Source organism: Cardiobacterium hominis, assembly GCF_900637305.1.
Classification (GTDB): Bacteria; Pseudomonadota; Gammaproteobacteria; order Cardiobacteriales; family Cardiobacteriaceae; genus Cardiobacterium; species Cardiobacterium hominis.
In genome coordinates, this window is record NZ_LR134365.1 from 57,672 (window position 1) to 113,852 (window position 56,181).

General features: G+C 61.0%; 51 protein-coding genes, 3 tRNA genes and 1 pseudogene (2 of these 55 running past the window's edge). 28 read left to right on the forward strand and 27 right to left on the reverse strand.

Going from position 1 to position 56,181, the window contains the following annotated elements:
• The 3 genes in view from EL199_RS00205 to EL199_RS00215 are tightly spaced (at most 13 nt apart) and all read left to right on the forward strand, a layout consistent with a single transcriptional unit that may run on beyond the window.
• On the forward strand, positions 1 to 1,495 hold the 3' portion of the coding sequence (locus EL199_RS00205) for a YifB family Mg chelatase-like AAA ATPase (protein ID WP_004142852.1). It extends 2 nt beyond the left edge of the window; 1,495 of the gene's 1,497 nt are visible here — the last part of the coding sequence; only part of the start codon is in view: it crosses the left edge, with 1 base visible at position 1; it ends in the stop codon at positions 1,493 to 1,495.
• Positions 1,492 to 2,571 carry a DNA replication/repair protein RecF gene (gene recF / locus EL199_RS00210; RefSeq protein WP_004142850.1) on the forward strand — a complete coding sequence of 360 codons (1,080 nt, stop codon included), beginning with the start codon at positions 1,492 to 1,494 and terminating at the stop codon, positions 2,569 to 2,571. Before EL199_RS00205 ends, recF begins: the two co-directional genes overlap by 4 nt.
• A 13-nt stretch (positions 2,572 to 2,584) precedes the next feature.
• Positions 2,585 to 3,427 (forward strand): 23S rRNA (adenine(2030)-N(6))-methyltransferase RlmJ, encoded by an 843-nt coding sequence (locus EL199_RS00215; protein ID WP_004142847.1) that lies wholly within the window; start codon positions 2,585 to 2,587, stop codon positions 3,425 to 3,427.
• A 336-nt stretch (positions 3,428 to 3,763) separates the two neighbouring features.
• On the opposite strand, the gene EL199_RS00220 is transcribed toward EL199_RS00215, so the two are convergent.
• Positions 3,764 to 4,246 (reverse strand): peroxiredoxin family protein, encoded by a 483-nt coding sequence (locus EL199_RS00220; protein WP_040356028.1) that lies wholly within the window; start codon positions 4,244 to 4,246, stop codon positions 3,764 to 3,766.
• 148 nt (positions 4,247 to 4,394) lie between these two features.
• On the opposite strand from EL199_RS00220, the gene EL199_RS00225 reads away from it, so the two are divergent.
• Both EL199_RS00225 and msrAB read left to right on the forward strand, forming a co-directional pair.
• Positions 4,395 to 4,835, forward strand: a complete 441-nt coding sequence (locus EL199_RS00225; RefSeq protein ID WP_004142841.1) for a four-helix bundle copper-binding protein — start codon at positions 4,395 to 4,397, stop codon at positions 4,833 to 4,835.
• 131 nt (positions 4,836 to 4,966) lie between these two features.
• Entirely contained in the window at positions 4,967 to 6,595 is a 1,629-nt protein-coding gene (gene msrAB / locus EL199_RS00230) for a bifunctional peptide-methionine (S)-S-oxide reductase MsrA/peptide-methionine (R)-S-oxide reductase MsrB (RefSeq protein ID WP_004142838.1), read from the forward strand.
• Positions 6,596 to 6,772: 177 nt separating this feature from the next.
• Here the strand turns inward: msrAB and lnt are convergent, their stop codons facing one another.
• A complete protein-coding gene (gene lnt / locus EL199_RS00235) occupies positions 6,773 to 8,263 on the reverse strand; it encodes an apolipoprotein N-acyltransferase (protein WP_126315934.1) in 1,491 nt (496 codons plus the stop codon).
• 117 nt (positions 8,264 to 8,380) lie between these two features.
• On the opposite strand from lnt, the gene EL199_RS00240 reads away from it, so the two are divergent.
• The 5 genes from EL199_RS00240 (at position 8,381) to dhaM (ending at position 11,769) form a co-directional block, all read left to right on the forward strand.
• On the forward strand, positions 8,381 to 8,797 hold the full coding sequence (locus tag EL199_RS00240; RefSeq protein WP_004142832.1) for a DUF4878 domain-containing protein: 417 nt from the start codon (positions 8,381 to 8,383) through the stop codon (positions 8,795 to 8,797).
• 55 nt (positions 8,798 to 8,852) lie between these two features.
• Positions 8,853 to 9,257 carry a DUF4878 domain-containing protein gene (locus EL199_RS00245; RefSeq protein ID WP_004142829.1) on the forward strand — a complete coding sequence of 135 codons (405 nt, stop codon included), beginning with the start codon at positions 8,853 to 8,855 and terminating at the stop codon, positions 9,255 to 9,257.
• A gap of 72 nt (positions 9,258 to 9,329) precedes the next feature.
• Positions 9,330 to 9,737 carry a DUF4878 domain-containing protein gene (locus EL199_RS00250; RefSeq protein ID WP_004142826.1) on the forward strand — a complete coding sequence of 136 codons (408 nt, stop codon included), beginning with the start codon at positions 9,330 to 9,332 and terminating at the stop codon, positions 9,735 to 9,737.
• 61 nt (positions 9,738 to 9,798) lie between these two features.
• Positions 9,799 to 10,356, forward strand: a complete 558-nt coding sequence (locus EL199_RS00255; RefSeq protein WP_004142823.1) for a YiiX/YebB-like N1pC/P60 family cysteine hydrolase — start codon at positions 9,799 to 9,801, stop codon at positions 10,354 to 10,356.
• Between the two features lie 21 nt (positions 10,357 to 10,377).
• A complete protein-coding gene (gene dhaM / locus EL199_RS00260; protein WP_126315935.1) occupies positions 10,378 to 11,769 on the forward strand; it encodes a dihydroxyacetone kinase phosphoryl donor subunit DhaM in 1,392 nt (463 codons plus the stop codon).
• Positions 11,770 to 12,048: 279 nt separating this feature from the next.
• On the opposite strand, the gene EL199_RS00265 is transcribed toward dhaM, so the two are convergent.
• Positions 12,049 to 12,546, reverse strand: a complete 498-nt coding sequence (locus tag EL199_RS00265; protein WP_004142814.1) for an O-acetyl-ADP-ribose deacetylase — start codon at positions 12,544 to 12,546, stop codon at positions 12,049 to 12,051.
• Positions 12,547 to 12,562: 16 nt separating this feature from the next.
• Complete coding sequence (locus EL199_RS00270) at positions 12,563 to 12,985, reverse strand: TIGR01244 family sulfur transferase (RefSeq protein ID WP_040355973.1); 423 nt, start codon at positions 12,983 to 12,985, stop codon at positions 12,563 to 12,565.
• A 177-nt stretch (positions 12,986 to 13,162) separates the two neighbouring features.
• Here EL199_RS00270 and pckA point away from each other — a divergent pair, with 177 nt between their 5' ends.
• Complete coding sequence (pckA, locus tag EL199_RS00275) at positions 13,163 to 14,758, forward strand: phosphoenolpyruvate carboxykinase (ATP) (RefSeq protein ID WP_004142811.1); 1,596 nt, start codon at positions 13,163 to 13,165, stop codon at positions 14,756 to 14,758.
• 718 nt (positions 14,759 to 15,476) lie between these two features.
• A complete protein-coding gene (locus EL199_RS00280; protein WP_004142809.1) occupies positions 15,477 to 16,799 on the forward strand; it encodes an MFS transporter in 1,323 nt (440 codons plus the stop codon).
• A gap of 241 nt (positions 16,800 to 17,040) precedes the next feature.
• On the opposite strand, the gene EL199_RS00285 is transcribed toward EL199_RS00280, so the two are convergent.
• The 7 genes from EL199_RS00285 to leuS all read right to left on the reverse strand — a co-directional run bounded on the left by EL199_RS00285 (position 17,041) and on the right by leuS (position 27,093).
• Entirely contained in the window at positions 17,041 to 17,700 is a 660-nt protein-coding gene (locus EL199_RS00285) for an NAD(P)H-dependent oxidoreductase (protein ID WP_004142807.1), read from the reverse strand.
• Positions 17,701 to 17,871: 171 nt separating this feature from the next.
• On the reverse strand, positions 17,872 to 19,725 hold the full coding sequence (locus EL199_RS00290; RefSeq protein ID WP_004142805.1) for an ABC transporter ATP-binding protein: 1,854 nt from the start codon (positions 19,723 to 19,725) through the stop codon (positions 17,872 to 17,874).
• Between the two features lie 131 nt (positions 19,726 to 19,856).
• Complete coding sequence (locus EL199_RS00295) at positions 19,857 to 22,946, reverse strand: transferrin-binding protein-like solute binding protein (protein ID WP_040355971.1); 3,090 nt, start codon at positions 22,944 to 22,946, stop codon at positions 19,857 to 19,859.
• 181 nt (positions 22,947 to 23,127) lie between these two features.
• Entirely contained in the window at positions 23,128 to 23,484 is a 357-nt protein-coding gene (gene crcB / locus EL199_RS00300; protein WP_004142803.1) for a fluoride efflux transporter CrcB, read from the reverse strand.
• A complete protein-coding gene (locus tag EL199_RS00305) occupies positions 23,481 to 24,014 on the reverse strand; it encodes a methylated-DNA--[protein]-cysteine S-methyltransferase (RefSeq protein WP_004142802.1) in 534 nt (177 codons plus the stop codon). The genes crcB and EL199_RS00305 overlap by 4 nt, the downstream gene beginning before the upstream one ends.
• 9 nt (positions 24,015 to 24,023) lie before the next feature.
• Positions 24,024 to 24,404, reverse strand: coding sequence for a hypothetical protein (locus EL199_RS00310; RefSeq protein WP_004142801.1), 381 nt, complete (start codon positions 24,402 to 24,404; stop codon positions 24,024 to 24,026).
• Between the two features lie 82 nt (positions 24,405 to 24,486).
• Positions 24,487 to 27,093 carry a leucine--tRNA ligase gene (leuS, locus tag EL199_RS00315; protein WP_004142800.1) on the reverse strand — a complete coding sequence of 869 codons (2,607 nt, stop codon included), beginning with the start codon at positions 27,091 to 27,093 and terminating at the stop codon, positions 24,487 to 24,489.
• A 145-nt stretch (positions 27,094 to 27,238) separates the two neighbouring features.
• On the opposite strand from leuS, the gene cysP reads away from it, so the two are divergent.
• The 5 genes and pseudogenes from cysP (at position 27,239) to EL199_RS00340 (ending at position 31,636) form a co-directional block, all read left to right on the forward strand.
• On the forward strand, positions 27,239 to 28,213 hold the full coding sequence (gene cysP, locus EL199_RS00320; RefSeq protein ID WP_040355968.1) for a thiosulfate ABC transporter substrate-binding protein CysP: 975 nt from the start codon (positions 27,239 to 27,241) through the stop codon (positions 28,211 to 28,213).
• Between the two features lie 189 nt (positions 28,214 to 28,402).
• Positions 28,403 to 28,763, forward strand: a pseudogene (locus EL199_RS00325) (endonuclease domain-containing protein).
• A gap of 82 nt (positions 28,764 to 28,845) precedes the next feature.
• Positions 28,846 to 29,682: a sulfate ABC transporter permease subunit CysT gene (cysT, locus tag EL199_RS00330; protein ID WP_004142795.1), complete on the forward strand. Its 837-nt coding sequence runs from the start codon at positions 28,846 to 28,848 to the stop codon at positions 29,680 to 29,682.
• Entirely contained in the window at positions 29,679 to 30,464 is a 786-nt protein-coding gene (cysW, locus tag EL199_RS00335) for a sulfate ABC transporter permease subunit CysW (protein ID WP_004142792.1), read from the forward strand. Before cysT ends, cysW begins: the two co-directional genes overlap by 4 nt.
• An 80-nt stretch (positions 30,465 to 30,544) precedes the next feature.
• Positions 30,545 to 31,636, forward strand: coding sequence for a sulfate/molybdate ABC transporter ATP-binding protein (locus EL199_RS00340; RefSeq protein ID WP_004142790.1), 1,092 nt, complete (start codon positions 30,545 to 30,547; stop codon positions 31,634 to 31,636).
• 52 nt (positions 31,637 to 31,688) lie between these two features.
• On the opposite strand, the gene EL199_RS00345 is transcribed toward EL199_RS00340, so the two are convergent.
• The 3 genes from EL199_RS00345 to EL199_RS00355 form a co-directional block, all read right to left on the reverse strand.
• Positions 31,689 to 33,248, reverse strand: a complete 1,560-nt coding sequence (locus tag EL199_RS00345; protein WP_004142788.1) for a DUF4139 domain-containing protein — start codon at positions 33,246 to 33,248, stop codon at positions 31,689 to 31,691.
• 97 nt (positions 33,249 to 33,345) lie between these two features.
• Entirely contained in the window at positions 33,346 to 34,287 is a 942-nt protein-coding gene (locus EL199_RS00350; protein ID WP_004142786.1) for a D-2-hydroxyacid dehydrogenase, read from the reverse strand.
• Positions 34,288 to 34,522: 235 nt separating this feature from the next.
• Positions 34,523 to 35,611 carry a metallophosphoesterase gene (locus EL199_RS00355; RefSeq protein WP_004142781.1) on the reverse strand — a complete coding sequence of 363 codons (1,089 nt, stop codon included), beginning with the start codon at positions 35,609 to 35,611 and terminating at the stop codon, positions 34,523 to 34,525.
• Positions 35,612 to 35,660: 49 nt separating this feature from the next.
• Between EL199_RS00355 and gloA the strand changes: the two genes are divergently transcribed.
• Complete coding sequence (gene gloA, locus EL199_RS00360) at positions 35,661 to 36,173, forward strand: lactoylglutathione lyase (protein WP_004142779.1); 513 nt, start codon at positions 35,661 to 35,663, stop codon at positions 36,171 to 36,173.
• Between the two features lie 194 nt (positions 36,174 to 36,367).
• Positions 36,368 to 38,329, forward strand: a complete 1,962-nt coding sequence (locus EL199_RS12920; protein WP_050768120.1) for a WD40 repeat domain-containing protein — start codon at positions 36,368 to 36,370, stop codon at positions 38,327 to 38,329.
• 98 nt (positions 38,330 to 38,427) lie between these two features.
• Here the strand turns inward: EL199_RS12920 and EL199_RS00370 are convergent.
• The 5 genes from EL199_RS00370 to truB all read right to left on the reverse strand — a co-directional run bounded on the left by EL199_RS00370 (position 38,428) and on the right by truB (position 42,281).
• Positions 38,428 to 38,504: transfer RNA gene (locus EL199_RS00370), tRNA-His, on the reverse strand.
• A gap of 19 nt (positions 38,505 to 38,523) precedes the next feature.
• Positions 38,524 to 38,600, reverse strand: a tRNA-Arg gene (locus EL199_RS00375).
• A gap of 12 nt (positions 38,601 to 38,612) precedes the next feature.
• Positions 38,613 to 38,689: transfer RNA gene (locus tag EL199_RS00380), tRNA-Pro, on the reverse strand.
• A 66-nt stretch (positions 38,690 to 38,755) separates the two neighbouring features.
• Complete coding sequence (locus EL199_RS00385; protein WP_004142774.1) at positions 38,756 to 41,221, reverse strand: mechanosensitive ion channel domain-containing protein; 2,466 nt, start codon at positions 41,219 to 41,221, stop codon at positions 38,756 to 38,758.
• Positions 41,222 to 41,384: 163 nt separating this feature from the next.
• The gene (gene truB, locus EL199_RS00390) at positions 41,385 to 42,281 is read right to left on the reverse strand and encodes a tRNA pseudouridine(55) synthase TruB (protein WP_004142771.1); all 897 of its coding nucleotides are present in this window, start codon (positions 42,279 to 42,281) and stop codon (positions 41,385 to 41,387) included.
• A gap of 77 nt (positions 42,282 to 42,358) precedes the next feature.
• On the opposite strand from truB, the gene EL199_RS00395 reads away from it, so the two are divergent.
• Genes EL199_RS00395 through EL199_RS00405 form a run of 3 tightly spaced genes read left to right on the forward strand, consistent with a single transcriptional unit; the run spans position 42,359 to position 45,323 of the window.
• Complete coding sequence (locus EL199_RS00395) at positions 42,359 to 44,101, forward strand: chorismate-binding protein (protein WP_004142770.1); 1,743 nt, start codon at positions 42,359 to 42,361, stop codon at positions 44,099 to 44,101.
• A 2-nt stretch (positions 44,102 to 44,103) separates the two neighbouring features.
• Positions 44,104 to 44,883 (forward strand): helix-turn-helix transcriptional regulator, encoded by a 780-nt coding sequence (locus tag EL199_RS00400; RefSeq protein ID WP_004142768.1) that lies wholly within the window; start codon positions 44,104 to 44,106, stop codon positions 44,881 to 44,883.
• A gap of 59 nt (positions 44,884 to 44,942) precedes the next feature.
• Positions 44,943 to 45,323, forward strand: coding sequence for a VOC family protein (locus tag EL199_RS00405; RefSeq protein ID WP_004142766.1), 381 nt, complete (start codon positions 44,943 to 44,945; stop codon positions 45,321 to 45,323).
• A gap of 108 nt (positions 45,324 to 45,431) precedes the next feature.
• Here EL199_RS00405 and EL199_RS00410 read toward each other — a convergent pair whose 3' ends face one another.
• The 7 genes from EL199_RS00410 to dapA form a co-directional block, all read right to left on the reverse strand.
• Complete coding sequence (locus tag EL199_RS00410; protein WP_004142764.1) at positions 45,432 to 45,914, reverse strand: hypothetical protein; 483 nt, start codon at positions 45,912 to 45,914, stop codon at positions 45,432 to 45,434.
• 30 nt (positions 45,915 to 45,944) lie between these two features.
• The gene (gene miaA / locus EL199_RS00415) at positions 45,945 to 46,910 is read right to left on the reverse strand and encodes a tRNA (adenosine(37)-N6)-dimethylallyltransferase MiaA (RefSeq protein WP_004142760.1); all 966 of its coding nucleotides are present in this window, start codon (positions 46,908 to 46,910) and stop codon (positions 45,945 to 45,947) included.
• The gene (locus EL199_RS00420) at positions 46,892 to 47,530 is read right to left on the reverse strand and encodes a histidine phosphatase family protein (protein ID WP_004142758.1); all 639 of its coding nucleotides are present in this window, start codon (positions 47,528 to 47,530) and stop codon (positions 46,892 to 46,894) included. The genes miaA and EL199_RS00420 overlap by 19 nt, the downstream gene beginning before the upstream one ends.
• Positions 47,531 to 47,532: 2 nt before the next feature.
• Positions 47,533 to 49,392: a DNA mismatch repair endonuclease MutL gene (gene mutL, locus EL199_RS00425; RefSeq protein WP_126315936.1), complete on the reverse strand. Its 1,860-nt coding sequence runs from the start codon at positions 49,390 to 49,392 to the stop codon at positions 47,533 to 47,535.
• Positions 49,393 to 49,436: 44 nt separating this feature from the next.
• Positions 49,437 to 49,973, reverse strand: a complete 537-nt coding sequence (locus EL199_RS00430; RefSeq protein WP_004142755.1) for a hypothetical protein — start codon at positions 49,971 to 49,973, stop codon at positions 49,437 to 49,439.
• A 222-nt stretch (positions 49,974 to 50,195) separates the two neighbouring features.
• Positions 50,196 to 51,350, reverse strand: a complete 1,155-nt coding sequence (gene bamC, locus EL199_RS00435; protein WP_004142754.1) for an outer membrane protein assembly factor BamC — start codon at positions 51,348 to 51,350, stop codon at positions 50,196 to 50,198.
• 16 nt (positions 51,351 to 51,366) lie between these two features.
• Positions 51,367 to 52,242 carry a 4-hydroxy-tetrahydrodipicolinate synthase gene (dapA, locus tag EL199_RS00440; RefSeq protein ID WP_040355964.1) on the reverse strand — a complete coding sequence of 292 codons (876 nt, stop codon included), beginning with the start codon at positions 52,240 to 52,242 and terminating at the stop codon, positions 51,367 to 51,369.
• Positions 52,243 to 52,332: 90 nt separating this feature from the next.
• On the opposite strand from dapA, the gene EL199_RS00445 reads away from it, so the two are divergent.
• A complete protein-coding gene (locus EL199_RS00445) occupies positions 52,333 to 52,788 on the forward strand; it encodes a peroxiredoxin (protein WP_004142745.1) in 456 nt (151 codons plus the stop codon).
• On the opposite strand, the gene EL199_RS13425 is transcribed toward EL199_RS00445, so the two are convergent.
• A complete protein-coding gene (locus tag EL199_RS13425) occupies positions 52,785 to 53,315 on the reverse strand; it encodes a methylated-DNA--[protein]-cysteine S-methyltransferase (RefSeq protein ID WP_004142743.1) in 531 nt (176 codons plus the stop codon). The two genes, EL199_RS00445 and EL199_RS13425, sit on opposite strands and share 4 nt — an antisense overlap.
• A 69-nt stretch (positions 53,316 to 53,384) precedes the next feature.
• Between EL199_RS13425 and EL199_RS00455 the strand changes: the two genes are divergently transcribed.
• The 5 genes in view from EL199_RS00455 to EL199_RS00475 are tightly spaced (at most 19 nt apart) and all read left to right on the forward strand, a layout consistent with a single transcriptional unit that may run on beyond the window.
• The gene (locus EL199_RS00455; protein ID WP_004142742.1) at positions 53,385 to 53,969 is read left to right on the forward strand and encodes a nucleoside/nucleotide kinase family protein; all 585 of its coding nucleotides are present in this window, start codon (positions 53,385 to 53,387) and stop codon (positions 53,967 to 53,969) included.
• Positions 53,966 to 54,199, forward strand: a complete 234-nt coding sequence (locus EL199_RS00460; RefSeq protein ID WP_004142741.1) for a hypothetical protein — start codon at positions 53,966 to 53,968, stop codon at positions 54,197 to 54,199. Before EL199_RS00455 ends, EL199_RS00460 begins: the two co-directional genes overlap by 4 nt.
• Entirely contained in the window at positions 54,199 to 55,251 is a 1,053-nt protein-coding gene (gene metA, locus EL199_RS00465; RefSeq protein ID WP_004142740.1) for a homoserine O-succinyltransferase MetA, read from the forward strand. Before EL199_RS00460 ends, metA begins: the two co-directional genes overlap by 1 nt.
• 6 nt (positions 55,252 to 55,257) lie before the next feature.
• Complete coding sequence (locus EL199_RS00470; RefSeq protein ID WP_004142739.1) at positions 55,258 to 56,100, forward strand: alpha/beta fold hydrolase; 843 nt, start codon at positions 55,258 to 55,260, stop codon at positions 56,098 to 56,100.
• A gap of 19 nt (positions 56,101 to 56,119) precedes the next feature.
• Positions 56,120 to 56,181: the 5' end (the start) of a hypothetical protein gene (locus EL199_RS00475; protein WP_004142738.1), read on the forward strand. It continues 175 nt past the right edge of the window; only the first 62 of its 237 coding nucleotides appear in the window; it begins with the start codon at positions 56,120 to 56,122; its stop codon lies off the right edge, out of view.

Here is a 56,181-nt window from a genome sequence, read left to right on the forward strand (position 1 = left end):
GAACCTCGCCACCACCTACACCCGCGCCCCCCTGAGCATGCACGCGCCGCTGGTGCGGGTCGAAGTCCACCTTGCCAGCGGCCTGCCGGCGATGACCCTCGTCGGCCTGCCGGAAAAAGCCGTCAAAGAAAGCAAAGACCGCGTTCGCGCCGCCATCTTGAACAGCGGCTTCGAATTTCCGGCAAAACACATCACCATCAACCTCGCCCCGGCAGAACTGCCAAAAGACGGCGCGCGCTACGACCTCGCCATCGCGCTCGGCATCCTCGCCGCTTCCGGACAAATCCCGCCAGACGCCACCGCCGCGCACGAATACCACGGCGAACTCGCCTTGAGCGGCCAACTGCGCCCGGTGAGCGGCATCCTGCCCTGCGCGCTCGCCGCTACAGACGCCCGCCGCGACATCATCACCGCACCGGAAAACCACCACGAAGCCGCGCTGGTCGCCGCGGACAACACCCACAGCGCGGGCAGCCTCGCCGAAATCGCCGCCATCCTGCACGGCCAGCGCGACTGGCCCGCGCCGCCCGCCGCCGCCCTGCGCCCACCACGCCAATACCCCGACTACGCCGACGTCATCGGCCAGCACCAGGCAAAACGCGCCCTGCTCGTCGCCGCCGCCGGTGGCCATCACGTGCTGATGAGCGGCCCGCCCGGCACCGGTAAATCCATGCTGGCGCAGCGCTTCCCCGGTATCCTGCCCGCGATGAACGATGCAGAGGCCATCGAAAGCGCCGCCATCCGCTCGCTTGCCGGAGGCGGCTTCAACCCCGCCGACTGGCGGCAGCGCCCCTACCGCGCGCCACACCACAGCAGCTCCGCCACCGCGCTGGTTGGCGGCGGCTCCATCCCCAAACCGGGCGAAATCAGCCTTGCCCACCACGGCGTCCTCTTCCTCGACGAACTGCCCGAATTCGACCGCCGCGTCCTCGAAATGCTGCGCGAACCGCTGGAAAACGGCCACATCACCATCAGCCGCGCCGCGATGAAAAGCGACTTCCCCGCGCGCTTCCAACTCATCGCCGCCATGAACCCCTGCCCCTGCGGCTACCACGGCGACCCCGAACGCGCCTGCAGCGACACCCCCGACCAAATCGCACGTTACCGCCAAAAAATCTCCGGACCGCTGCTCGACCGCATCGACATCCACCTCACCGTCGCCCGCCTGACACCCGCACAACTGCGCGCGCAGCACAGCCCCGGCGAAACCAGCGCCCACCTGCGCGCACAAAGCGAAGCGGCGCGCGCCATCCAGCTGCGCCGCCAGGGAGGCGCCAACGCCGAATTAAGCGGACGCGCGCTCAACCAACACCTGCACGCCGAAGCAGACGTCCTGCCACTACTTGACCGCGCCGCCGAACGCATGCACCTCTCCATGCGCAGCTACCAGCGCATCCTCAAAGTCGCGCGCACCATCGCCGACCTCGCGGACAGCAGCACCGTCAGCTGCGCGCATCTCGCCGAAGCCCTGCAATACCGCAGCGACAGCGCATGAGCCGCCTCCGCCAACTGCGGCTGGACAACCACCGCAACCTCGCCACCACCACCCTCGAACTACACCCGCGCTGCACCCTGATTAGCGGCAAAAACGGCAGCGGCAAAACCGCACTCCTCGAAGCCATCTACCTGTTGGGGCGGGGAAAATCCTTCCGCGAAAACCAGACGCGCCACCTCATCGCCCACGACCAGCCCTACCTGCGCCTCATCGCCCGCATCGAAAAAAACGGCGAAGAACACCTGCTCGGCATCGAAAAAAGCGCGCGCGAACACCGCCTGCGACTGGACGGCCAAAACCTGAAAAACCTCGCCGCCCTCGCCGCGCTCACCCCGGTACAAATCCTGAACAGCGACAACTTCGCCCACATCGACCAAGGCCCCGAACACCGCCGCCGCTACCTCGACTACGGCCTCTACTACCACGACCCCGCCTTCCTCCCCGCCTGGCAGCGCTACAACTACGCGCTGAAAAACCGCAACGCCGCGCTGCGCCAAAACTGGCGCGCCGCCGACCTCGCGCCCTGGAACCACATCCTCGGCGAAACCGGCACACAAATCGACACCCTGCGCCGCGCCTACCTCGAAAAACTCGAAGACACCCTCAACACCTACCACGCCGAACTGGGCGGCTATGAGCGCATCCACATCCACTACCAGCGCGGCTGGCCAGCCGGACAGCCACTCGCCGCACTGCTCGACGCCAACAACGAACGCGACGCGCTCCTCAAACACACCCGCGACGGCATCCACCGCGCCGACCTGCGCTACCACGCAGACGGACGCGACATCGCGCACCACTACTCGCGCGGCCAACAAAAAACCCTCATCTGCGCGCTCATCCTCGCACAAACCCGGCTCATCACCGCCGACAGCGGCACCGCGCCCATCATCCTCATCGACGACATCGCCGCCGAACTCGACCGCGCCCGCCAAGAAAAACTGCTGCAATTCCTCGCCGACAGCGACTCCCAACTCTACATCACCCACATCGACGGCGACCTCGAACTGCCGCCCGCGCTTGCCGACCACCAACGCCTGCACATCGAAGCAGGACACATCCGCGAACACCCCTGACCCCCGACACCCCATGCTCAGCTACCGTCACGCCTACCACGCCGGCAACCATGCCGACCTGCTCAAACACTACCTCCTCACGCGCACCCTCGCCTACTACAACCAAAAACCCAAACCCTACGACTACATCGACACCCACGCGGGCGCGGGCTACTACGACCTCACCGCCGCCTACGCCCAAAAAAACCGCGAATACCAAAGCGGCATCGCCCGCCTGAACGCCGCCGCCCACCTGCCCGCCGCGCTCGCCGCATGGCGCGACCACATGCACGCGCACCAACCCGCACCCGACACCTACCCCGGCTCCGCCTGGATTGCCGCCCGCCTCCTGCCCGCCCCCGGCAAACTCCACCTGCACGAACTGCACCCCGCAGACCACGCGGCGCTCACAGAAAACCTGCGCCCGCTCCGCCTTGGCCGCCGCCTGCACACCCACCGCGCGGACGGCTTTGCCGGGCTGATTGCCCTGCTACCGCCCGCGAGCCGCCGCGCCGTCATCCTCATCGACCCACCCTACGAACAAAAAAGCGACTACCAAACCACCCTCGACACCCTCGCCGCCGCATACAAACGCTTCCCCAGCGGCACCTACCTCATCTGGTACCCCTGCCTGCCGCGCGACGAAAGCCGCCACTTCCCTGCCCAACTCAACCAACACTTCGGCGATAACTACCTGCGCGCCGAACTGCACGTGCGCGCAGAAAACGGCGCACACGGCATGTACGGCAGCGGCATGTACCTCATCAACCCGCCCTACACCCTGCCCGCCGAACTCAAAACCACCCTGCCCGCCTTACGCGACCTCTGCGCCGAAAGCGCCGACAGCCGCATCACCCTCGACGCCCGCATCCCATAAAAAAGCCGCCCACCGGCGGCATTTCCCTTTCTCATAGGCTGTGCAAAATCGCGGAAAAGCCACTCTCTTAGCGTCCCGTATAGTGACCAAAGCAAGCAAACCACCGATATATCCCCTCCCCCTGTGGGGAAGGGTTAGGGCGTGTTTGCATTTCAGCAGATAAGCCCCTCTCCCTCTGGGACAAACATTGCTCGCGTAGCGACAAGTATTGCTTGCGCAGCAAGAGAGAGGGGTTGGGGTGAGGGCTGCGGAAGTGAAAAATGCAGACATCTGTTCATAAATAACACCGCTCACACCCTCCCCAACCCTCCCCCGCTGCGAACACCAAACCAGCGCTCACTGCCCGGAAAACCAGCGCTGCAATTCCGCGCGCTCCAGCAGCCCTTCCCTGGCGGCGACAATCTTGCCATCGCGGCCAATCAAAAAATTGGTCGGCGTGCCGCTGACGCGGTAGCGCTCGGCCGTTACCCCCAGCTGGTCGGCGGCGACCGGCACCTTCAGCTCGCGCCGCGCCGCGACCGCGCGCAGCGTCTGGCTGTCCGCGCCGTCAATATTCACCGCCAGAATATCCACCGCCTGCGGGTGTGCCGCCTGCAAACGCTGCATCTCCTGCAACTCCTGAATGCACATGCCGCAAGTCGCCGACCAGAACGTCAAAACCAGCGGCCGCGATGGATGCTCCGGCAGGCTGACCACCTCATCATGCACGCCGATGGCGACAATCGGCGGCGCGGGCGCGCCCACTTCCGCCTTGGCAGTCTCCTCGTGATTACAGGCGGCGAGCAGCAGCGTGAGGGCGATAGCAAACGATTTTTTCATGACAACCTCCGAGGTAATGGCGGCGAACCTTAGCACAATTTCCGCATCGTCGCGTGTCGTAAAAAATGACACAAAACAGGCGGACCTGCTATATACTGCGCGCCCCTTTTCTGGGGCTAAATCATTAAACATACACAGGAAAAAATTTATGGATCGTAGATCATTCCTCAGCGGCGCTGCTGCCGCTTCCCTCGCTTTCGCCGCGACCGCCAGCGCCGAAGAGCATCATCATCACGCGCACGGTGCGGCAGCTGCCAACCCGAACGACGCGCTCATCAAGGCTACCGCCGCCTGCCTCAGTGCTGGCCGCGCCTGCCTCGCGCACTGCATCCGTCTGCTGTCAGAAGGCGACAAGAGCATGGCCGACTGCGCCAAAGCGGTCAATCAAATGCTGGCGCTGTGCGATGCGACCAACAGCCTGGCTGCACAAAACGCATCCCTGCTGGCTGCCGTTGCCAAACAATGTGCTGAAGCCTGCAAACAATGCGCCGATGCCTGCAAGGCACACGCCGAGCACCACGCCGAGTGCAAGGCCTGTTTTGAAGCGTGCAAGGAATGCGCCGAGCAATGCGGCAAGATCGCTGCTTGAGCGAGCCGCGCTAAAAGAAACCCGCCGTTTGGCGGGTTTTCTTTTCCTGAGACACCCGCACCGCTTATCCAGACGCACGCGCAACTGCCATTCCCTATAATCTGCTCTCCCATGACAACACGGAGCCACACATGAAAAACCCTCGCCAAACCCTTTGCAGCCTCATCGCCTGCGTGCTCTTTGCCGGAGCGGTCGCGCCGTTGCCTGTCCTTGCCGACGCGCACGCTAGCCGCGCCGAAGCCCCGCTGCCGCACCAGTTGCAACAACGCCTGCTTGCCCTGAAAGACCCGCGCGACCAGCCCGCCGCCGACTATCTTGACCAAAGCAAACCGACGCTCATCAAATTCTGGGCAAGCTGGTGTCCGCTCTGCCTCGCCACCCTGGAAGAAACGCAGGCATGGCGCGGTGACAAGGCCTTCGCGGGCGTCAATCTCGTCACCATCGCCTCGCCCGATCACCTCGGCGAAAATGACGAAGCCACTTTCAAAGAATGGTACCGTGGCCTCGACTACCCCAACCTGCCGGTATTGGTAAATAATGGCGGCGATATCGCCCGCGACATCGGCGTCGCCGTCTATCCGAGCTGGGCGCTGCTTGATAAAAACGGCAACGTCGCCCGCGTCATCAAAGGCCATATCAACCGCGAGCAAGCGCTCGCCCTGCTCGCCAACCCACAGGCCGAACTCGCCCAACCGGCGCAAAAATTCTACAAACCCAAACCGAAAGGAGCGACCAACATGAACACCAAAACCATCCACCTCGCGGGCGGCTGCTTCTGGGGGCTGGAAGCCTATTTTGAGCGCATTCCCGGCGTCGTTGATGCCGTCTCCGGCTACGCCAACGGCAAAACGAAAAATCCGAGCTACGAAGACGTCTCACACCGCGGCACCGGCCACGCCGAGACCGTGAAAGTCACCTACGACCCCGAACGCATCAGCCTCGATGACCTCCTGCGCTACTACTTCCGCGTGGTGGACCCGACCAGCCTCAACCAGCAGGGCAACGACCGCGGCGTGCAATACCGCAGCGGCGTCTATTACACCGACCCGGCAGAGCGCGCCACCATCGAAAAAGCCTTCGCCGAAGAACAGAAAAAACACCAAAAGCCGCTGGTCGTGGAAAACCTGCCGCTGGACAACTTCTACGAAGCCGAGGAATACCACCAGGACTACCTCGCCAAGAACCCGAACGGCTACTGCCACATTGACATCCGCAAAGCCGACATCCCGCTGGAAAAACCCGCTGCCACCGCGCCTGCGCCTGCGCAAACCGACGCCAACGGCGAGCCGGTGATTGACGCGGCGAAATACCACAAACCCGACGCCGCCGAACTGAAACAAAAGCTGGACGCGCAAGCCTATGAGGTCACGCAAAACAGCGCGACCGAACGCGCCTTCAGCCACGAATACGATCACCTCTTTGCGCCGGGTTTGTACGTGGACGTGGTCAGCGGCGAGCCGCTCTTCAGCTCTGCCGACAAATTCCAGTCCGGCTGCGGCTGGCCGAGCTTCACCAAGCCGATCAACCGCGCGGTCGTCACCGAACACGACGACACCAGCTACAACATGCACCGCACCGAAATCAGAAGCCGCGTCGCGGACGCCCACCTCGGCCACGTTTTCCCGGACGGCCCGAAGGACAAGGGCGGCCTGCGCTACTGCATCAACGGCGCCAGCCTGAAATTCATCCCGCTCGCCGAGATGGAAAAAGCCGGTTACGGCGACCTGGTTGACGCAGTGAAAAAGGGCGAGAAGCTGTAAAAATCCGCCCGCTTCGCGCCTGAAAAATCCCGCTTTGTGCGGGATTTTTCTTTTAGGGGCTGTTTGCATTTTGTTTTGAGTGCGGTCGCTACGCGGTTTTCACACCCCCTCCCCGGCCCTCCCCCGCTGCGGGCTTCGCCCTGCAGGGGCGGGGGATCTTTCCACTGTCAACACGCCCTACGCCAGCCGCCTGCGCATTGCCACCAGCGCCGCCGCGTACAACGCCAGCAAGGCGAAGATGAGCGCGTTACCCAGCCGCGCATAGGGCGTGATGCCCTGATACGGCTGGATTTCGCCCACAAGTACCTCGCGGACAAAACGCGGGATGCGCGCCTTGATGCGGCCGCGGGCGTCCAGCAGTACGGTGATGCCGTCGTTGGTGGCGCGCGCCATTTCCCGCCCCAGTTCGCGGCTGCGCATCTGGTTCATTTGCAGGTGCTGGTCGGCGGCAATCGAATCCTTGAACCAGGCGTCGTTGCTGATGTTGATGAGGTAGTCCGCTTCCGGCAGCGCCTGACGCATGTCGCGGCCGAACGCCGCTTCGTAGCAAATCGACGCTCCGGCGCGGTATTTGCCGGTCATGAGCGGTGGCTGTTTGGCCTCACCGCGCTCAAAGTTGCTGTAGGGGATTTCCACGTATTTTTCAAAGATGCTCAGCCAGCTGCGCAGCGGCACGTATTCGCCAAAGGGCAACAGGTGGTGTTTGTAGTAGCGGCCGCTGCCGTCGCCGAGGGTGATGATGGCGTTGTAAAAAAGCTGTTTTTTCAGGTCGCCCGCCGGGATGCCGGAAACCAGCGTCTGCCCGCGTTCCTTGAAATAGGCGTCGAGCTGCGCCAAGTCGCGCGTCATTTGTTCTTCCATGAAGGTAAACGCGGTTTCCGGCAGGATGATGACCGCTTCTTCGCGCGCGAGGGCGAGCGCGATGTAGTCTTGCAGGTGGCGCTCCATCAGCGCCGGATCGAATTTGGTGCTTTGTTCGATGTTGCCCTGAATGAGGGCGACGCTGAAAGGCGCGCCGCTGGGCGTGGTGTGCGCAATCAGGCTGGTGGCGCTGGCGGCAGCATACAGGGCGACGGCAATCGCCAGCGGTTTGCCCTGCCGCAGTACGACGGCGCGGGCGAGCAGGCTGGCGACGAGCGTCAGCGCAAAGCTGACGAGAAAGACGCCGCCGATAGGCGCGAGGCCGTCCAGCGGCGTGTGCAGCGCGCTGTAACCGGCGGCGAGCCAGGGAAAACCGGTAAAGAGATAGGCGCGGACGAGTTCGCCGCCCGTCCACAGGAGCGGAATGAGCAGGCTGCGCCGCCAACTGCCGGGCGCGCTCAGGCGGCGCATCAGCCAGGCGGCAAGCAGCGGGTAAAGCGCGAGATAAAGGACGAGCAGCACATTGGCGAGTATGGCAAACGGCAACGGCGCGCCGCCGAAGTGGTAGAGACTGATATAAACCCAGTAGAGGCCGCTGCCGAGATGCGCGAGCGCAAAGAGCCAGGCATCGCGCAGCGGATGCTGCCGCGTCGGGTGTTGCCACAGCGCAAACAGCACGGTGAGCGGCACGACGGTGAGCGCGCCCAGCGGCCAGGGCGCAAAACAAAAGGTAAAAAAGACACCGGCGAGCGGCGCGAGCAGGGCATAAAGCATGGATGGTGCGGGGGTGGTGAGCGGGGCGGGCATTATAAACGCCGCCGGGCGTGCAAAAAATGCGGGCGTTTTCTGGCATAAAGCGGGGCAACGTACTACACTTCGCGCGCCGCCAACTGGCGCACCATTCACACACAAACGGAGAACCCCATGAAAAAACTGATGCAAACCCTCTGCCTTGCCTTCTTTGCCGGAATCCTAGCCGCCTACGGTGGCGACGGCCCGGACAAAGCCGCCAAAACCTTCTTTGAAGAACTGATAAATGGTGATACCAATAAAGCCGTTGATCTCCTCTATCTGCCGCCGGAATTTGGCGAACAGGACGCAAAAATGATGAAGGGCAAAATCAGCGCCGCGGCAGTCGAAATGCAGACCCAGGTAAAAAAAGAGGGCGGTATTGACGTCAGTACCAGTGACGTAAACTACACCAATGCCGATAAAACCGAAGCGACGGTCAAAGTCACCCTGAGCGGCAAAAAAGATGGCAAAACACACAGCGAAAGCAATAACGTCTCGCTCATCAAGACCGACAAGGGCTGGAAAGTCGATATGAGTAAAATGAAATAACGCTTCCTTCCCCGCGCCGCCACCTGGCGGTCATTCACACACAACGGAGAATCCCATGAAAAAACTGATGCAAACCCTCTGCCTCGCCCTCTTTGCCGGCATCCTCGCCGCCTGCGGTGGCGATAGCCCGGACAAAACCGCCAAGACCTTCTTCAAAGAACTCTTTAGCGGTGACGCCAACAAAGCCGTCGAACTCATCTACATCCCACCGGAAGCAGGCGACAAAGGCGCGGAAAAGGCAAAAGGCAAAATCACCATGATGGCGAGTGAAATGCAGGCACAAATCAAAAAAGAAGGCAGCATTGACGTCAGCACCGGCGAAGTCACCTACACCAATGCCGACAAAACCGAAGCCACCGTCAAAATTACCCTGACCGGCAAAAAGAACGGCAAAGAACACAGCGAAACCAATAACGTCAGACTCATCAAAACCGACAAAGGCTGGCGCATCAAAATGTAAAACCGCCAATCCGCCGGAGAAAAAACTTCCGGCGGTATTCCATTCCCTTTACCCATAACCCAGGAATAAAACATGAAAACCTACCTCAAAACCCTGCTCCTCACGACCCTCGCCGCTATCAGCAGCCTTGCCTGGAGCGCCGAACAAAGCCCGGAAGCCGTTGCCAAAGCCTTCTTTGCCGAATTTATCAATGGCGATGCCGCCAAAGCCGCCCAATACGTTTACGTGCCGGAAGAAAAAACCCAAGGCCTCAAAACGGAAGACATCCAAAAAGCGCTTATTGAAGTCGTCATATTCGAACAGGCAAAAATGAAAGAGGTCGATGCCAAAGTGACCCTCGGCAAAGTCACCTACACCAATAAAGACAAAACCGAGGCGACGATTAAAGGCACGCTCAAAAGCGAAGCCAGCGACAAACCGCAAGACGTCGACATCCCGCTCATCAAAACCAAAGACGGCTGGAAAGTCGTGCTGCCATAACCCGTCATCAAACCGCCGAAGCCGAAACCTTCGGCGGTTTTCTTTACATCTCCATTCCCGCATGAAAACCCAACGCCTCCTGCTCTTTCTCATCCTCCTGCCGCTGCAATTGTGCGCGGCGGTTGCCCCGGAAAACCTTGCCGTCGGCGACTGGGTTTTTCGTGCCGGCACCGGGCGGGAAAGTGCGCTGATCCGCCATCTCGATGATGGCGAATACTCGCATATCGGCATCGTCATCGCCGTCAGCCCGGAAATCCGCATCGCGCACGCGACCACCGACGACGACCCCGCCCACCCCAACCAGGTCATCAACAGCAGCCTCGCCGAATTTGCCGCGCCGCGTCTTGCCGGAAAAATCGCCGCCGCCCGCCCCGCTTTCCTGAACGAAGACGAACGCGCGCAACTGGCGGCAGCGGTCGCCCGCCACCTCGGCGAGCCGTTCCACCTCACGGCGCGCGACCAGTCGCCGCGCTACTGCACCACCATCATTTACGACGCGCTGACCGCACTGCGCCCCAGCGTCCACGCGCGCTGGCGCCATATTGACCTGCCGCTGCTTGAAGGCGATTACCTCTTCCCGCAGGCGCTGGCAGAATTGCCGGGACTGGAGTGGCTGTAAACCTAACCATCCGGAAAAACCATGATTCACCTCATCCTCGTCTCGCATCACCCGGACATCGCCCGCGGCATCGCCGCCCTGGCCGCACAAATGAGCGCCGCGCCGGAGACTATCCACACCGCCGCCGGCATTGACGACGCGGACAACCCCGTCGGCACCGACGCCGTGCGCATCATGCAAACCCTCCTCGAAGCGGACAACCCGGACGGCATCCTCATCCTTGTCGATCTCGGCAGCGCCATCCTGAGCGCGCAAACCGCCCTCGATTTACTCGACGACCCGGCGCTCGCCGCGCGCTGCCGCATCAGCGCCGCGCCGCTGGTAGAAGGGGCGATTAGCGCCGCCGTCGCCGCCAGCAGCGGAGCTGACCTCGAAACCGTCGCCCGCGAAGCCACGCAGGCACTCGCCGCCAAACAAGCGGCGTTGGGCGAAAGCGCGCCCGCCAGCGCCACGCCCGTCGTCGCGCCATCAGGCGACAGCGCCACCATCACCCTCACCAACCGCGACGGTCTGCACGCCCGCCCCGCCGCGCGCCTCGTCGCCGCACTCACGCCGTACCGCGCCCGCCTCGTCCTCAGCTGCGGCGACAAACAGGCGGACGGCAAAAGCCTGAACCAGCTCGCCCTGCTACAAGCGCGCCACGGCGACCGCCTTACCCTGCATGCCGACGGCGACGACGCTGCCGCCGCCCTGCAAACCTTCCGCGACCTTGCCGCCGCCAACTTCGGCGACCCGCCAGACAGCGGCGACGGCCCCCTGCTCGCCTGCGCCACCCCGGCGACGGCCGCACACATCCGCGCAGCCGTCTGGCGCTGCGACCCGCCGCAGCACGACGCCCGCGCCCTGCACGCCGACCGCGCCGCCTTCAGCGAGGCCGTTACCGCTGTCGCCGCCCGCCTCGAAACCCTGCAAAACAAAATCACCGCCCGCCTCGGCGCACCAGCAGGCGACATCTTCGCCGCCCACGCACAACTGCTCGCCGAACTGACAGAAGCCACCCTCGCGCACGACGCCGCCAATTACGCGCCCGTCTGGCAAGAAGAAACCGCGCAAGCCGCCGTCGCGCTGGCCGCCTTGCCTGACCCCTACCTGCGCGCCCGCGCCGCCGACATCCACGACCTCGCACAACAAGTGCTGGCGCTGCTGGCGGACGCGCCCGAAGCCGCCATGCCGGATAACGTGCCCTTCATCCTCGTCGCCCGCGACCTCTACCCGCTGCGCGCCGCCACCCTGCCCGCAAACTGCCTCGCCGTTGTCCTTGCCGACGGCGACCCGCACAGCCACGCCGCGCTGCTCTGCCAAGCAGCACAACGCCCGTACTACAGCGGCGCGGGCGATGCTGTCCTTGCGCTCACCGACGGCGAGCACATCCAGATTACCCGCGCCAGCGGCGAAATTCGGCGCTTGCCGTAGGGGCTGTTGACAATTCGACGAACGAGCCCCTCTCTCGCTACGCGAGCAATGCTTGTCCCTCTGGGACTGGAACAGCTCACGCAGTGAGAGAGGGGTTGGGGTGAGGGCAGCAATCAATTGAAAAACAGGAACTTCAATTCATCAACAACATCGCTCATCCCCTCCCCGACCCTCCCCCGGACCCCATGCAAAATGCGGACGCCTTTTTCAAGGGAACCCGGGGAGGGGGTGTGAAAAGTCGCGTAGCGACAAAAAAATCGGGCATTTCTGCCCGATTCCTCATAGCAATCTGCGGTACAGCGCCGCATCCCGTTCGCTGAAGCAGCAGAAGATCACCCGTGCCATATGCGGGCATTCCTTGAGCGTCGCCCGCACCGTATCAATCGCAATGCGCGCCGCGTCTTCCTTCGGATAGCCAAAAACGCCGGTGCTAATCGCCGGAAAAGCGATGCTCGTCAGCTCGTGCGCTTCCGCCAGCCGCAGCGAATTGGCATAGGCGTTGGCGAGCGCCTCCGCTTCGCCATCATCGCCGCCGTACCACACCGGGCCGACGGTATGGATGACGAAACGCGCGGGCAGGCGGTAGCCGCGCGTCAGCTTCGCCTCGCCGACCTTGCAACCGCCCAGCGTGCGGCATTCCGCAACCAGTTCTTTGCCCGCCGCGCGGTGAATCGCGCCATCCACACCACTGCCGCCGAGCAGCGATTCGTTGGCGGCATTGACAATCGCGTCCACCGCCAGCGTCGTAATATCGGCCACTTGCACTTCCAGATTCATGCGTCATTCTCCTTTATCAACCGCCCGCGCCCGCCTGCCGCAATGCCGCCCTGAGGGGCGACAAGTCATAACCGCAAGCGCCAGCACGGGCGATGATTTCATCCACGTTGCCGCCAGCAGCGGCCTCACCCAGCGCCCAGGCGGTAGTGCTGCGCATGCCGCTCTTGCAGAACATCAGCGTCGGCGCGCCGTCTGCCAGTGCGGCGCGGGTTTGCGCGACCGCTTCCGGACTGAACTGCCCGCCAGCGACCGGCACATGCAGCGTACGAATGCCGAGCGCGTCGGCAGCGGCGGTAATATCGGCAAAGGCAGGCTGTGTGGCGTCTTCGCCATCCGGACGGTGGCAGATAATCTGCGCGATGCCCTGCGTCTTGAGCGCAGGCAAGTCTTCGGGCCGGATTTGCGCGCTGACGTAAAGCGCGGGTTTCAAGGTTTGCATGATGGCCTCCCATGTGAAAAAGGTGTGGATTGACATGATAAACCCTCACACCGCGCGGCAAAATACTGAAAATTTTTTACTATCACGCCGGGATTGGGTCTATAATTTCGCCAATCCTGCACGAAAAACCACACGGACAGGGTTAATTTCCACACTTCAAAACCAAGGTGAACATCTATGGCAGTACAAACCCCTAATACCATTGATCTTTTTTCTATCGGCATTCACAAACGTGCCTTCCGCAACCTTTCCCCCTCTGCGCTGTACAAATTGGCGCTGGAAGCGAAGGACGACTCCGCCATTTCATCCACCGGCGCGCTGATTTCATTCTCCGGCGCAAAAACCGGTCGTTCACCGAAAGACAAACGCATCGTCAAGAACCCCGCTTCCGAAAACGACATCTGGTGGGGCAAAGTCAATATCCCGTTCGCCGCCGCCTCGCACAAGGCCAACCGCGATCTGGCCGTGCGCTACCTCAATGAAGCGGAAAACGTTTACGTGCTGGACGGCTACGCCGGTTGGGACGAAAAATACCGCCTGAAAGTGCGTGTCATCACCACCCGTCCGTACCACGCGCTGTTCATGCACAACATGCTCATCCGCCCGACCGACGCCGAGCTGGCGAGCTTCGGCGAGCCGGATTACATCATCTACAACGCCGGCCACAAACCCGCCGACCGCACCGTGGAAGGCGTCACCAGCACCACCTCCGTCTCGCTCTCCTTTGAAGACAAAGACATGGTCATCCTCGGCACCGAATACGCGGGCGAAATGAAAAAAGGCGTGTTCACCATCATGAACTACCTCATGCCGAAACAGGGCGAGCTTTCCATGCACTGCTCCGCCACCGCAGAACAAGGCGGCGAGCGCTCTGCCGTACTGTTCGGCCTCTCCGGCACCGGCAAAACCACCCTCTCTGCCGACCCGAACCGCAACCTCATCGGCGACGACGAACACGTCTGGACTGAAGACGGCATCTTCAACATCGAAGGTGGCTGCTACGCCAAAGTCATCGACCTCTCCGCCGAAAAAGAGCCGGAAATCTTCGGCGCCATCAAATTCGGCACCGTGCTGGAAAACGTCGCCTACGACGAACATTACGACGTGCAGTACGACTACACCCCGCTGACCAGCAACACCCGCGCCAGCTACCCAATCGAATACATCAGCAACGCGCGCATCCCGTGCAAGGCCGGCCAGCCGACCGACATCGTCTTCCTCACCTGCGACGCCTTCGGCGTCCTGCCGCCGGTCTCCAAACTCAGCCCGGCGCAGGCGATGTACCACTTCATCAGCGGCTACACCGCGAAAGTCGCCGGTACCGAAGTCGGCGTAACCGAGCCGGAAGCGACCTTCTCCGCCTGCTTCGGCGCACCGTTCATGGTCTGGCACCCGGCCAAATACGCCGAGCTGCTCGCCGAAAAAATGAAAAAACACAACACCAACGTCTGGCTGATCAACACCGGTTGGGCGGGTGGCGCCTACGGCGTCGGCGAACGCATCAAGCTGAAATACAGCCGCGCCATCATCGACGCCATCAACAGCGGCGAACTGGCGAAAATGCCGACCGAAACCGATCCGGTCTTCGGCTTTGACGTCGTCACCGAATGCCCGAACGTGCCGTCAGAAATCCTGAAACCGCGCAACGCCTGGGCAGACAAGGCCGCCTACGACGCACAGGCGAAAAAACTGGCGAAAATGTTTAACGACAACTTCGCCCAATTCGCCGACGGCGCCAGCGCAGAAGTCAAAGCAGCCGCGCCGAAAAGTTGATTCCTGCTACCCTTCACAGGAATAAAAAAAGCCGCTGCCTGGCAGCGGCTTTTTATTGGCACCAATATAGTCAATGCTCTTAATCCTTCATACAAATCTTCCCTGGATATTGCGCAAATGCGGAAAGATTGGCGTAAATGTTGTATGAAAAAATAAGCTGATTAGCTATAAGCGCGGCTTCCGGGAAAGCCGTATCAAACGCCCCGCTTGGCAGCTGCCGAAGAGCCCAGAGTTTATCCCGCTTGGCGGCTGTCCCGGAACCCAGTATTCATCCCGCTTGGTGGCCGCTCGCGAACCCAGTATTCATCTCGCTTGGTGGCCGCTCGCGAACCCAGGTTTTATCCCGCTTGGCGGCCGCTCGCGAACCCAAGTTTTATCCCGCTTGGCGGGCACCCAAGAACCCGGTATTTATCCCGCTTGGCGGGCCCAGGTTTTATCCCACTTGGCGGCTGTTGAAGAGCCCAGTGTTTATCCCGCTTGGCGGCTGCCGAAGAATCCAGGTTTTATCCTGCTTGGCGGCGAGCCCCGTGTTTATCCCGCTTGACGGCGAGATAGCCTTTACCCATCCACTGATTCGCTAACCTTGCGGGCATGGGGTGAATGGTTTCGTGACCATTCCATTCGGCTCCAAAGCCTCATTCCGCCTTGGTCATATTCAGCCTGCGTTATAATCTGTGCAACTTATCACTGAAAGCCACAAAAATCCCAGGAGTTTCTCATGGATATTCTCAGCAGATTGCATGCCTTGCCGCTATTCCGCTTCCATTTCCGCCTGCTCGGTCTCATTGGTCTGGGCTGGCTGTTCGATGCGATGGATACCGGCATGGTGTCCTTTGTCCTTGTTACTCTGGCAGGCGAATGGCAGCTCGACGCGCAGCAATCCGGCTGGATTGTCAGCGTCGGCTTCATCGGCATGGCGCTTGGTGCGGTATTGAGTGGCTGGGCGGCTGACCGCTTTGGCCGCCGCAATGTTTTCGCGGTCACCATGGTGCTCTATGGCGCTGCTACTGGTCTTTGCGCGCTGGCGCCCAATCTGCCGTTTTTGCTTATCTGCCGCTTCTGGGTCGGCTTCGGCCTCGGCGGGCAATTGCCGGTCGCGGTGTCGCTGGTGAGCGAATATGCACCGCCCCGCCTGCGTGGCCGCTTCATCGTCCTGCTGGAAAGTTTCTGGGGATTAGGCTGGCTCGCCGCTGCCCTTGTTTCCTACTACCTCATCCCGCACTACGGCTGGCGTAGCGCTTTCTTCGCGGGCGCCGTGCCGCTGTTCTATGCTTTCGCCGTGTGGAAACGCCTGCCTGAATCCGTGGCTTATTTGCTGGCGGCGAACCGTCTGGATGAAGCGCACACCCTGCTCTGCCGCCTCGAAAGCCAGGCGGGGCTGACGCCTGCCGCGACTGCTATCGCCCCGTCCGCCCCGGCGAGAACGCGTAACCGCCTTATTGAGCTGTGGCAGGCGCCGTTTGCCAGACGCACGCTGATGCTGTGGCTGATCTGGTTCGGCATCGTTTTTTCTTACTACGGTATTTTTACCTGGCTGCCCAAACTGCTGGCGGAACAAGGCTTTGTCGTGGTGAAAACTTTCCGCTATGTGCTGGTGATGATTCTCGCGCAACTGCCCGGCTACTTCGCCGCTGCCGTGCTGGTGGAAATCATTGGGCGCAAGGCGACTCTGGCCGGTTTTCTCGGCGCCTGCGCGCTCTGCGCCTACTGCTTCGGGCACAGCACGAGTACAAACGGCATCATGCTTTGGGGCAGTCTGATGTCCTTCTTTAACCTCGGTGCCTGGGGTGTGCTCTATACCTACACGCCGGAACTCTATCCGGTGCGTTGCCGTGCTTTCGGTGCGGGGTGGGCCGGTGCAGTTGGCCGCATCGGCGGCATTATCGCGCCGCTGGTGGTGGCAGGGATGAGCGGCAGCAGCGCGGGCTTCGCGCGGATTTTTGTGATGTTTGCCCTTGTGCTGGCGGCAGTGGTCGTGGTGATTGTCGTCCTCGGCGAGGAAACCAAAGGACGGACGCTGGAAGAGATTAGCGCAGGCTAGGTTGCCGCTTCTTGGATAACCACCGCGAAGCCAGGTTTTATCCCGCTTGGCAGTGGGGCAGGGCACAAAGCAATCCGGTGTTGGGGCGTCAGACTTTATTATTCAAAACGAGGTAGTCCTCAAAAGAATGCTGTCATGCGAAGTTTGTTTATCCCTGCCCTCACCCTAACCCCTCTCTCTTGCTGCGCAAGCAATGCTTGTCCCACTGGGAGAGGCGCTTATCCGCTGAAATGCAAACACGCTAGCGCACCCATTGCACGACTTCATCAAACGGCTTGCGGCCTTTAGAGACAATCTCGCGGCTGCGGTAACCAAATGTCGCCATAACGGAAACGCCCCACTCTGCCAAATCAAAAATGCCCGCGTCGGCAAGGATTTTATTGACGGCTTCGTAATTGAATCCTTCTATTGGGCAGGAATCGATACCAATCATTGCCGCCCCTGTCATCATATTGGCGAGCGCGATATAGGTTTGTTTACAGGCCCAGTCAAACAAGGTTTGTTCATTGGCCGCCTGTTTCATGTCTTCCGTCTGAAATTGTTTATAGCGCGCCAATCCCGCCTGTAATTGTTCGCCTTCGAAACCGCGGCGAATTAATACGTCGCGCAGAAATTCGCTATCGTAACGGGCATGCTTTTTGGCGAGAAAAACGACTAAATGACTGCAATCGTCGAGCTGGTTCGCCACGCCCCAGCCGACCGGCTTGATGGCTTCACGTAGCGCCGGGTTTTGCACGACCACGAAACGCCAAGGCTCAGAGCCAATCGAGCTGGGGGAAAGTCGCCCCAATTCGAGGATAAATTTCATATCTTCATCGCTAATTTTGCGATTGCCATCGTAATAGCGGGTGGCGACACGGCGTTTGAATGCGTCAAGAATGTCTTGTTTGTTAAAGGTCATATCAGTATCTCCTGTGGGGTTAGTGGCGGGCATTGTACGCTTTTTGTATGGGCGGTTATTGTCCGTGAATGGCTTTCCGTATTTTCGGAAAGGCTGCAGCGCGACAATACGCCATCATGCGACATTAAGAAGGTGCGCCGGAGCGCACCTCCTTTTGTGGAATCGCGGTGTTTATTCCGCTTCCGTGCTTGCTTCGTCGCCGAGGTAGCCGCCGGTCTGGCGCGACCACAGTTGGGCGTAGAGGCCGCCTTTGGCGATGAGTTCGTCGTGGCTGCCCTGTTCGACGATGCGGCCGCCGTCCAGGATGATGAGGCGATCCATCGCGGCGATGGTGGAGAGGCGGTGCGCGATGGCGATGACGGTTTTGCCTTGCATCAGCTGGTTCAGGCTTTGCTGGATGGCGGCTTCGACTTCGCTGTCCAGCGCCGAGGTGGCCTCGTCCAGGATGAGTATCGGCGCGTCTTTGAGCAGGACGCGGGCGATGGCGATGCGCTGCCGTTGGCCGCCGGAGAGTTTGACGCCGCGCTCGCCCACTTGCGCGTCCAGTCCGGTGTTGCCGCGCTGGTCGGAGAGTTCGGCGATGAAGTCGGCTGCCTCGGCTTGTGCGATGGCGTGTTGTAGTTCGGCTTCGCTCGCGTCCGGGCGGCCGTAGAGGATGTTGTCGCGCACGGAGCGGTGCAGGAGCGAGGTGTCTTGCGTCACCATTGCGATGTGGCGGCGCAGGCTGTCTTGGGTGACGTCGGCGATGTTCTGCCCGTCGATGCGAATTTCGCCGGAGTCCAGGTCGTAGAAGCGCAAGAGGGCATTGACCAGCGTTGATTTGCCCGCGCCGGAGCGACCGACGAGGCCGATTTTTTCGCCGGGGCGGATGGCAAGCGTGAGGTTGTGCAGCACGTGTTTTTCTTCGCTTTTGCCGTAGCCGAAGCTGACGTTGTCGAATTCGATCGCGCCACGGCTGACTTCGAGTTCGCCCGCGCCGGGTTTGTCCTGCACGCTCACCGGGCGGGCGAGCATGTTCATGCCGTCGGCGACGGTGCCGACGTTTTCTGATAAGCCGCCGATTTCCCACATGATCCAGTGTGACATGCCGTTCATGCGCAGCGCGAGGCCGGTAGCGGTCGCAATCGCGCCGACGGCGAGCTGGCCATGCATCCACAGGCCGATGCCAACCGCGCCGATGAGGAAGAGCAGGCTGTAGTTGAGCAGGTTCACGATGACATCCAGATTCGCCACCATGCGGAACTGGTGGTAAACGGTGTCGAGGAATTCATGCATGGCGCCGCGCGCGTAGTCCGCTTCGCGCCGCGTGTGCGCGAACAGTTTGACGGTGGCGATGTTGGTGTAGGCGTCGGTAACGCGGCCGGTCATGGTCGAGCGCGCGTCCGCCTGCGCTTCCGACACTTGGCGCAAGCGCGGCAGGTAGTGGCGCAGTACCAGCGCGTAGATGACGATCCAGGCAATCATCAACAGCATCATCGCCCAGTGCTGGCTCGCCATCAGCGCGATGATGGAGAAGAAGTAGGCGACGACGTACACCATGACGTCGGTGCAGGTAGTCGCCACCGCCCGCACCGCCAGCGCCGTTTGCATCACCTTGGCGGAGACGCGCCCGGAGAATTCGTCCTGATAGAAGCTCATGCTCTGCCCAAGGAGGTAGTTGTGCATGCGCCAGCGCGCCGCCATCGGCATGTTGCCCATAATCATCTGGTTACGCGCGACGGTGCCGATGTAGCCAAAGAGCGGCAGCAGGACCAGCACCACCAGCCCCATGCCGGCGAGTTTCCAGCCTTCGTCGCGCAGGAGGGTGTCGGGGGCGCGCGCCGCCAGCCAATCGACGATGTTGCCGATGAAGCCAAAGAGCAGCACTTCCAGCACGGCAACGGCGATGCCGGCAATCATGATGATCCACAGCGGTGTGTAAAAGCCGCGGCAGTAGTAGCGGATGAAGGCGAAAAGCGTCTGCGGTGGCGCTTCCGACCAGTCGGGCGGGAAGGGGTTGGTGCGTTTTTCGAAGGTGGCGTACATGGTGGTGATTTAGATAAGTGGAAAGGCGGGGATTATACCGAAAAAGGCGGTTGCCCTTTGGCGGTTCGGACACGGTTTGCCGCAACAGAAAACGGCCTCTTGCGAGGCCGTTTGGAGCTGATGTTTTAAGGTTAGCGCTCGTAGTTGTTGGTGACGGTGGTATTGCCATAGTGGTTGGCACCATCTTCACCCTGGAAGGTGTTGCTGGCGCTGCCACTGCTACGCGCGGCACCAAAGACACCGCCCCAGTCGCCCGTTTCATAGGCGGAGCCGTATTTGTCCTCACGGGTGACGGTGTTGAACGCACCGCCCATTTCCTGCGCCTTGTCGCCAAAGAAGGAGGCGCGGAAATCGGCTTTGTCATCGCCCGGGGCATAAACGCGGTCTGCCGAACCAACGACGGTATTACCCATGATGTCGCCTTTGAAATGGACTTTCAGGTCTTTGACAATCGCACCGTTCGGGTTGTCTTTTACCAGCGTGTTTTTCAGCCAGGCGTTGTAAACATCGCCTTCCACTTTCTTGTTGGCGAAATTGACGTCTGCCTGCACAAAGTTACCCAGCCCCATTTGCGCTGTTCCGCCGCCGATTTGCTCGCGGGCAAAGGCGTTGGGGAGGTTTACTTTGTTATTCGGATCGCGGTATTCGGTGAAGCCGAGGAAGTCGTTATTGATGCCGTACATCAAGGCATGGCCTTCATATTTGACGTTGCCTTCGTTCGGTAGACTGGCCATTTGCTCAATGCTCGTTGCCTCTACCCCGCGGTAGAAGTAATTATCCACACTGCCTTTGTCATTTTTGTGGGCAAACGGCGCATGGAGGAAGCCGCCACCAAAAGGTCCTTCGCCTGCGCTCAGGTCAAGATTGGTAGTGACGCGGCCGTATTGCACTTTGGTCAGTGTGATCGGCTTGGCACCAATGCTCCATTCGACGGGTGCGCTGTCCAAGTCGGCCTTGGTGTCATAACGCGCCTGCTTGGCATCGCCATCGTTTACCCAGCCTTCCTGCTCGTTATCCGGAATGGCAGAACCCGCTACTGTGCCTGCCGTGCGTGCCACAAATGACCGCGCGCCAGAATAGCTGTTCAGGGTGACCGGCTTGATTTTGCCTTCATCCGACCATGCGAGGTGATAGCGACCAAAGATGCGGGTTTTGGTGTTATGCCAGTCTTGCCATTGCTGGGTGTCTGCGTTCCAGCGTTTTTCCTGGCCGAGCGTTTTCATCGAGCTGCCGATACGAATCAAACCGTTGGTAATGTCGCCGGTCGGCTGGATTTCGATATCGCGATCCCAAGGATCTTTACGCTCCAGATCGTCCGAGGCGATGGGGCCGCTATTATCGACGTTGTTATCAACGCGGCGGGCGCGCGGATCCCAGCCGTTACGCGTGGCGTGGTTTTCAAAGGCGCTGTCTTGCGTACTCCACCACACCAAATCCGCGCCGTATTTTTTAGCGTATTTCGGCTCATGGATGCGCGCGTCGGCAAAGCGGATTACAGTCGGGTCTTCCAGCCAGCCCTGATAGGCAGGCCCACGGAAAGCGCCCTGGTGACCGTCTTTCAGGTTGCTCGGCTCAACCCATTTGTGACTTAGCAAACGCCAATTATCGGAACAGGCGACTTGTCCGCCTGCTTGGCACAAGGGCGGCGTGCCTTGGAGATAGACTTTATCCTTGCCTGTTACTTGGGTCGGAGTGCCAGCTTGCATACCGATAAAACGATTATTGTTGTTCGGGTCAAATTGGGGCGTGTAAGGCGTATATTCCCAAGTCTGCTCCAGCGCCCATTGCCAAGTATTCGGATCAGGGTTAACCAGCGGACGAATCAGTTTTTGGCGACGAATCGCGGTAAATTCATCCACCTCGAGATACGTATGCTCATGCCCGTAATCCGCCGATGCCGGGGTTACGCCACTCAGCTTCGCATTGTATTTGATGTCATAAGGTTCATTGGGATAGCGCGGATCGCCTTTTTGGCGCGGCTCAATGCTTTCCATATCATCTTCATAGACCCAGCCGTTGTACTGGAACTGCTTGATGCCGGTGCGTTTGGATTGGCGGTTGATGCGGTTGTTTTCGTCATCCCAGCCCGGATAGGGATTATTCGGATAGTGAATGCCCGCATAAACCGATGAGCCTTCACGGTTCAGCCAGCTGCGGTCAGCATCCCGGCCATGCGCGCGCCATCGGGTATTGCTTTGCCAATTGGGGCCGGGGGCATATTCGTTGTTATCCACCGGCACGTGTGTACGCCCGCCCTGAATGAAACGGAACATGTAGTTGTCCATCGTCCCGCCCTGGGCAACGTCGGCTTGTCCCAGACCGGTATTGTAACGATGCCATCCTTTGTCGTTATTGCCCGTGGTTGCCCAGTTAAGGTTGGATTTGAGCAAATCTTCCAGGTTGGCAGGGGTGTTCGGCATGGCGGGTTCGAGAACTGCATCCGGCGCCTGATGATTATGCGCTACCGGATTGCCATAATAGGAAGGATCATTCGGATTCGTCGCGTGCGGATAATCTACATACGGCTGCAAATACTCAAAGCGCAGGGTATAGACGTGGCTCACCCGGTCACGGGTGATGTTTTTATCCTTGTCCACGTTATCGGTGACATGGCGATCGTAATCCTGACGGTCACCAGGGGTATTGCTCATGATTGGCGTACCGTCGGCATCCACCGCCGCACTGCCCGGCAATTTATAAATGCCCGCAAGCACGTCAACGTTCTCGAAGTTCATCGCCTGCAAGCTGGGTTGCGCTTGGGGTCTGCCTGTGTTGGTCAGCGGTTCAGGGGAAAATCCGCCAGCAAATTGAGCTTTCACCGGTTGACCGTCTTCGCGGGTCAAATCCTGACGCGCCAGCACGATATTGCTCAGTTTGGGGTTTTGCTCGTCCAGCGGCACACCCAGAAGCGGCGTGGAAGACGCGAGTTTTTCAGGGTTATACACCCGGTCATAGGTTGAATTGTCGCGGCGGATATATTGCAGGCCGCCTACCGTGCTTTGCTTGAGCAGGTCTTTGTCATCAACCACATGGGTTTGCGTCGGATCGACCAAGGTGGAATCGTGGCTTGACGGGTTTCCCGCATCTGGCGTCGGTGCCGGATTTGGCGCGGGTTGCAAAGGATTATTGAGACCGGGGCTGGTTTCATCGCCGCCGCGTCCGCCACAGGCTGCAACGCCGAGCGCTACCAGTACCGCGCAAGACAAGTTGGATAACTTCATACATACTCCTGACCATTTAAAAACATACGTGTAAATCCATCTTTGGCCTTATGAAGTGCGCCAAACCAATGGAGTTTTACTAAATAGTCATTATAAATGTAATCCCTTGGCAATCAGAAAAAATTTTTACTTTGTGCGTGATTATCAGATTTCCCAATATACTCGAATAACCGGCTGTCTTTTAGAGCAAGCGACCAAGCGCGAGACCGCCTGCGACCGCTGCCAAACCCAGTGCGAGGCTCGCCACCACATAAAGCGCCAACCAGCCAAACTGCTGCGCCTGCCACATCGTCAAGCACTCCAGCGAAAAAGTTGAGAACGTGGTAAAACCACCGCAAAATCCAGCGATGAACAGCCCGCGCAGGACGCTATCGCGGGCGAGCGTTTGCGCCAATAGGCCAATCAGCAGGCAGCCGAGTACATTCACCAGCAACGTCGCCCACGGCAGCGGCGAACCGCTGCGTGCCATGGCAACGCTCACCGCATAGCGACAGACGCTACCCAAGCCGCCGCCGAGGAAGACTAGCAAAAAGTTCATGCGAATAACCCCGACACTGCCTGCCGCTCACCGCGCTCATGTGCGAGCAGCCATGCTTTGCGCTGTAAGCCGCCGCCGTAGCCGGTGAGCGCGCCGTCCTTGCCGATGACGCGGTGGCAGGGAATCAGGATGGATACGCGGTTAGCGCCGTTGGCGGCTGCAACGGCACGCACCGCCGCGGGTTTATTTATTCGCGCCGCCAGCGCCTGATAGTGGGTGGTTGTGCCGAAGGGAATGTCGCGTAATGCCGCCCAGACGTGTCGCTGTAAATCGGTGCCCGGGGTATCCAGCGCGACGCTAAAGGTTTGCCGCTCGCCCCGGAAATATGCGGTGAGTTCCCGTGCCGCCTGCTGTGTGTGCTCATTCTCGCCCAGTTCGGTGCGCGCCTGAAACAGTCGCTCTAAATCGCGGCTTTCGCGTTCTATTCGCTGCGTTCCCGCAAATTCTGCCAGACAGACGCCGCGATGGCTGGCGGTAATCCACATCCGACCGAGCGGCGTTTCTATTTTTTGGCTGAAAAGTAGCGGCATCGTGCGCCCTTAGATTTGCATAAACATCCGCGCTGCCGCGAGGGCAAAGGCAAAGATCCAGGCATAGCCAAAAATCGCCAGACGGGTGCGGGTTTTCCCGCGCCGTAATTGCCAGCGGCCAACGGTTTCCATCGCCGCGGCAATCGCTAATGGCGTCAAGAGCAGATTGAGCCACCGCATGAGCGGGCTATGCAGGAATGGCGCCGGGAAATAATAGAGGCTGATGATGCCGAGTAACGCGCCGATTACCGCATAAGCGACGATGGCAATCCAGGAGTGGTAGGTACGGCCACCGCAGGTTTTGGTGATTCCCACGCCAAGCAGTTCTACCAATAGTTCCAGAATAAATTGGCCCAAGATTTCGAACAGGAATTCAAGCAGGATTTGCATCGGGATTTTTCCATTCAAACCGCTTTTTCACGGGTAAAACGTCCATAAATAAAGCGGTGCGCCGCAGCGCACCGCCTATTTTTTATACCACCAAGTTCACCAACTTGCCGCGGACGACGATGCTTTTTTTCGGCGTTTTGCCTTCGCTGTGGCGTTGCACGTCGGGGTGGGCAAGGGCGGTGGCGATGATGTCGTCGTCGCTCATGCCGGCGGCAATTTCGATTTCCGCGCGGCGTTTGCCGTTGATTTGCACGACCAGGGTGATGGTGTCGCGCGTCAAGGCCTGCGAGTCAGGCTCGGGGATGGCGGTGTCGAGGATGTTGCCGGCGTAGCCGAGTTCGTCCCAGAGGGCGGCGGCGATGTGCGGCGTGATGGGCGCGAGGATGAGCAGCAGGATGCGCAGGCCTTCGCTGCGCAGGCGTTTTTCTTCCGGCGCGACTTCGCCGAGGGTGTTCAAGATTTTCATCGCCGATGACACCACGGTGTTGTACTGGTTGCGCTCGTAGTCGAATTGTGCCGAGCGCAGTTGTTCGTGGATGGCGTGGCGCAGGGTTTTGTGTTTGCTGTCGAGCGCACTGTGTTCGACCGGGGCGGGGTCGAGCTGGTCGCGGTGGTCGTGGGCGTAGGCCCAGAGGCGTTTCAGGTATTTGTGCGCGCCTTCGACGCCGCTTTCGGACCATTCGAGGGTGGATTCGGGCGGCGAGGTGAACATAGTGTAGAGGCGGGCGGTGTCGGCGCCGTATTTTTTGACCAGCGCTTCGGGGTCCACGCCGTTGTTTTTCGATTTGGACATTTTTTCCATGCCGCCGTATTGCACCGGCTGGCCGTCGGCAATGAGTGTGCCGCCGGTAACGCGGCCCTTGTCGTCGGTCGCGGGTTCGACTTCTGCCGGGTTGTACCAGGTTTTTTTGCCGCTCGCGTCTTCGCGGTACCAGGTGGCGGCCAGCACCATGCCTTGGGTCAGCAGGCGTTTGAAGGGTTCGCTGACTTTGACGAGGCCTTCGTCGCGCATCAGTTTGGTGAAGAAGCGGGCGTAGAGCAGGTGGAGGATGGCGTGCTCGATGCCGCCGATGTATTGGTCCACGTCCTGCCAGTAGGCGGCGTCTTCCGGGGCGACCATGCCGCCGGTGTAGTCGGGCGACATGTAGCGGAAGAAGTACCAGCTGGATTCGACGAAGGTGTCCATGGTGTCGGTTTCGCGGCGGGCGAGGCGGCCTTCGGCGTCTGTGGTCTCATAGTAGTCGGGCAGTTTGGCAAGCGGTGAGCCACTGCCGTCCGGGATGATGTTTTCCGGCAGGACGACGGGCAGGTCGCTGTCGGCGACGGGCAGATCGCGGCCGTCGGCGTCGTGGATGACCGGTATCGGGCAGCCCCAGTAGCGCTGGCGGCTGATGCCCCAGTCGCGCAGGCGGTATTGGGTTTTTTCTTCGCCGGCGCCGCTTTTGCCGAGCGCCGCGCCGATGGCGTCGAAGGCCTGCGCGAAGTCGAGGCCGTCAAAGGCGCCGCTCGCGATAAGGCGGGTGTTTTCTTTGGCGCCGTACCATTCTTGCCAAGCGGCCGCGTCGTAGCGCTCGCCTTCACGGGCAACGACTTGGCGGATGGGCAGCCCGTATTTGTGCGCGAACTCGAAATCGCGTTCGTCGTGCGCGGGCACGGCCATGACCGCGCCGTCGCCGTATCCCCAGAGGACGTAGTTGGCCACCCATACTTCCAGCGCCTCGCCGTTGATGGGGTTGATGACGTAACGCCCGGTCGGCATGCCTTTTTTCTCCATCGTCGCCACGTCCGCCTCGGCGACCGAGCCCGCCTTGCATTCGGCAATAAAGGCGGCAAGGGCGGGGTTATCCGCGGCGGCAGCGGTCGCCAGCGGGTGTTCGGCGGCAACCGCCAGATAGGTCGCGCCAAACAGGGTGTCGGGGCGGGTGGTGAAGACTTGCACGTTGTGCTGGTCGGCGCTGAGGCCGGCGCGGCTGTCTGCACGCAGGGCAAAGCGCACGTTCATGCCGCGCGATTTGCCAATCCAGTTGCGCTGCATGGTTTTGACGCGCTCCGGCCAGCCGTCGAGGGTGTCCAAATCGCGCAGCAATTCTTCGGCGTAGTCGGTGATGCGGAAGTAGTACATCGGAATCTCGCGCTTCTCTACCAGCGCACCGCTGCGCCAGCCGCGGCCGTCAATGACTTGTTCGTTGGCAAGCACGGTCTGGTCCACCGGGTCCCAGTTCACCGTGCCGTTTTTGCGGTATATCAGCCCTTTTTCAAAGAGACGGGTAAACAGCCACTGCTCCCAGCGGTAGTAGTCGGGCTTGCAGGTGGCGAGTTCGCGCGACCAGTCGATGGCAAAGCCGAGCGATTTCAGCTGGTTTTTCATGTAGTCGATGTTGCTGTAGGTCCAGGCGGCGGGCGCGACCTGGTGGTTCATCGCCGCGTTTTCCGCCGGCATGCCGAAGGCGTCCCAGCCCATCGGTTGCAGCACGTTTTTGCCGCGCATCCGTTGGTAGCGGGCGATGACGTCGCCGATGGTGTAGTTGCGCACGTGCCCCATGTGCAGGCGGCCGGACGGATAAGGGAACATCGACAGGCAGTAGAATTTTTCGCGCGTGGGGTCAGTCACGGCGCGGAACGTCTGGTTTTCTTCCCAGGATTTTTGAATGGCGGCTTCGAGTGTTTGCGGTTGATACTGCGGTTGCATGGGGTTTCCTGAAAGGGTGGTAAGAAAGCGGCTAATGATACACCAACGCGCCCATGCAAAACGGTTATAGCCCCATGAAAACACGTCCTTAGCCAGCGGCGGGGCGATGCCCTACGATGCCGCATTTTCTCACCGGAGTATTTTCATGAAAAAAGCCCTGCTTACCGCGCTGCTGGCGCTTGCCCTGCCCGCGGTCGCCGCCGACAAAGAACTGCTCAACGCCTCCTACGACATCGCGCGCGAGCTGTTCGCCCGCTACAACGCGCTCTACGAAAAAGAACATCCCGACGCGCCCAAGATTAAGCAATCGCACGCCGGTTCCTCCAAACAAGCGACCGCCATCCTGCAGGGGCTGAAGGCGGACGTCGTTACCTTCAACCAGGTTACCGACGTCGAAATCCTTGCCAGCAAGGGCAAGCTGCTGCCGGAAAACTGGCGCGAACGCCTACCCCATAACAGCTCACCGTATTACTCCACCACCGCCTTCCTCGTGCGCAAGGGCAACCCGAAGCACATCGAAAACTGGGGTGATTTGGCTAAAGAAGGCGTCAGCATCGTCTTCCCCAACCCGAAAACCAGCGGCAACGGGCGCTACACCTACCTTGGCGCACTCGGCTACGCGCAGGACACCTTCAAAACCGAAGCCGAACAGCACGCTTTCCTCAAAGACTTCCTCGCGCACGTCGCCGTCTTCGATACCGGCGGGCGGGGGGCGACCACCAGTTTCGTCGAGCGCAAGATTGGCGATGTGCTGATTACCTTTGAATCCGAAGTGAACGGCATCCGCCAGGAATACGGCGCGGACGATTACGAAGTCGTCGTGCCGAAAATCTCCATCCTCTCCGAATTTCCGGTGGCGTGGCTGGACAAAAACACCGAGGCGAAAGGCACCACCGATGCCGCGAAGGACTATTTGCAATACCTCTACAGCGAACCGGCGCAGCGCCTGCTCGCCGAAAACCACTACCGCGTGCGCGACGAAAAAGTGCAGGCCGAATACAAAGACCGTTTCCCCGACGTGCGGCTGAAAACGGTGGAAGACATCGGCGGCTCATGGGAGCAGGTGATGCAAGCGCACTTCGCTAACGGCGCACTGCTGGACCAGTTGCAGAAGCGGTGAGCGCTTTATAGCGATACACCGAAAGTTTCAGACAAGGCGCGCCGCTGAAGACAGTACGCTTTTGTACGGCGAAGCGGCGCAACACCGTATGAAACTTTCGGTGGATTGCCATACATACACGAATCCCGCTACCGCATATATAAAAGACGCTGCGCGATTTATCCGCGCAGCGACAAATACCCACAAAAAATGAACGACAAACGCTTCCCGCATGATGACCCGCATCTCATGCACAACGGCAGAAACCTGCGCAAAAACATGACGCCTGCCGAACAGAGGTTGTGGAAACACCTGCGCGGCAAAAGATTGGGCGGCTACCGCTTCCGCCGCCAACAGCCGCTGGGTCAATACATCCTCGATTTCGTCTGCGTGGACGCAAATAGACGGCGGGCAACACGCCGAACAAACCGCTTATGACGAAACACGGACACGATACTTGCAAAACCTGGGATTCACCGTTATCCCCTTCTGGAACAACGAAGTCCTGCAACAAACTGACGCCGTATTGACCGCCATCCTGCATAAACTGGAAGAACTCAAAGCCAAATGAATCGGACGCTACGCGATTTATCCGCGCAGCGACGACAAATACCATCCCCATAAACCTTCCTTAAATCATCACAAGCCCCCCCATGACCCACCCTCGCCGCCTACAAGTCCTGCCCGGATTCGGTCTCTCGCTCGGCATGAGCCTGCTCTTTGTCGCCATCGTCCTCCTGCTGCCGCTCTCCGGCCTTGCCCTCAATCTTGCCGAGCTTTCTTTCGCCGACTACCGGGCAATCGTCAGCGACGTGCAAACGCTTGCCGCCTTGCGCGTAACGTTTTGGGCGGCGGCGTGGGCGTCGCTTTTTAACGCGCTTTTCGGTCTGCTCCTCGCCTGGGTGCTGAGCCGCTACCGCTTCCCCGGCCGCATCTTCATTGACGCCTTGGTCGATTTGCCCTTCGCCCTGCCGACCGCCGTCGCGGGCATCGCCCTTGCCACCCTTTTTGCCGCTGACGGCTGGCTCGGGCAACCGCTGGCGGCGCTCGGCATCGCCATCGCCTATAAACCGGCGGGCATTGTCGTCGCCATGATTTTTACCAGCATCCCTTTCGTCGTGCGCGCGGTGCAGCCGGTGCTGGAAGCGTTGCCGCCTGCGGTGGAAGAAGCGGCGGCGACCCTCGGCGCGCGTCCGCCGCAGATTTTTACCCGCGTCATCCTGCCGCAACTGATGCCTGCGCTCGCCTCCGGCGTGGTGCTGTCGTTCGCGCGCAGTCTCGGCGAGTTCGGCGCGGTCATCTTCATCGCCGGCAACCAGCCCTACGTCAGCAAGGTGGTGTCGCTGCTCATCTTCGAACGCCTGCAAGAGTTTGACCTGCCCGCCGCCGCTGCCATCGCCTCGCTCATGCTCGCCGCCTCGCTGCTCCTGCTGCTGCTCGTCAATCTCTGGCAGGGGCATTTCCTGCGCCGCTTCGGGAGAAACGCATGAGACGCCTCTTGATTGCCCTCGCGCTCGCCTTCGTGCTGCTCTTTCTCGTGCTGCCGCTGGCCGTCGTCTTCCACGGCGCGTTTGCCAAAGGCTGGGCGACCTTTGCCGCTGCCCTCGCCGAGGTGGACACCCGCCACGCCCTCTGGCTGACCCTGCTCGTTACCGCCATTACCGTACCGGTGAACGTCATCTTCGGCGTCGCCTTCGCCTGGCTCGTTACCCGCTTCCGCTTCCGTGGCCGCGCGCTGCTCATTACCCTGCTCGATATTCCCTTTGCCGTCTCGCCAGTCATCGCCGGTCTGCTCTATCTTTTGCTTTACGGCGCGAACAGCCCGCTCGGCGCATGGTTCGCCGCGCACAACCTGCAACTGATGTTCGCCGTGCCGGGTATCGTCCTCGTCACCGTTTTCGTGACTTGCCCGTTCGTCGCGCGCGAACTCATCCCCTTCATGCAGCAACACGGCGCGGCGGAAGAAGAAGCGGCGGTCGTCCTCGGCGCCAGCCGCTGGCAACTGTGGCGGCGCATCACCCTGCCGACCATCCTCTGGCCGCTGCTTTATGGCGTGGCGCTGACCAACGCGCGCGCGGTGGGCGAATTTGGCGCGGTTTCCGTCGTCTCCGGCAACATCCGCGGAGAGACCAACACCCTGCCGCTTAACGTCGAACTGCTGTATCAGGACTACCAGGCCGCCGCCGCCTTTGCCAGCGCGGTGCTGCTCGTCCTCATCGCCCTCGCCACCCTCGCGCTGAAAACCTGGGTGGCGCGGAAGGAACACGCATAACGCCACAGAACTACCCCCACCCCACCCCTCCCCCGCTGCGGGCTTCGCCCTGCGGGGGAGGGAGTAAGCAAGGAACCCCCATGAGCATCCAAATCCGAGAGCTGCACAAAACCTACGGCGACTACCCCGCGCTGCACCCGACCGACCTCACCATCGAAAACGGCGAAATGGCGGCGCTGCTTGGCCCCTCCGGCAGCGGCAAAACCACCCTGCTGCGCCTCATCGCCGGGCTGGAAAGCGCCGACGGCGGGCAAATCCGCCTCAATGGCCGCGACGTTACCCACGTGCCGGTGCGCGAGCGCCATATCGGCTTCGTCTTCCAGCACTACGCGCTGTTCAAGCACCTCACCGTTGCCGACAACATCGCCTTTGGTCTCACCATCCAGCCGCGCCGCGAGCGACCGGCGAAAGCGCGCATCCGCGAAAAAGTCGCGCAACTGCTCGACATGGTGCAACTTGCCGATATGGGCAGCCGTTACCCGGCGCAACTCTCCGGCGGCCAGCAACAGCGCGTCGCTCTCGCCCGCGCGCTGGCCACCGAGCCGGAAGTCATCCTCTTTGACGAACCCTTCGGCGCGCTGGACGTGCAAGTGCGGCACGACCTGCGCCTCTGGCTGAAAACCCTGCAACGCGAGCTGCGCTTCACCGGCGTTTTCGTCACCCACGACCGCGAAGAAGCGCTGGAGCTGGCCGACCGCATCGTCGTCATGCGCCACGGCGCCATCGCGCAAAACGCCGACCCGCAGCAGCTTTACGCCGCGCCTGCCGACGCGCAAGTCTTCAACTTCATGAGCGACACCCGCCGCTTTCCGGCGCGGGTGGAGAACCACATCCTGCACAGTGGCCGCGGCTGGGCAAAAGCCGAGTACCCGATAGCAGACGGCGACGGCGAACTCGCCCTGCGCGTGCAGGACCTCGAACTGAGCGGCCACCCGCCCGGCCACGTGCAACTGCCGGTCATCATCGAACACAGCACCCTGCTCGGCGCCAACTACCGCCTCACCGTGAAAAACCAGGGCTGGGGCGGGGATAGCCGCTGGCAACTGCCGCTACCGGCGCAAACCTGGCTGCGCCAGCCGCTGCACCACGGTCAGCGCGTCTATCTCAAACCGCGCCGCCTCTATTTCCTGCGCACGAATGGCGCCGTTGAAGCGCTGTTCCGCGCGCTGTGAATGCCCGCAAAAAATCCCGCCGCAGCGGGATTTTTTATGGGGAGGGGTGCGGTTATTCGATGCCCACTAGCCGCTTGCCTTCGGGGTAGCGGACGTCGTAGCTGTTTTCGATGCGCAGGGTGTCGCCGGCGTTTAGGGTTTTTTCCCAGAGGACGATGCCGCGCACGTTTTCGACGTTTTCTTGATCCGGTTTGGGGCTGAATTTGGGCTCGACGGTAACGTCGGTTTGGGTCGCCAGTGGCAGGCGCGCGTAGAGGCGCACGTCGCGTGCGGTTTTGCCGAGGTTGTGCAGGGTGACGGTCTGCCGTTTTTCCATGCGGTCTTTGAGGATGAGGCCGTTGCCGATGTTGTAGCCTGGCGGGATGGTGTATTGGACGTCGATGTGCGGGTCTTCGCCGAAGCTCATGATTTGCCGGCTGCTTTCGCGCATGATGCGGTCCAGCCGCAGTTGACCGATGCGGTTGCCGTCGCGGAAGAAGTTGGTGTGGCCGGGGTAGTAGGCGTAGCCGTCCGGTTGTTGCCATTCGGCGATGAGTAGTGCTTTGCTTGCCACCCAGGCGTAGGCGGCGCTGTAGAGTTTGGCGCGGCTGCGGTTTTGCCAGTAGGTGAGCTGGTAGCGGTCGCGCGAGCTCGCCAGGTTGTGCCGTCCGGGGATTTTGACGTTGAAATCGACGCCGGAGACGACGATGTCGTTGGCACTGTCGCCTTTTTCCGGGTCTTCGGCGCTGATGAGGTTCGGGCTGTTTTTGCCGCCGCTTGCGCCGATGCCAAAGGGGGCGTTGTTTTCGCCGAGGACGGTGGCGACGGTGCGGTCGGCAACGGCGACGCTGGTGCTTTGTAGTTGCGGGGTGTCCTGGTAGTCCGGCGGCGCGAAGGAGAGGCTGACTTCGACGTTGTCCCAGTCCAGCCCGCTTTGTTGGACGACTTGGGCGTAGGCTCGGATGTCGAGCTCGTTGGTTTCGGTGTTGAGGCTGAATTCGCTGTAGGGCTGCCAGTAGGCTTTGTCGGTGCGTTCGCGCAGGGTGAGGGTGACTTCGCCGATGCGGTCGCTGTAGATGTCGAACACGCCTGCGTATTGGCGGCTGTCGCGGCCTTTATTCTGCCAGGCGAGTTGTTCTTGTAGTTGTTTGAGTTCGTCTTGTTGTTCGCGCTCGGTTTTGAGCAGGTCTTCGCGCAGGCGGGCGAGGGTGTCCAGCTGGCGCTGCACTTCGCTGACGGAGCTGCCGTGGCCTTGCAGGCGCTGGATGAGGGCGCGGCTCATGTCGCGGTTGTCTTCGATGCTTTGCCGGGTGATGGTCAGTGCCTGTTCGGCTTCGTCTGCCTGGTGGACCAGCGGTTCGCTGGCGTCTTGTGTCGGCAGCGGCCGCATGCCCTGGCCGGTCAGGCGCGCGCCGTTGATGCTGAGGGAGACGTTGGCGATGTTGTCGCTCAGGAGCGGCGAGACGATGATGCGGTGCATGCCCTGTTTGTGGACGGTGACCTTGGCTTCGCGCACGAGTTCGGCTTCACGGCTGTAGAGTTTGGCGGTGACGACGGGCGCGTCGAGGTAGTAGTCTTCGGCGTGGGCGATGGTCGTGATGAGTGTCAGCAGGGCGGCCAACCATAGGCGCATGTTTTCATTCCTCGTTTTCTGAACGCGGCTATGATAGCAGATAGGCTTTCCATCTTGTCATAATTTATTCATTGTGATGGAAAGCCCTGGGTGTGGTTTAGGCGGCGGCAATCCAGGCGCTCATTTGCGCGCTGAGGATGCGCCACAGTTCTTGTTGTGCACCGATGCTCGCCCAGGCGTTGTGCGGGGTGTAGAGGACGCGCGGGTGGTCGCGCAGGGTGAGCAGCGGTTCGTCGGCGGGCGGTGGTTCGTCGGGGAAGACGTCGCTGACGTAACCAAGCAGTTTGCCCGCGTTCAGCGCGGCGACGACGGCGGCGCTGTCGGCGACCGGGCCGCGCGCCATGTTGAGGATGAGCGGCTGGCGCTGGCAAAGCGCGAGGGTGTCGGCGTTCAGCAAGTGATGCGAGGCGTCGTTGAGCGGGCAGTGCAGGCTGATGATGTCGGCGCGGGCGAAGACGTCGTCGAACGGTGTGTACTGCGGCGAACGCGGCGCGGTACCCCGGCGCTCTGCCCATAGCACGTTCATGCCGAAGACGCGCGCGATTTCGGTCACGCGCTTGCCGATGTTGCCGGTGCCGACGATGCCGAGCGTTTTCCCTGCGAGGTCGATAATCGGCAGTTCGTTCAGGCAGAAGCGGCCGTCGCGCTGCCAGTCGCCGTTTATCACTGCCTGATGGTAGGGCAAGAGGCCGCGCAATGCGGCGAGGATGGCGGCGAAGGTGTGTTCGGCGACCGAGGTGGTGGAGTAACCGGCGACGTTGGCGAGTTGCACGCCGTGGTCTTTGCAGGCGTCGGCATCGACGTTATTGACGCCGGTCGCGGCGACTTGAATCAGCTTCAAATCGGGCGACTGGGCGATGACGTCGCGTGTCAGCAAAACTTTGTTGCTGATGGCGATTTGCGCGCCGCGCAGGCGTTCGACGACGGTCGCGGTGTCGTTCGGCGTGGCGTCGTACACCTGCCAGTCAGTCACGCCCGCAGGCGCAGGCAGGTCAATGGTCGGCGAAAAAGTGTTGCGGTCAAGAAATACGGCTTTCATGCGGGTCTCCGGTGCGTGAAGGAAGCGCTATCTTACGAAGTTCTCGCCGCGCTGTCTTGTCCCGTCCATACAACAAACCCGCGTCGGGAAAACGCGGGCGCTGGTGAAAAAAGCTACGGAACTGCCTGTACGAACATTAAAAAAGGCTCGCATCCCTGCGAGCCTGGTACCATTTCATCGTCCTGATGAGCGTATTATACATACAACAAACGGGATAACAAGATGTAATTCGTCCTCAATCTTTCCGCCCCGTGACATCAATCACCAGCACCTCCGAGCGCGACCCCAGCCGCAGCGGCACGCCCCAGAAACCATAGCCGGACGAGACAAAAATTTCTTTACCCTCAATCTGTTCATGCCCGTAGTGCAAGCGGTAAAGCGCGCGCACGATGAAATTGGCGGGGAACACCTGCCCGTTGTGCGCATGGCCGGAAAGCTGAATATCCATCGGCGTCCGCGCATTCCCGACAATCTCCGTCGGGCGGTGGTCCAGCACCAGCACCGGCAAATCGCGGCGTACATCCCTTAACAACGCGGCGAGCGGGGGGCGGGCGCTGTTCATATCATCATCGCGGCCGACCACCACGGCGCGCTCACCCACCACCACCACCGCATCGCGCAATACCTGCACCCCGCCTTCGCGCAAAGCGCGCGCGTTCTCGTCGGCATCGCCGTAAAACTCATGATTGCCGAGCGTGCCGAACACGCCAAGCGGCGCGTGCAGCGCCTGCAAATGCGGCACCATCCCCTCCGCATAAAACGCCTCCGGCTTGTCATTAATAATATCGCCGGGCAGGAGGATGATATCCACCTGTTCCGCGGCGAAAATCGCCGCGAGACGATCCAGCTCGCGCGCGCCAAAGAAAAAACCGCTGTCCAGATGCAAATCGGTGGCGACGCCGATGCGTAGCGGTTGCGCCAGCGGCTTGTCGAGCGCGACCGCATAATGACGCACCACCGTGCTGTTCGCATTGAAAAAACCCCAGGCGAACAGCGCGCCGAAAGCCGTCGGCAAAAAGACGCGCAACGCCGTCGCCGCCTGCTGCGGCGCGAAAGGCTTGGCGAGGCGATACAGCACGAAGCCGACGACCGCCGCCATGAACCACAGCCACAGCAGGGCAATCAGCCACGCCTGCGCGATAAAAAGCGGCGGAAAGAGGCGCGACAACGCCAGCAGCGACAAACCGTTACCGGTGACAAACACCGCCGCCGTCAGCCAACGCCGCCGCTTCTCGCCCGCCAAAAAACGCAGCGAGCGCGCAAACACCCACAGCAACAACTGCAAGACCGCCAGCACCAACACGGCAAACAACCAACGAGGCATAAAAACTCCTAGTAAAATGGGCGCGCATCATAAACCAACGGAGACACCAATGAGCTTCACCGCCCCCACCGCGCCCGGCGCCACCCAAGAACACCGCCCGGAAACCCGCGGCTTCACCTACAACCACACCATGCTGCGCGTCAAAGACCCGGCCAAATCGCTGGACTTCTACACCCGCATCCTCGGCATGACGCTCCTGCGCAAAAGCGACTACGAAGGCGGCAAATTCAGCCTCTACTTCCTCGCCATGCTGCGCGGCGACGAAAACATCCCGGAAGACGAAGAAGCGCGCCGCGCCTGGATTGCGCGACAAAGCGGCATCCTGGAGCTGACCCACAACTGGGGCAGCGAAACCGACCCCGCCTTCCACTATCACAACGGCAACAGCGAACCGCGCGGCTTCGGCCACATCTGCATCAGCGTGCCGGATTTCGACGCCGCCATCCGCTGGTTTGACCAAAATAACGTCCCCTACCAAAAACGCCCGGAAGACGGCACGATGCGCCACATCGCCTTCATCAAAGACCCGGACGACTACTGGGTAGAAATCATCAAGGGCTAACATTTGCCGGTGCGCCTTCACCGCCGCATCTACAAACCACAAAAAGCCCCGGACATACCGGGGCTTTTGCTTGGCATCCATGATGAAATTCGTGATACCGCGCATAACACAGCCCGCCGCGGCAAAAACAACACTTGCAACCCTTTTATTACCGATAAATAATGCGCCGAGTTTCTGACAACAAGGGGAAAACCATGCAAAAACACTGGAAACACGCGCTTTACGCCACGATAGCCGCCTGCGGCCTCTATGGGCAAATGGTCATGGCGCAGGGACCCATCGAGAAAATCCCGCGGGCCGGTACGCAGGCGCGTTACCACGTCGGCGACAGCATCCAGGCGGGCAGCGGCGTTTACGGCAACTATCAAATTACCGGGCGCGGCTGGTACCGCGACGGACAAAAAATCGGCGACGGCCAGACTTACCGCCCCACCGCTGCCGATGCCGGACACAAAATCGCCTACGCCGAAGAAATCCGCGACCCGAAAACCGGGAAAAAATACAAAGTCTTCAGCTATACCGTCGAAATCAGCGACGGCGCGACCGCACTTGCCAACAAAGACCCGGCACTTTCCACCGGCGTGAAAAGCCCGCACGTGGGCGAAACCGTGAGCGGCATCGCCGGACAATATGAAGGCACCATCGTCGGCGGCGGCTGGTTTATCGGCACGCGCACCAACCAAATGCAAAAAGTCGCCAGCGGCAGCCAATACAAAATCCAGCCGAATGACGCAGGCAAACTGCTGGCATACCGCGAAGAAGTCCGCAGCGCACAGGGACGGATAAGCGTCTTTTCCACACTGCCGGTGCGCATCGCCGCCAAAAACGAAACATCGCCCACACCCGGTAACGACAACGATATCTGCGCAGCCATTACCGCACGACAAACACCGCTTATTGCCGGCATGGACATTCAGCCATTGCCCGATACCCCCCTGCCGGAAAAAGGCGTCGCCACCCTTGAGCCAACCTATAAAACCTGCCTGGTGCGTATCACCGACACTGGCTCGCTCAAACAAAACAACTTCAACTTCCGCCGCAATATCTATTCGCGCAGCCAGGCATTCAATGCCGATAACAGCAAAATGATTCTGATGGATCAGGCAGGATTCTGGTATCTCTATGATGCCCAAACCGGCAAAGAAATCCGCGCACTCAAAGACTTTCAGGGCGCAGAAGGATTGCCGCACCATATAGCTGGCGGTAATGCCGAGCCGCAATGGCATGCGAGCGATCCCAATACCCTTTATTTCATGAACGAGAACGGCGTCGGCATGAAACTCTTTAGCGTCGATATCGGCAAAAACCAAGTATCACTTGCCGCCGATATGGGCGCAGAAATCCGCAAATACTGGAATGTAGCCGATATCGCCACAACCCGCTCCGAAGGCTCGCCCTCAAGCGATGGCCGCTATTGGTGTCTGCTCGCGCGCGACAGTACCAGCTGGAAAACCCATGGCGTCTTTGTCTGGGACATACAACAACAACAAATCATCGGCCATCTCGATACCCCTGACGGCGCGCCTGACCACGTCAGCATGAGCCCCAGCGGCGAATATTGCGTCATCTCCGGCGATGACCAGACAGGAACGCGCGCCTATGACCGCAAATTCCAAAACTTCACCCAACTGCACCAAAAATCTGAGCATTCCGATATCGCACTGAACAAAGCAGGACAAGACGTTTACGTCTCCATTGACTACCAAAGCAGCGGCGGCGATATCTTTATGACCAACCTCAAAACCGGCAAACAAACCGTATTATTCCCAAGCTATCTCAACGGCACGGCGACCGCCATTCACATTTCCGGTAAAGCATTCCGCAAACCGGGCTGGGTTTTAATTTCTACCTATGCCGAGCAGAAAGGCGATCAATTCAATCTGCGCCGGGAAAACCGCCAATGGCTGCACCGCAAAATCTTTGCCGTCAGCCTGGAAGATACGCCCAAAATCTATTCCATCGCCAATGCCGATAGCGAACATTTTTACCCGCAATTACCAGAAGGAATGAATGATTCGGCAAATTACTGGCTGGAGCCGCACGCAACCGTCAATCAGGATTTCACCCGAATCCTCTTTAATTCCGGTTGGAACCGCATGAATGGTGAAGTGGACAATTTCATGATTGCCTTGCCGAAAAATGCCTTGCCGGATTAAATACCATCCAGCACAAAAAGCCGGAGCATTGCTCCGGCTTTTCTCTAGCAGAATACACAGAAAAACAAAAAGCGCCTTTACGGCGCTTTCTAAAAAACTGGGGTGGATGATGGGAATCGAACCCACGACCTCCGGAATCACAATCCGGCGCTCTAACCATCTGAGCTACACCCACCATTTGTAAAAATCCTATTTGGCGCACCCGACAGGACTCGAACCTGTAACCTACGGCTTAGAAGGCCGTTGCTCTATCCGGTTGAGCTACGGGCACGTTTCGGGTTGCTGGTCGGAGTAGAGGGATTTGAACCCCCGACCCCCTGGTCCCAAACCAGATGCGCTACCAGACTGCGCTATACTCCGCCACAGGATGAGGCGCGCATTTTAGTGAGCGCCCCCGGTGTCGTCAAGCGCTTTTCGCGCTTTTTCTCAACTGGCGCCGCTGTCTGGCAGGTTAGCGATGTCGTCTTTGTTCTCCACATGGAATGCCTCCGCCGGTTTTTCCGCCGCGACGGGCGCCGGATGCGTCTTGCCTTCGGCGCGATAGCGCACATGCAGCGGCGGCGCGCTGCCGTCTTTGTCCTGACCGAAATAGATTTCCATGTGCGGGAACGGCATTTCTATACCGGCGGCGTCAAAATACATTTTCACCAAGCGGTTGTACGCGCGTCCGACGACCCATTGATCGCCCGGCGTGGTTTTGATAGAAACGCGCAACATCACCGCGCTGTCGGCCAATTGCGACACGCCCTGAATGTTGATGGGTTCCAGAATATAACGCTTCATTTCTCCTTTGACCAATTCATTGAATGCCGCGCGTAATTGTTCTATCGCTTCGTCAATGTTTTCGCGATAGGCGATGCCGTATTCGGCGATATGGTTGGCATGGCCGCGCATGTAATTGGACACGCGGGTGACGTTGGAAAAGGGAATCAAGTGATAGGTACCGGAGCTGTCGCGAATGCCGACCGAACGGATGCCTACTTGCTCGGCGCGGCCGGTAATGCCATCGACGGTCACAATGTCGCCGGTGTTAATCGCATTTTCAATCTGGAAGAAAATTCCGGTAATCACGTCTTTTACCAGGGTCTGCGCCCCGAAACCGACGGCCAAACCGAATACCCCGGCACCGGCGATGAGCGGCCCGATGTTAATGCCGATTTCTGTCAGAATCATAATGGCGGTACTGGCAAAGATAATCACCGCCCAGGCGCTTCTGAATAGCGACAATAAGGTTTGGGTGCGCACGCTGGGTGCCGCGCCAATTTCCGCACTCAAATAGCGCTCAATGAATACTACCGACATCAGCCAGGTAATCAGCGCCACCGCCAGAATGATAAAGATATTCCAGAATTTGCTGACCAGCAACAGGCCACGCGGTGATGCCGCCCAGGCATTCAGGTCTATGACACTCCAGGCATCCAGCAGGCTGAAGCATACCAGCCAAATCATGCCGAATCGCAGAAAACGCAATCCCAATGGCACATAGAAATTCAGCCTTTTTGCCAATCCGGGTAAACGCCGCGCGGTCTCCGGTTTGAAGCGGATTTCGCGGTGAATGTATTGTGTCATCAAGGCGGAAAGCAATAATCCGCCGCAGACCCAGAGAATGGTATAGGAAGTCGCACGCAAGACATACGGCAATTCTTTTTCGCCACTGAGCAGGTTCAAAACAAGCAGCATCAGGAAATAGGCAATGGCGAGCAAATGCCAAATGGAGGAAAAGACGCGCAAGGCGCCCGCAAAAATCACGCTATTGGTTTCTTCTGCATAATGGCGCAATGCCAGGCGTACCGCGCTCCGCTGGCGAATAACAACCACCATGCCATAAATAAAGGCGCTTAATGCCAATAGCGCGGAGAACACCATGCCGAGCGATGGCGACAAATTGATTTTAATCAGCGGAAAGGCCACCAGATAACCATAGCCGAGCAAATGCAGCAGTGTGGCAAACCAGCGGTTCCAATAAATTGCCGTTGCATCTGTACACGGCAATAAACGCAAGCCCGGATAGCGTGGGTAAAAAACGGTGCGGATACCGATTTTCAATAATTCAATCGCGACAAAGGCGCGCATAAAAAACGCCGCCTGCGTCGTCATTGTCCCCGTTTCGCCGACGAGCAACACCGCCATCAAGCTGCAAAAGAGGAGTGAAAGCGCGAGCACCAGAACGTCGAGCAGCGACACGCCGACCACGCCCAACAGACGGCGCACCAGCGGGGTAAAGCGTCCTTCGCGCAAGACCCGCTCCTGCAAGCGCCGCTTGAGCGGGCGGCTTGCCAGTTGCAAACCGCGTAAAAACAGCAAGGTAGCGCCGATAATCAGCGCCAGATTGAGCGTCGCCTGCCAGAACATCTCGAAATTCACCGAGCGCAGCATCAAATCGCGCCCGGAAAAGGCGCCGACCAGCGCATCCCAACTGTCGCTGATGCGCGTCCCCACCTCGCGCAGCACTTGCACCGCCGCTCCGGCAACTTTCTTCGGCCACGCCGCCGCAGAGACGACCGCCGCGCGCGCGTTTTCCGCGACCGATTTCAGCGCTTCCGCCTCGGCCTGCTTGTTGTCTTTCTTCTCCTCAGCCGGTGCCGCCTCGGCCGCTGCCTCGTCTTTCGCCGCCTCACCCGTGGCGACATCGCCCTGCGGCGCGTCATTGCCCGCCGCTGCGGCATCTGGCGCTGCCTCTGCCGTTGTCGCCTCGCTTTTTGCCTTGTCCGCTTTTTCCGTGGCGTCCAGCTGTCGCAGTTGCGCAATCAGTACCTTGCGCTGCGCCGGATTTTCCAGCACATCGGCCAGCGCTGCCCAGGCTGCCTTGTCGTCAGCCTTACCCGCATCGCGCTCTGCCGCAAACGTCGCAACGCCAAAAAACAAAAAGAAAAACAGACAAAAACGCCACATAATCTTCTCCCATCAAACCCATTTACATACACAACGAGCGCTACCCTGTATGCATATAGCCATCCACGCAAAGCCCTGTACGGTGTTGCGCCGCCTCGCCGTACAACCGCGTACTGTCTTCGGCGGCGCGCCTTGTACAGAACTTTGCGTGTATAGCTATAAATCATGCTGGCGGCAACGCGCACAGCCGCTGCGGAAACACCCGCCCGTCGCGCGCCTCGCCGACGCCAAAAAACCGTGCGCCGTCGTACAGCGCGACCTCGCCGTGCGGCGCGGCGCAGGCGATGTCGTTGCCGTTGCGGATAAAGCGCAGCTTCTCCGGCGGCACCACCACCCGCGGCAAATGCGCGACGCAGCAATCGAGCGGCAACAGTAGCGCTTGCAACGCTGTCATGTCGCCCGCTTCCTGCCAGGCGCGCAGTGTGGCGAGCGGCGTCATCGCCGTCAGTCCCGCGACCGCCACCCGCCGCAGCGCGTGCGTATGTCCGGCGCTGCCGAGTGCTGCCGCCATGTCGCGCAGCAGGCTGCGGATGTACGTCCCCTTGCTGCAACGCACGAAAAAGCGCGCGCCGTCGCCGTCCATGCCCAGAAAACGCAATTCGTGAATGACCACCTCGCGCGCTTCCAGCTGCGGCAATTCGCCGCGCCGCGCCAGCGCATAAGCGCGTTCGCCGCCGACTTTCAGCGCGGAATAGACCGGCGGCACCTGCCGCTGCACGCCGCTGAAACCTGCGCACAGCGCTACCCAGTCCACCGCATCCAGCGGCGGCGGCGCGGCTTCGCGGATAACCGCGCCGCTGAGGTCGCCAGTATCCGTTTCCGTGCCGAAGGCGAGCGTCGCCTCATAGGCCTTGTCGCCGTCCAGAAAATAGCGGCCGAACTTGCTCGCCTCGCCGAACAGCACCGGCAACAGCCCGGTGGCAAAGGGGTCAAGCGTGCCGCCATGCCCCGCCTTCTCCGCCTGATACAGCCAGCGCGCCTGCTGCAACGCCTGGTTGCTGCTGATACCGGCGGGTTTGTCGAGCAGTAGTACGCCGTCGATTTTTTTGCGCTTGCCCATCGCAACACTCCTGAAAAAACAGCGCGCATTTTAGCAGCCGCGTTGCGCTTATAATTGATAACTTTTCCGCCCCCGCCATGACCATTCCCTACCTCCTCCTTGACGACGCCCGCGCCGGGCGCGCCCGCCTTTACCGCGACCACATCCGCCGCGACACCCTCGCCGCCGCCGACCTCGACCAGCTTGATGCCCTGCTCGCACGCGGTTGGGCGGAAGGCCTGCACGCCGCGCTGCGCATCCCTTATGAATTCGGCCTTGCCCTGATGGAGCTCGCCGAGAGCGCGCCGCCGCTCGTCCTCGACTGGTATGCCCGCCTCGACCAATTACACGGCGACGCCATCGACGCCTGGCTGCGCGACCAGCACGACGGCGCACCCGCCGGCCTGCTTGACCTGCGCTTTGACACCGACCGCGCCGCTTATGCCCGCACCATCGCCGCCATCCACGAACTCATCCGCGCCGGCAACACCTACCAAATCAACTACACCCTGCGCGCGACCGCCGCAAGCTACGGCAACCCCGTCGCCCTCTACCAGCGCCTGCGCGCGCTGCAACCCGCACCTTATGCGGCGCTCGCCTGGCATCCCGCCGACGGCCACACCCTTTGCCTCTCGCCCGAACTCTTTCTCGCCCGCGACGGCGACCACCTCCACACCTTGCCGATGAAAGGCACGGCGCGCGCCGCGGGCGACATCGAAGCGGCAAAGGCGGCGCTTGCCCGCGACCCGAAAAACCGCGCCGAGAACACGATGATTGTCGATTTGCTGCGCAATGACTTGAGCAAAATCGCGCGCCCGCACGGCGTGAGCGTCAGCGACGCCTTCCACGTCGCCCGCCACGGCGAAGTTCTGCAAATGACCAGCCGCGTCAATGCCCGGCTGCGCCCCGGCATCACGCACGCCGCCATCCTGCGCGCCGCCTACCCCTGCGGCTCCATCACCGGCGCGCCGAAACGCATCACCATACAATACATCGCCGCGCTGGAGGGCAGCCCGCGCGACCTCTACACCGGCGCGCTCGGCTATATCGAGCCGGAGGAAATGCGGCTGAACGTCGCCATCCGCACCCTGCAAATCACCGACGGCCACGCCCGCTTCGGCGTCGGCTCCGGCATCACCATCGACAGCGACGCTGACGACGAATACCGCGAATGCCAACTCAAAGCCGCCTTCCTCCGCCACCCGCCGGACATCGGCCTCATCGAAACCCTGCGCGTTGAAAATGGCGAACCGCAACAGCTTGACGCGCATCTCGCCCGCCTTGCCGCCAGCGCTGCCGCCTTGGGACTGCCCTGCGACGTTGCCGCAATTCGGGCGGCAGTTATCGCGCGCTGTGCGGCTGGCACACAACCCCAGCGCCTGAAAATCACCCTGCAACACGACGGCACGCCGCAACTCGAACGCGCGCCGCTTGATGCCATCGCCCGCGACGTCCTCGTCTGCGAACACGGCACGCCGCTGCCCGACCGCGACCCGCTGCGCCGCCACAAAAGCACGCACCGCGCCCATCTCGACCGCATCTGGCAGGCCGCCGTTGCCGCTGGCGCGTTCGACGCGTTGCTTTACAACGAAAGCGGCTACCTGCTCGAAGGCGCGCGCAGCAGCGTCTTCCTGCAAATCGACGGCGCCTGGCACACCCCACCGCTCGCGCTCGACATCCTGCCCGGTATCGCCCGCGCCCGCCTCCTCGCCGAACCGGCGCTGATTGGCACGACACACATCACAGAAAGCCGCCTGAGCCGCGGCGACGTCGCCCGCGCCACGCGCATCTGCCTCGCCAACAGCCTGCGCGGCATCCTCACCGCCCGCCGGATTGCCTGACCATGACCGTCCCCCTCGCCACCATTTGCGCCCACATCCGCGCCACCCTGCCTGACTGCACCCCGGCGAGCGTCGCCGCGCATTTCGCCTTGAGCCGCTTCCACTTGAGCCGCCGCTTTCACCGCGAAACCGGTCTGCCGCTGCGCGACTACATCGCAGCGCTGAAAATCGAACACGGCATCGCCGCACTGGTCGCACAAAAGCCGGTTATCGACTCGCAACTCGATGCCGGACACGAAAGCGCCGCGACCTACAGCCACACCTTCCGCGTCGCGACCGGCATTGCCCCCGCCCGTTACCGCGACAAAATCGCCGCCTACAGCGCGACCCTTTCCGCCGAACTCGCCTGCCCGCAGCCGCGCACCTTCAGCTATCACGGCTATGCGCCGCAACAACACCCGCAGCCACGGGCGCTTACCGTGCGCCTTCGCGGCGGCGAGGCGCGGCACGTCGTCTTCGCCGGACTCTTTCCCGCGCCCATTCCGCGCGGCGTGCCGGTACTGGGTCGCGCCCTGTTCCATTGCCGCGAATTTCGCATTGATGCCGTCCCCGACGGCACCTACTACCTGCTTGCCTGCGAAATCCCGAAAAGCCGCAACCCGCTGCGCTATTTCCGCCTCGATCACTGCCTGCGCGCGCTGCACCCGGCGCCCGTTACCTTCCCGCTCCCTGCCGCCACGACTATCGAGCTCTCCCTGCGTCCGTTTGCGCCGAGCGACCCGCCGATAACCGTCAACCTGCCGAAACTGCTTTACGATTTCCTGCGCCAGCGCAATCCATGACAAGCCGCGCGGCGCGGGCGGCGCTATCCTGTCGCGCCTTATCAACAACAGGAGCTGACATGAAAAACCCCGCCAACTGGTTCACCCTTTACGTGCGCGACCTGGCGCGTGCCAAAGCCTTCTACGAAGCCGTTTTCCAGATTGCGCTGGAAGACCTGCCGGTTGAAGGCACTGATGCGCGCTATTGCAAGTTCCCCAGCGACCACGACGCGCCCGGCTGCAGCGGCATGCTCTGCCACGACCCGCAGCAACCCTTTACCCCTGGCAATACCGTCCTGCTCTATTTCGCCTGCGACGACTGCGCGATTGAGGCGGCACGCGCCGCGCAGCATGGCGGCAAGGTGCTGATTGGCAAGACCGCCATCGGCAACGATTACGGCTTTGACGCGGTGATTGAAGACAGCGAAGGCAACCGCATCGGCCTCTATTCGGCGCAGTAAGCATCCGCGCAGAGATAAAAAAGCCACCCGACGGTGGCTTTTTTATCTATCTAGGTGCCTCGCGTTGCAGATAAAAAACCGCCGTGGTCGGCGGCGGTTTTTTGCGGTTTAGCGGCGGCAGCGGGTGAAGTCGTGGCTTTCGCGGTCTTCCAAAATGAGCTGGTGCGCGCCGAGGTAGATGATGTTCGAGGCGACGGTCTGCTGCGGTTTGTCATTGACGTCACGCGCGATGTTTTCCGCCGCCGGGCGTACTTGCGCCTCGGTTTTGTTGGACAGGACGAGGCGCGGTTTGATGGTTTCCAGCAGGATTTTGTCGCCCGCCTGACGCCAGCTGCCATCCGAGGCGTAGTCGAAGTACAGCCGCGCCTGCGGGTTGTTTTTGCTGTAGATGCGCACTTCCAGTTTGCCTTCGCCGTGCAGGCTGCCGTCTTCTTTGTGCTGCCAGTGGGTGTTGTCGATAAAAATCAGGTAGTTGTTGCCGTATTGCTGGTAGCTGATGGTTTGGCAGCGCCAATTGCCGCTGATGCCGTCGCCCGCTGCGGCGCTGGCGATGCCCGTGAGAAGGAGGAGTGTGAGGAGGAGTTGCTTCATGGTTTGCTCTAATTGTTTAACGGATGGTAATTATATCGGCTTTGCCGGGGGCTGTTGCAGGTATTTTTCGATGGCATCGAGTGCGGCGGTGGGCTTGGCGAGCGGGTCATATTGGCTGATGGCGAGGTCGCGGCCAAGGCGGTTGTTCATCCAGGTGATTTGCCGTTTCGCCAGTTGGCGGCTGGCGATGATGGCCTGTTCGATGGCGCTTTCGCGGTCGCTCGCGCCATCCAGGTATTGCCAGATTTGCCGGTAACCGACGCTGCGCATGGAGGGCGCGGCGAGGGAGAGTTGCGGGCGGGCTTTGAGCGCGGCGACTTCCTCAATAAAGCCTTGCGCAATCATCATTTGAAAGCGCTCGGCGATACGCTGATGTAGCACGGCGCGTGCCGGATTGAGGCCAATGGCGAGTGTCGGCCACGGCGGGCGGCGCGTTTGTTGTGCGGCATAGAGCGCGCTGGGCGTCTGTCCGGTAGTCAGGATGAGCTCAAGGGCGCGGACGAGGCGCTGGCGGTCGTTGGGTTTGATGGACGCCGCCGTTTGCGGGTCAAGCCGCGCCAGTTCGGCGTGCAGGGCGGCGCTGCCCTCGGCGGCAAGGCGCGCTTCAATGCGGGCGCGATTCGCCGGATCGGCGGCGGGCAGGTCGTCAATGCCGGTATATAAAGTGTGGTAGTAGAGCATGGTGCCGCCAACCAGCACCGGGATTTGCCCACGGGCGTGCGCGGCGGCGATTTCACGGCGGGCATCGGTGGCAAAGCGCCCGGCGGAGTAGGGTTCTTCGGGGTCAAGGATGTCTATCAGCGCGTGCGGGTAGCGGGCCAGGGTGGCGGCATCCGGCTTGGCGCTGCCGATGTTCATGCCGCGGTAGATCTGCGCGGAGTCCACGCTGATGAGATGCACGGGGTAGCGGTCGGCGAGGGCGAAAGCGAGCGCGGTTTTGCCGGAAGCGGTCGGGCCGATGAGGCAGATGACGGGGCTCAAGGCTGTTTTTCCCATGGCATGGCGGGTTGATGGCAGCGCAGGCGTAGGGTGTCGGTGCTGTCGCCTTGCAGTATCCAGACGGCGGTGTTGGGCATGGGCAGACCGCTCTGGAAGCGGCGGAAGGCGCTCATGTCGGCGGAGGTTTCGGCGCGAAAGCCGAGCAGCCGCCAGGCAAGCAGACCAATCCAGATGCCGTGGCCAAAGAGCAGGCTGCCGTCTTCGAGCTGCGGGTAGTGGTCGAGAAAGGCGCTGATGCGCCGGTTGAAGGCAGCGAAGCTGTCCGCACCCGCGCCGGTGCATTCCAGAGGGTCGGCGCGTTGCCAGTAGGCATCCGCCAGCGGGCGGCGCGCCGTGCCGTCCATGCCGCGAATCAGGTCAAAGGCAAGGCAGGAAAATTCGTTCAGCAGCTGCAAGGTTTGCGGCGTGATGCCGTGCGTGCGGCAGTAGGGCGCAGCGGTTTCATGGGTGCGGCGCAGTTCTGAGGTGTAAATGTGGACGCTTCGCGGCAGTCGGGCGACCAGCGCTTGCGCCTGTTCGCGTCCCAGGGGCGAGAGGGAGATGTCGCGCTCCGGTTTGCTGATGCCGCCGGCGTTGGCTTCGCTTTGGGCGTGGCGGATAAGGTAGAGGGTTTTCATGGTTATTCCCCACGCATGAAGTATTTGCCGAGCTCGTCGGTGGTGAGTTGCACCCAGGTGGGGCGGCCGTGGTTGCATTGGCCGCTGGCCGGGGTGGTTTCGATGTCGCGCAGCAGGTGGTTCATTTCGGGGATGGTGAGGCTGTCGTGCGCGCGCACCGCCTTGTGGCAGGAGAGACGCGAGAGGATTTCGTCTTGCAGGCGCTCGATGGCGATGCTCGCCGGATATTCGCCCAGCTCGTGCAGGAGGTCGCCGACGATTTCGGCGACGGCGGCGTGTTTCAGCAGCGATGGCACGGCGTTGATGTGGATGCGGCTTTCGTCCGCGCTGGCTTCGAGGTCAAAGCCGAGGCGGTGCAGCCAGTCGCGGTGTTGGGCGAGGGTGTCGAGGTGCGCCGGGGTGGCGGCGAGGCTTTGCGGCAAGAGCAGGCGCTGTACTTCGGGGTGCCGCGCGCGCAGTTGCGCTTTCAGGCGTTCGTAGAGGATGCGCTCATGCGCGGCGTGCATGTCTACGATGACGAGGCCGCGCGCGTTTTGCGCGAGGATGAAGATGTTGTGGATTTGGCCGAGGGCGTAGCCGAGCGGGTGTTCTGTCTGGTCGTCATTGACGGGCGCGGCAGCGTAGTCTTGCTCCCCTCTCCCTGTGGGGGAGGGGCTGGGGATGGGGTTTGTTGATGTTGAACCGCCGGGATGAACGGGCGACGGCGCGATATTTTGCGCCCATTGGTAGTAGGCGGCGCTTTCGGCCAGCGCACGGCGCGGGGTTGTCGGGCGCTCCAGGCGGTAGTCGCCGCTGTAGCGCAGCGGTTGTTGCCGGGCGACGGCGGGCACTTCGCGCTCGGGCGGCGGGGCGGGGTTTTCGGGGCGCGGTGCGGCGGCGGGGGTGTTGCCGCGCAGGGCGTGGTGCAGGCTGCTGTAGAGGAAATCGTGGGTGAGGCGGCTTTCGCGGAAGCGCACTTCGTGTTTGGCCGGGTGGGCATTGACGTCGATGTGTTCGGGCGCGATGTCGAGGTAGAGGACGTACACCGGGTGGCGGCCGTGGTAGAGCATGTCCTGGTAGGCCTGGCGGATGGCATGCGCGATGATTTTGTCGCGGATGATGCGGCCGTTGATGTAGAAGTATTGGCGCTCCGGCTGGTTGGTGGCGCTGGTTGGCAGTCCCACCCAGCCGTAGAGGTGCATGTCGGCGGCGCGGGCGTCAATCGGCAGCGCTTGTTCGAGCAGGTCGTCGCCGAGGACGCTGGCGATGCGCGCGGCGAGTCCTTCGCCACCGTAAACGCCGAGCGGTTTGCCGTGGTTGTTGAGACGGATGGTGATGCCGTCGTGGCTTAAGGCCAGGTTTTGCACGAGTTGCTGGATGTGCTGGCGTTCGGTGCGTTCGCTTTTCAGGAATTTTTTCCGCGCCGGGGTGTTGTAGAAGAGGTCGCGGATTTCGATGGTGGTGCCGGGCGGGTGTGCGGCGGGGCTGATGGCATCGCCCAGATGCGGGCTGATACGCCAGGCGCTGCTTTCGCCTTCGGCGCGGCTGGTGAGGGTGGTTTTGGAGACGGAGGCGATGCTCGGCAGCGCTTCGCCGCGAAAGCCGAGGGTGGTGATGTGTTCGAGGTCGTCGAGGTTGCGGATTTTGCTGGTGGCGTGGGTGGCGAAGGCGAGCGCGAGGTCGTCCGGGTGGATGCCGCAGCCGTTGTCGCGCACGCGGATGAGTTTGCCGCCGCCGTCTTCGATGTCGATGTCGATTTGCGTCGCACCGGCGTCAATGGCGTTTTCGATAATTTCTTTGACGACGGAGGCGGGGCGTTCGATGACTTCGCCCGCGGCGATTTGGTTGATGAGGCTGTTCGGGAGTTGTTGGATGCGGGGCATGGGAGGGAGTGATATAAAAACGGGTTATTGGTATGGCCGCGTGTTCACCACAATTTCATTCTTTTTTTCTCTATGACGACTTTGCTGTTTTTAATGTTAACGTCGTATATGGATTGAGGATTTACGATATGGCCCAAATACAGCAGCGGTTTTTTCTCCCGCAGTTCAAAATCCAGGCTGCCAATCATGGTCAGTGCGTATTTGTCCGCCTCGATATTCTGTCCGTCTTTGCGCAGTTGTTTCAGATCAAAGCGCCGCAGATACAGTTTACCGTTGCGGTCATCCACATCACTGCTAAAGGTCGCTTGTGCCTGTATGTGCTCGGTGTGTTCGGCATTGGTAAATTCGTAGGCGGTTTCGATGATGATTTCGTTATTTTCAATACGAATGTTGGGATGAGAGAGTTTGATGGTTCCGATCGAGAATACGGACTCTTTCACTTCCAGCGGGAATTGGGCCTTGATAGCGGTTATGACGGTTTCATCTGGAATTTCGATTTCATTTTGATTGTATAGATAGGCGCCAATAGCGGTGGCGATAGCAAGGATGCCCAAGATGATAAAGGTCAGGATTTTTTTCACGTCATCTCCTTTGGGTATTTTTTTGCGACATTGCGGTTATTCTCTTCAGAAACCCAAAATCGTTTCTAGGTGGTCAATAACGGATAGTTGTAGGCGCTTCATGATGACGAATTCTTCTGGGCTTGAAGAAAGTGGCATAGCAGTTGGCGAGGGCTTTGAATTCTATTTATTAAGGCCCTGTTTTTAGTAATACGCCCGCGCGAGGCGGGCATTTTCTGGATTTTATAGCGCGCTTTGTACGGTTTCGAGCAGGGCGCGCGCTTCTTTGTCGTTTGCCGCCTTGCCGTCCGGGGTTTGCACGACGGCGAGGCTGTGGTCACCCTGGTCAGAGAGGCGGATGAGGTAGCGCGGCGCGTTGTCCGCCGTTTGTGGTTTTTTGCTGCCCCAGAGGCGCGACCAGAAGCCGGTTTTTTCGGCTTTTTCGGCGCTCTGCGGCTGGTATTGCACTTGGTAGGTGCCGCTTTTGTAGTCTTGTTTTTCGAGAGCAAAGCTCGCTTTGTCGAGGCCGATACCGAGGACGCGCCATGCCTGGCCGTAGTTGCCCTGGATGGAGAGTGCCGGTTTGCCGCCCGCCGTGGTCAGTTGGGCGCGCACGCCAGCGGCAGCAGCATTGCTTGCGCTGCCGTGTTGTTGGCTAAGGTCGTTTTGTCGGCGCAGTTCGGCAGAGACGAAGAGCGCGATGCGCCGCGTCATTTCCAGTTGCAGTTCGGGGTTGTCGTTGTCGGACTGGCTCCAGCGGAAGCCTTGCGGGTCTTTGCTGTTGGTGTCGCGCACCGCTTTTTCTTCGGCCTGGCTATAGACGATGGTCACGCCGGTTTTGTCGCCTTCGTGCGAGAAGCGAACGCGGTAGCGGTCGCGGGTGCCGCTGTCGTGGGTGAGTTTGATGATACTGTCGAGTAGGCCGCTGATGCCGGAGCGCGGCAGGTCGGAGAGGTTTTCCAGCCAGTCGGTTTCCATCAGGCCAATGGCAGGCTCTTGGGTGCGCAGGCGGATGCCGTTATTTTCCCAGTATTTTTTGACCGCCGCCCAGGTGGTCGAGGTGTCGGCGGCGACGAGGATGTAAGGCAGCGCGCCGGGTTGTTCGACGACTTGCACGCCGTAGAGTTGCGGCAGCACTTCGATGAAGCCGCGTTTGTCGCGGATGGCGTTGTCCTGGCTGTAGGCGCGGTAGGTGGCGACGCTCGCCGGGTTCATGTCCGGCACGGTGAGCTGGTCATCGAGTGTGCCACCGCTCAGGTCTGGCGGGATTTCCAGTTGGCGGCTGACGTTGCTTTGCCGGTAGTCGGGACGGCGGTCGGGGATGGCGTCGCGCAGGCTGTTGTTGCTACAGGCGGCGAGGAGCAGGGCGGTGCCCAAGGCGAGGAGTTTGCTTTTCATGGTTTTAGCGGTGTGTTTAGAGGAGTTGGGCGTGGCGCAGCGCGGCTTCAACGCGGGGTTGTACGTCTGCGGCGAGTGGTATCAGCGGCAGGCGGATACCGGCGCCGATTTTACCGAGGCGGTAGAGCGCCCATTTGACCGGCAGCGGGTTGCATTCGTAGAACATGGCTTCGTGCAGCGGCGCGAGGCGGTCGTTCAGCGCGTGGCAGCGGCTGGCATCGCCTGCAAGTCCGGCGGCGACCATGTTGTGCATCACGTCCGGCGCGAGGTTGGCGGTCACGGAGACGACGCCATCAACGGTGCCGTTGCACAGCGCATCGGCGGAGAGGCCGTCCTCGCCGCAGAGCAGGTCAAAGTCCGGCGGGCAGACGGTGCGCAGTTCGACCATGCGCGCCATGTTGCTCGCTTCTTTGATGCCGACGATGTTCGGAAGTTGGGCGAGCGCGACCACGGTTTCGGGGAGGAGATCGCAGGAGGTGCGGCCGGGGACGTTATACAAGAGGTGCGGCATCGGCACGGCGTCGGCGATGGCCTTGAAGTGGGCATAGAGGCCGCGTTGCGGCGGTTTGTTGTAATAGGGGACGACTTGCAGGGTGGCGGCGCAACCGACGTCGTAGGCGGCAAGCGAGAGGTCAATCGCCTCGCTGGTGGCGTTGCCGCCCGTACCGGCAATCACCGGCAGGCGCCCGGCGACTTTTTCCACGGTGAAACGGATGACGGCCTTGTGTTCGGCGGGGTTTAAGGTGGCGGATTCGCCGGTGGTGCCGACGGAAACGATGGCGTCGGTACCGCTCGTGCAATGCCATTCAATCAGGGCGGCGAGGGCGTTCCAGTCAACTGCGCCGTCGTCGTGCATCGGTGTCACCAAAGCGACGATAGAACCTCTAAACATACTGTTTCCGGGTAATAAAGAGGGCGCAATGTTATGCGCTTTGCGGTGCTAAAATCAAGCGTACCCCCCGTAACCACAGGCGCTAATACCATGAACTTACCGCAAGATTTGACCCTCGCCAGCACGTCCGCCGCCCCCTTCACCCCCGCCCGTTTGCAGGGGCAGTGGACGGTGCTTTATTTCTACCCGAAAGACGCCACGCCGGGCTGCACCAGCGAAGGCTGCGCCTTCCGCGACCTGCATCCTGATTTCCGCGCGCTGGAGGCGCAAGTCATCGGCGTTTCGCGTGACAGCATCGCCTCGCATGAAAAATTCCGCACCAAGCAGCAGTTTCCCTTCGAGCTGGTCAGCGATCCGGAGGAAATCCTCTGCCGCGCTTTTGATGTCATCAAGGAAAAGCACAACTACGGCAAGACTTATATGGGCATCGAGCGCAGCACGTTTCTCCTCAACCCGCAGGGCGAAGTCGTGCGCGCCTGGCGCAAAGTGAAAGTCGCTGGGCATGCGGAAGAAGTGCTGCAAGCGTTGCGCGCGGCGCAGGGTTAAAACGCCAATTCGCGCATGCCTTGCTCCAGCGCGAGCAGCCGCTCCTTGATATAGAGCGCGTCTGTGCCGCCGTTGTAGCCGGTGAGCCCGCCGTTTTTGCCGATAACGCGGTGGCAGGGAATGATGACCGATGCCGGATTGCGGCTGATGGCGCCCGCTACCGCGCGGGTGGCTTTCGGGTTGCCGATGGCGTCGGCGATGTCCTGATAGCTGCACGTCTTTCCGCAGGGGATGGCGCGCAACGCCTGCCAGACCTGCTCCTGAAACGGCGTGCCGACGAGGCGCACGGGCAGGTCGAAGTCGCGGCGGTGGCCGGTGAAGTAGGCGTTGAGTTGCGCGACGGTTTCGGCAAGCAGCGGGGTCGCCTGTTCTTGCAGCGTGGCGTTGAGCAACTGCGGCACGCGGCTGTCGCTGTGATAGCCGTTGCTGGCGATGCGCCAGTCGCAGAGAACGAGCGCGCCCTGCCAGTCGCCAAGCAGCAATTCGCCCAGCGGCGAGGGGTAGTTTCGGGTGTGGATGACGTCCATATTTTTTCCATTGGCGGCAGGGCTGCAATGCTAATATAGCGCGCGTTTTTTGTGCAAACGGATGATGTTATGCCCCCGATTTCCCGCATTACTTTGATGGGTACCTCCGGCGTCGGCAAGACCACGCTGGCAACCCTGCTGCATGGCGCCGGCTGGTTTCATTATTCCGGCGATTACCGCATCGCCACCCGTTATCTGAACGAGCCCATCAGCGACTGGCTGACCGTGCTGGCGCGGCGCGAGCCCACGCTGGCGGCGCTTCTGCGCGATGATGCGGTCAGCGTCAAGGGCAAGGTGAGCATCGAGCGGCTGCATATCCTTTCCGCTTTCGTCGGCAAACTGGGGCGCGACGGCTACGACGCCCGCACCTTCATCGAACGGCAGCGGCTGTTTAACGAAGCCGAGCGCGCGGCGATGTACGACGTCCCCGCCTTCATCGAGCGCGCCGAGCGCCTCTATGGCTACAAGGCCTTTATTAACGACGCCGGCGGCAGCATCTGCGAAATCGACGACGACGCCCTGATGCAAACGCTGGCCGCACACACGCTGTTTGTCTATATCGACACCGACGAAGCGCTCTACGCCGAGCTGGAAGCGCGCGCCATGCCTACCCCAAACCCATCTGCTACCACGCCGGCTTCCTGCAAGAAATGATTGGCGAATACAGCCTGCTGAAAGGCGGCCTCACCCCCGACCGCTTCGAATCCGACGACTTCATCCGCTTCGTTACCCCGAAAATGATGGCGCACCGCCGCGCACGTTACCTGCAACTCGCCGCGCGCTACGGCGTGACCCTTGGTGCGCGCGAAGTCTGGCAAGTACGCGACGCCGCCGACTTCAACGCACTGCTCGCTGCCGCTTACGCCGCGCAAAGGAGTGCCTGATGCCGCTCGTTGCCCACCGCGAACTCGAATCGCTTGACCGCCTGCGCGCCGAAGGCCAGGAAATCCTTGACGTCCGCCGCGCCAGCCAGCAGGACATCCGCGAACTGCACATCGGCCTGTTGAACCTCATGCCCGACGGCGCGCTCAAAGCCACCGAGCGCCAATTCCTGCGCCTCATCGGCAACTCCAACCGCATCGCGCAATTCTACGTCCACATCTTCACCGTCCCCGGCGTGCCGCGCAGCGCCGACATGCAGGCCTACATCGACAGCCATTACGAAAACTTCGACGACCTCGCGCACGACGGCCTGGATGCCATCATCTTCACCGGCACCAACCCGCTGCACGCCGACCTCGCGCAAGAAGCCTACTGGCCGCACGTGCAGCGCGTCTTCGACTGGGCGGATAAAAACGTCACCTCCGTCCTCTGCTCCTGCCTCGCCTCGCACCTTGCGCTACAACACTTCCACGGCATCGCGCGTAAGCGACGCGACGAAAAACTCTTTGGCGTCTTCAGCCACCGCGTGCTGGACCGCAGCCACCCGATGCTCGCCAACATCAACACCCGTTTCGACATGCCGCACTCGCGCTGGAACGGCATCAGCGCCGCACAACTCGAAGCGCGCGGCCTGCCGGTCCTGGTCGCGGGCGAAGAAAGCGGCGTGGCGATGGCGAGCTCACCCGACGGCTTCCGCCAAATCTACTTCCAGGGACACCCCGAATACGACCGCAGCAGCCTGCTCAAAGAATTCCGCCGCGACCTCGCCCTCTACCAAGACGGCAAACTGCCGCAGCCGCCCAAACTGCCGACGCACTACTTCACCCCCGCCGGACAGCGCCTCATCCGCGACTACATCGAATCCGGCCGCCCCATCAGCGACTTCCCCGAAGCACAACTTGCCGACGAAGTGGACGTTACCTGGCGCGACACTGCCAAAGCCCTCTTTGCCAACTGGCTCGGGCTTGTCTATCAGCTCACCCACAAAGAACGCCACCTGCAATACATGGACGGCATCGACCCCGCCGACCCGCTGGGGCGGCTGCGTCGCTGACTGCGCATGAAAACCAGCCGCCGCACCCTGCTTACTGCTGCCGCCTTTGCCGCCTTCACCCCGCGCCTGAGCGAAGCCCAACCCACCCAAGAAAAACCCATGACCACCCACACCTACCACGACGCCATCCTCCATTACCGCGACAACGGCAAAACTGACGCCCCTGCGCTCCTCCTCCTGCACGGCGGACTGGGCACAGCGGCGGACGACTTCGCCCCGCTCCTGCCGCACCTGCACCCACACTACCGCGTCATCGAAAACGACACACGCGGCCACGGCCAATCCACACGCGGCAGCGCCCCCCTCACCTACGCGCAAATCGCCGCCGATGCCAAACACCTCATCGACACCCTCCGCCTCGACGCCTACCACATCCTCGGCTTCAGCGATGGCGGCACCGCTGCCTACCACCTCGCCCTCAGTGACGAACGCGCACAAAGCGTGCTGACCATCGGCGCCAACTGGCATAGCAGCCAAATTGAACCCGCGCGCGACATGTACGAAAGCCTCACCCCCGACTTCCTCCGCGAAAATATGCCCGCCCAAGTCGCCGCTTACGAACAACAAAACCCGCAACCCGACCTCACCACCCTGACCGCCGACCTGCGCCGCCTGTGGCTGGACAACAGCACGACGGGCTACCCCAACGAACGCGTCGCCGCTATCAAACAACCCATCCTGGCAGTACGCGGCGAAGACGATTTCCTGCTGAACCTGCCCGACTGGGCGGCGCTGCGCGAACAAAACCCCGCCGCGCACCTGCTGCACATCCCCTTCGCCGGCCACGAAGCCATCAAAGCCCAGCCGGACATCCTTTGGGCGGCCATCCAAACCTTCCACAAACCCTAAACCCACCCACACAAACCCTATGACCCCCATGAACAAAACCCTGCTCATCCTCGGCCTGGCTGCCGCCCTCACCCTCACCGC

What these genes read in the sequence shown, in the direction of transcription:
- EL199_RS00355 (WP_004142781.1), bottom strand. Translation starts at nt 35,611, where the DNA reads ATGCCTCGTTGGTTGTTTGCCGTGTTGGTGCTGGCGGTCTTGCAGTTG.
- EL199_RS00460 (WP_004142741.1), top strand. Translation starts at nt 53,966, where the DNA reads ATGATTGGCGAATACAGCCTGCTGAAAGGCGGCCTCACCCCCGACCGC.
- EL199_RS00405 (WP_004142766.1), top strand. Translation starts at nt 44,943, where the DNA reads ATGAAAAACCCCGCCAACTGGTTCACCCTTTACGTGCGCGACCTGGCG.
- crcB (WP_004142803.1), bottom strand. Translation starts at nt 23,484, where the DNA reads ATGAACTTTTTGCTAGTCTTCCTCGGCGGCGGCTTGGGTAGCGTCTGT.
- EL199_RS00225 (WP_004142841.1), top strand. Translation starts at nt 4,395, where the DNA reads ATGGATCGTAGATCATTCCTCAGCGGCGCTGCTGCCGCTTCCCTCGCT.
- EL199_RS12920 (WP_050768120.1), top strand. Translation starts at nt 36,368, where the DNA reads ATGCAAAAACACTGGAAACACGCGCTTTACGCCACGATAGCCGCCTGC.
- EL199_RS00270 (WP_040355973.1), bottom strand. Translation starts at nt 12,985, where the DNA reads ATGCAAACCTTGAAACCCGCGCTTTACGTCAGCGCGCAAATCCGGCCC.
- EL199_RS00455 (WP_004142742.1), top strand. Translation starts at nt 53,385, where the DNA reads ATGCCCCCGATTTCCCGCATTACTTTGATGGGTACCTCCGGCGTCGGC.
- cysP (WP_040355968.1), top strand. Translation starts at nt 27,239, where the DNA reads ATGAAAAAAGCCCTGCTTACCGCGCTGCTGGCGCTTGCCCTGCCCGCG.
- EL199_RS00305 (WP_004142802.1), bottom strand. Translation starts at nt 24,014, where the DNA reads ATGCCGCTACTTTTCAGCCAAAAAATAGAAACGCCGCTCGGTCGGATG.
- leuS (WP_004142800.1), bottom strand. Translation starts at nt 27,093, where the DNA reads ATGCAACCGCAGTATCAACCGCAAACACTCGAAGCCGCCATTCAAAAA.
- EL199_RS00290 (WP_004142805.1), bottom strand. Translation starts at nt 19,725, where the DNA reads ATGTACGCCACCTTCGAAAAACGCACCAACCCCTTCCCGCCCGACTGG.
- EL199_RS00395 (WP_004142770.1), top strand. Translation starts at nt 42,359, where the DNA reads ATGACCATTCCCTACCTCCTCCTTGACGACGCCCGCGCCGGGCGCGCC.
- cysT (WP_004142795.1), top strand. Translation starts at nt 28,846, where the DNA reads ATGACCCACCCTCGCCGCCTACAAGTCCTGCCCGGATTCGGTCTCTCG.
- EL199_RS00385 (WP_004142774.1), bottom strand. Translation starts at nt 41,221, where the DNA reads ATGTGGCGTTTTTGTCTGTTTTTCTTTTTGTTTTTTGGCGTTGCGACG.
- miaA (WP_004142760.1), bottom strand. Translation starts at nt 46,910, where the DNA reads ATGGGAAAAACAGCCTTGAGCCCCGTCATCTGCCTCATCGGCCCGACC.
- EL199_RS00245 (WP_004142829.1), top strand. Translation starts at nt 8,853, where the DNA reads ATGAAAAAACTGATGCAAACCCTCTGCCTCGCCCTCTTTGCCGGCATC.
- EL199_RS00285 (WP_004142807.1), bottom strand. Translation starts at nt 17,700, where the DNA reads ATGACCTTTAACAAACAAGACATTCTTGACGCATTCAAACGCCGTGTC.
- EL199_RS00250 (WP_004142826.1), top strand. Translation starts at nt 9,330, where the DNA reads ATGAAAACCTACCTCAAAACCCTGCTCCTCACGACCCTCGCCGCTATC.
- gloA (WP_004142779.1), top strand. Translation starts at nt 35,661, where the DNA reads ATGAGCTTCACCGCCCCCACCGCGCCCGGCGCCACCCAAGAACACCGC.
- dhaM (WP_126315935.1), top strand. Translation starts at nt 10,378, where the DNA reads ATGATTCACCTCATCCTCGTCTCGCATCACCCGGACATCGCCCGCGGC.
- EL199_RS00420 (WP_004142758.1), bottom strand. Translation starts at nt 47,530, where the DNA reads ATGAAAACCCTCTACCTTATCCGCCACGCCCAAAGCGAAGCCAACGCC.
- EL199_RS00470 (WP_004142739.1), top strand. Translation starts at nt 55,258, where the DNA reads ATGAAAACCAGCCGCCGCACCCTGCTTACTGCTGCCGCCTTTGCCGCC.
- EL199_RS00265 (WP_004142814.1), bottom strand. Translation starts at nt 12,546, where the DNA reads ATGAATCTGGAAGTGCAAGTGGCCGATATTACGACGCTGGCGGTGGAC.
- EL199_RS00295 (WP_040355971.1), bottom strand. Translation starts at nt 22,946, where the DNA reads ATGAAGTTATCCAACTTGTCTTGCGCGGTACTGGTAGCGCTCGGCGTT.
- EL199_RS00345 (WP_004142788.1), bottom strand. Translation starts at nt 33,248, where the DNA reads ATGCGCCTATGGTTGGCCGCCCTGCTGACACTCATCACGACCATCGCC.
- EL199_RS00350 (WP_004142786.1), bottom strand. Translation starts at nt 34,287, where the DNA reads ATGAAAGCCGTATTTCTTGACCGCAACACTTTTTCGCCGACCATTGAC.
- bamC (WP_004142754.1), bottom strand. Translation starts at nt 51,350, where the DNA reads ATGAAAAGCAAACTCCTCGCCTTGGGCACCGCCCTGCTCCTCGCCGCC.
- EL199_RS00220 (WP_040356028.1), bottom strand. Translation starts at nt 4,246, where the DNA reads ATGAAAAAATCGTTTGCTATCGCCCTCACGCTGCTGCTCGCCGCCTGT.
- dapA (WP_040355964.1), bottom strand. Translation starts at nt 52,242, where the DNA reads ATGTTTAGAGGTTCTATCGTCGCTTTGGTGACACCGATGCACGACGAC.
- EL199_RS13425 (WP_004142743.1), bottom strand. Translation starts at nt 53,315, where the DNA reads ATGGACGTCATCCACACCCGAAACTACCCCTCGCCGCTGGGCGAATTG.
- recF (WP_004142850.1), top strand. Translation starts at nt 1,492, where the DNA reads ATGAGCCGCCTCCGCCAACTGCGGCTGGACAACCACCGCAACCTCGCC.
- mutL (WP_126315936.1), bottom strand. Translation starts at nt 49,392, where the DNA reads ATGCCCCGCATCCAACAACTCCCGAACAGCCTCATCAACCAAATCGCC.
- msrAB (WP_004142838.1), top strand. Translation starts at nt 4,967, where the DNA reads ATGAAAAACCCTCGCCAAACCCTTTGCAGCCTCATCGCCTGCGTGCTC.
- EL199_RS00280 (WP_004142809.1), top strand. Translation starts at nt 15,477, where the DNA reads ATGGATATTCTCAGCAGATTGCATGCCTTGCCGCTATTCCGCTTCCAT.
- metA (WP_004142740.1), top strand. Translation starts at nt 54,199, where the DNA reads ATGCCGCTCGTTGCCCACCGCGAACTCGAATCGCTTGACCGCCTGCGC.
- EL199_RS00445 (WP_004142745.1), top strand. Translation starts at nt 52,333, where the DNA reads ATGAACTTACCGCAAGATTTGACCCTCGCCAGCACGTCCGCCGCCCCC.
- EL199_RS00410 (WP_004142764.1), bottom strand. Translation starts at nt 45,914, where the DNA reads ATGAAGCAACTCCTCCTCACACTCCTCCTTCTCACGGGCATCGCCAGC.
- lnt (WP_126315934.1), bottom strand. Translation starts at nt 8,263, where the DNA reads ATGCCCGCCCCGCTCACCACCCCCGCACCATCCATGCTTTATGCCCTG.
- EL199_RS00215 (WP_004142847.1), top strand. Translation starts at nt 2,585, where the DNA reads ATGCTCAGCTACCGTCACGCCTACCACGCCGGCAACCATGCCGACCTG.
- EL199_RS00255 (WP_004142823.1), top strand. Translation starts at nt 9,799, where the DNA reads ATGAAAACCCAACGCCTCCTGCTCTTTCTCATCCTCCTGCCGCTGCAA.
- EL199_RS00240 (WP_004142832.1), top strand. Translation starts at nt 8,381, where the DNA reads ATGAAAAAACTGATGCAAACCCTCTGCCTTGCCTTCTTTGCCGGAATC.
- EL199_RS00400 (WP_004142768.1), top strand. Translation starts at nt 44,104, where the DNA reads ATGACCGTCCCCCTCGCCACCATTTGCGCCCACATCCGCGCCACCCTG.
- pckA (WP_004142811.1), top strand. Translation starts at nt 13,163, where the DNA reads ATGGCAGTACAAACCCCTAATACCATTGATCTTTTTTCTATCGGCATT.
- EL199_RS00310 (WP_004142801.1), bottom strand. Translation starts at nt 24,404, where the DNA reads ATGCAAATCCTGCTTGAATTCCTGTTCGAAATCTTGGGCCAATTTATT.
- EL199_RS00340 (WP_004142790.1), top strand. Translation starts at nt 30,545, where the DNA reads ATGAGCATCCAAATCCGAGAGCTGCACAAAACCTACGGCGACTACCCC.
- cysW (WP_004142792.1), top strand. Translation starts at nt 29,679, where the DNA reads ATGAGACGCCTCTTGATTGCCCTCGCGCTCGCCTTCGTGCTGCTCTTT.
- truB (WP_004142771.1), bottom strand. Translation starts at nt 42,281, where the DNA reads ATGGGCAAGCGCAAAAAAATCGACGGCGTACTACTGCTCGACAAACCC.